Below are 41,946 nucleotides of genomic sequence, written 5' to 3'. Positions count from 1 at the left end.
CCGCGGTGAACATGCCGAACTGGACGAGAAGGGTAGCGATGCCATCCAGGCACCATCCTGGTATGCGCTGTTGCCGGTGATTCCGTTTGCGCTGATGATGGTCTTCTCCAAGCTGGTGATCGACGACATCAAGGTCAGCGTGGAAGTGAGCATGCTGCTGACGGTGTTTATCGGTATGGCGTGCGAACTGGTGCGTACCCGCTCCATCCGTACTTCGTTTGCCGGCCTGTCCAGCGTCCTTGACGGTATGGGCAAGGTGTTCGGCCCGGTGGTGGCGCTGATTGTCTGCGCCGAACTGTTTGCCGAATCGCTCAAGGCCATCGGCGCGATTTCCGCTTTGTTGCACTCGGCGGATGGTGCCGGTCTGGGTAGCGGCTTCATGACGCTGGTGCTGGTTGCGCTGATTATGGGTGCCGCCGTGGTGATGGGCTCGGGCAACGCCTCCTTCCTCAGCTTTGCCACGCTGGCGCCGGAAGTGGCGACCAAGTTTGGCGTGCCGGCGGTGACCATGTTGCTGCCTATGCAGCTGGCTTCCAGTATCGGCCGCTCGGTGTCGCCCATTGCGGCGGTGGTCATTGCCTGTGCCGGTATCGCCAAGATTTCACCATTTGAAATCATCAAGCGCAGCAGTGTGCCGATGGGGGGTGCCCTGCTGACTGCGCTGTCGTTGAACTACGCATTCTTTATGTAAGTGAACAAGCCGCATCATGTGCGGCAGCAGGCTCAAGCCGCCCACCCTGAAAGGTGGGCGGCTTTTTACTTATTGAATTGTGTGCGCGACCGGCAGAAGCACCACGTCAAGCGGACCTTGCTTGCCTTGGGCCACGGCAAACAGGCGGTCGATATTCGGGTGTTTGCCGGGGTTGGCTTCGGCATCGATGCTGTGTTCGGCATAGAGCGTAATGCCGGCTTGCGCGGCTTCGCTATTGAGCACACCAAAGCGCGCGGCCAGCGCGGCGTAGACCCGTACCGAACCGGCTGTGCCGGGCTGGTTGAGCAAGGTGGCGACGTTCTGGCCAGTGCTATCCAGCAAGTTCAGCCCGGCCAGATGGCTCACTTCGGGCAAGGAGGCAAGATTCTCGGTAAAGGTTGCGCTACTCATGGCAGTGTTGATCCGTGCTCTGTGGTAAAAAGAAGTCATTATTTTAAGCGCATATGGATCGCCATGTTGCCACGCTTCCGCTTTTTGTTTGTCATCGTACTGATCGCCCTTGGGGCTGCCTTGTGGTGGCTACCACGCCTGCTGTATGGCCCTGAAGTCGCCGTGCTCAAGCTGGCGCCGCATCCGCTAACCCAAACCATCGTCACCACCGGCCATGTCAGCAGTGCCGAAGAAAGCCGGCTGGGTGCCACGCTGACCGGGCGGGTGCTGGCGACGCCGGTAGCCGAGGGCGCTGTGGTTGCCGCCGGTGCGGTGCTATTGGTGCTGGAGTCGGATGAGGCGCAGGCCACGCTGGCGCAGGCCGAGGGCAATGCGCACGAGGCCGCTGCCACGCAGGCCGAGGCCGAACGCCAGTTTGCCCGCCAGAGCAGCCTGCTGGCGCAGGGCTTTATCAGCCGCGCGGCGCTGGATGCGGAAGACAAAAAGGTACGGCTGGCGCGCGCGCGTGTGGCGGTGACACAGGCGGCGGTGACGGCGGCGCGGGCGCGATTAGAGCAGACCCGCATCCTGGCACCGGCTGCCGGGCGGCTGATTGCGCGCGAGGTGGAAGCGGGCGACATCGTCAGTGCCGGCAAGCCGGTGCTGACCTTTGCCGCCGCCGGCAAGACCGAGATCCGCCTCGACGTGGACGAGCGCTACCTGGCGCAGCTAAAAGTCGGGCAGGTGGCCAAGGTGGCGGCCGATGCCTGGCCTGATGCACTGTTTTCCGCTCGCCTTGTCCGCATCGCACCGCAGGTGGACCTGGAGCGCGGCACGCTGGAAGCCATCCTGCTGCCGGACACGCTGCCTGCATTCCTGACCCACAATATGACCGTGTCGGCCGAGATCGTGGTCGCGCGCAAAGCTGCCGCGCTGACCGTGCCGGCTGCAGCCGTGTTTGAGCGCGGCGGCAAATCGTGGCTGTGGCGCGTGCGGGAGGGCAAGGCCGGGCAGGTTGCGGTGGTGACCGGCATGGTGGCCGATGGTATGGCCGAGATCAAGAGCGGCCTGGCCGCCGGGGATCTGGTGGTGCTGCCCGGTGCGCCGGCGCTCTCGTTAGGCGACAAGGTGCGCGTGAAGGAGCAGGGCTGATGGCCTTTATCTGGACGGTGGCGTGGCGGCTGATGCGCGAAGGGCGCTTCCAGACGGTGTTGATTTTGGCTGGCGTGACCATAGGCGTGGCGGTGGTGGTATATATCACCGCCATCGTCAACGGCCTGCAAAGCAATATCATCGACAAGACGCTGTCGACGCAGGCGCATATCGTGCTCAAGCCGCGCGAAGACGTGAACCGGCGCCTGATCGAGGCGCCGGCGGGCGAGCTGATGAGCGAGGTGGAAACGCGCACTCAGCGCGAAAACACCATCGAGAACTGGGCCAGCGCGCTCGCTGCGACCCGCGCCTTGCCCGGCGTGGAGGCCGCCGCGGTGATGGCCAGCGGGCCGGGCTTCGCGCTCAAGGGCGGAGTCAGAAAATCGGTGGTACTGATGGGGGTGGAGCTGGCCGACTACCTGAAGATTGTGCCGCTGCAGAGCAAGCTCAAGGCCGGCCAGCTGCGGCTGGATAGCGGTGCGGTGATGATAGGCTCGGAGCTTGCGCGCGAGCTGGGTCTGAAGCCGGGCGATCGCCTGCGTCTGGTATCGGCCACCGGCGTCGCCGACAGTTTTCTGGTGACGGCGGTGCTGGATTTCGGGCTGAAGGATCTGTCGCGGCGCTGGGTGCTGCTGCCGCTCAGAAGTGCGCAGTCCTTGCTCGGCTACCGCCGCGACGTCAGCGAAATCTATGTCAAGACTTTCGACCTGTTCCAGGCCGAGTCCATTGCCGCGGCCGCGTCGGCGCGCACTGCGCTGGAGGCCGACAGCTGGCAGGAAACCAATACCCAGCTGGTGACCGCGCTCAGAAGCCAGAGCGCGTCGAGCAATATGATCAAGGTGTTCGTCACGCTGGCGGTGGCGCTGGGCATTGCCAGCGTGCTGGTGGTGTCGGTGGTGCAAAAGCAGCGCGAGATCGGCATCCTGCGCGCCATGGGCACGCCGGCCAGCCGCATCCGCGCGGTGTTCCTGCTGCAAGGCGCGATCTACGGGCTGGTCGGCTCCCTGGGCGGCTCGGCGCTGGGGGCCTTGCTGGCCAAGGGCTTTACCCGGCTGGCGCTCAATAGCGACGGCACGCCTTTGTTCCCGGTGGTGGTGACGCCATCGCTGTTTATCATTACTGCCATCATCGCAACGCTGGCCGGTGTGCTGGCGGCGTGGGCGCCGGCGCGGCGCGCGGCGATGCTGGACCCGGTGGAGGCAATCCGTGGCTGAGGTCTTACAACTGAAAGACATCCGCCGCAGCTACGGCGGCGGCAAGGCGCCACTGGTCGAGGTGCTGCACGGCATCAACCTTAATCTTCTTGAGGGTGAATTCTCTGCCCTGATCGGCCCGTCCGGCTCGGGCAAGTCCACCCTGCTCAATATCATGGGCTTGCTTGAGCAGCCAAGCTCAGGCGAGCTGCTTATCGCCGGCGAAACTGCCGTGGGGCTGACTGACGCGGCGCGTACCCGGCTGCGCAACCTTTATCTGGGTTTTATCTTCCAGTTCCACCACCTGCTGCCGGCGTTTTCCGCGCTGGAAAACGTGATGATGCCGGTGTTCGCCGGCAAGGGGGTGGTGAGCGCCGAAGACAAGGCCAGGGCCGCCATGCTGCTGGAGCGGGTCGGGCTGGCTGAACACAGCTACAAGATGCCGGTGCAGTTGTCCGGTGGCCAGCAGCAGCGGGTCGCCATCGTGCGCGCGCTGATGGCGCGCCCGCGTCTGGTGCTGGCCGACGAGCCGACCGGCAACCTCGACACTCAGACCGCAGCGGATGCCTTCGCGCTGATGCGCGAAATCAACCGCGAAGACGGTGTCACCTTCCTTATCGTCACCCACGACGCGAGACTGGCGGAGACCTGCGACAGGCAGATCCGGCTGGTGGACGGGCGGCTGGTGGATTGATGCCGGCTTTGGATGTCGGGTAGGGTGGGTTAGGTGGCTGACCGAGCGCTGCAAGCGAAGCGGCGCAAGGGAATGGGCGGCGTCGCCCGCCAGAGACTTAGTGGTCTGCGGCCGGTGGTGGGTTACTGCCTGCGACCTAACCCACCCACACGCTACTCGCAGGATGATGGTAGATAAGGAGCAATATTCTTCATGGCACGGGAAACATACGCTTCTTTCTCGCCAACCGGCGCGACATAGTGAAGTGCGTTTCTTGCGGCTTCTTCGCCCTCGCTGCGTGCTATCACCCAGGCGGCAAGATAGGCTGATGCCAGGCAGCCACCTGCGCTTGCAATATTGCCTTGCGCGTAGAAGGGCTGGTCAATCACGGCAACGCCCGCTTCCTGTACCCAAGGTTTGGTAATCAGGTCGGTGCAGGCCGGGACGTTGCCGAGCAGCCCAAGCTTGGCCAGAACCAGCGTGCCGGAGCATTGGGCACCAATCAGCTGCCGTGCCGGATCTAGCTGGAGCTGCGCCATGAGCGCCGGGGTGTTGACGATGTCCCGAGTCTGCATGCCGCTGCCGATTATCACGGCATCGGCCGCGCAGGCTTCGGCTAATGTTGACTGGGCAAGTACGGTGACGCCGTTCATGGAGGTGACCGCCGGCGTTGGGCATGAGAGCGTGACTCGCCAGCCCGGTTTTTTGATGCGATTAAGTATCCCCAAGGCGATCAAGGAGTCGAGCTCATTGAATCCTTCGAAGGTAAGGATGGCTATGTGCATAAGGTGAGGTCCCGGTCTATCTGTTATTTGTTTTAACCGTCGAGCAGGTGGCGGCGTAAACCATCGTGAAGCGTGTGGCGGTGTGGTGGGTTACGGCCTGCGGCCTAACCCACCCTACCTCTCTGTCACGGCTGTTCGCCGACCAGATACTTCTTGCTCATCGCCTTGAACTGTTCGCTGCCGGATTTTTCCAGCATCTCGAACAGCACCATTTCGCGGCTGACCAGCACCGCGCCTGCGTCCCGCATTCTTTGCAGCCCCAACTCCTTGTCGCTGTCGGCACGGCTGCCGACCACATCGGCGACGACAAATACCTGTTTGCCCAGTTGCAGCAGCCCCAGCACCGTCTGCAGCACGCAGACATGGGTTTCCATGCCGCACACGATGACCTGTTCGCGTTCAAGCAGGCTGCGCGGCAGGCAGCCGGCGCTGACGCAGGAGAAGTGCAGTTTTTCGACATGTACAGCATCGGGAGCGGCGGCGCTGAGTTCGGCCAGGGTGTGGCCCAGCCCTTGCGGATACTGTTCGGAAAACACCACCGGCAGGGCGCAATCATGGGCGGCCGCGATGAGCCAGCGCGCGCGCGCGATCAGGTTTTGCGCGCCGGCAATGGCGGGGGTGAGCTTTTCCTGTATATCCACCACCAGCAAGGTGGCCTTGTCTTTGTGCATCAGCATGTTTGTATTCCCGCTTATGGTTTTCACATCAGGATAATCCATAGCCATGGATAGGGGCATCCCCGCATGGGGCAAGTGCGCTGACTGTGGCAAACTTTGTCCTATTGATGACCTGAGTCCTGGAGCAATTTGCATGTTGCCTGCCGCCTACCAAAGCTTTGTCCGGCGTATTAGTGGTCGTATCGACAGCCGGCGCATCTATACCGATCCGTTGTCCACGCTGACTTATGGCACCGATGCGTCCTGCTACCGGCTAACGCCCAAGGTGGTGGTGAAAACGCATAACGAGGATGAGGTCAGGCTGTTGCTGGCCGAAGCGGCGGCACTGGCTTTGCCGGTCACTTTCCGCGCTGCGGGGACTTCCTTGTCTGGGCAGGCGGTCAGCGATTCGATCTTGCTGGTGGCCGGCGAGGCGTGGAACCGGCTGGAGGTGCTGGATCATGGCGCGGCCATCCGTTTGCAGCCGGGCGTACTGGGGGCGGCGGCCAATGCCGCACTCTTGCCCTACGGGCGCAAGATAGGCCCGGACCCGGCCACGCTGAATGCGGCGATGATAGGCGGCATCGTCAACAACAATTCAAGCGGCATGTGCTGCGGCACGGCGCAGAACAGTTACCGCACTGTGCGCAGCCTGCGCCTGATCCTGGCGGACGGCACTTTGCTCGATACCTCGGACGAGGCCAGTGTGGCGGCGTTTCGCGAGAGCCATGCCGGCTTGCTGTCGGCCTTGTCGGGTTTGGCCCTGCGTGTGCAGGGGAACGAGACACTCGCGGCCAGAATACGGCGCAAGTACAAGATGAAGAACACCACCGGCTATAGCCTGAATGCGCTGGTGGATTACACCGACCCGCTGGCCATCTTGCTGCATCTGATGGTGGGCAGCGAAGGCACGCTGGCCTTCGTGTCCGAGGTGGTGTATCACACCGTGCCTGACTGGGCGCATAAGGCATCGGCCCTGGTGTTTTATCCCGACATCGGCACGGCCTGTCAGGCTATCTCGGTGCTGGCGCAGCATAAGGATCAGGTGGCTGCAGCCGAGCTGCTGGATAGGGCCAGCCTGCGCTCGGTAGAAAACAAGGCCGGCGTGCCGGCGCTGATACGCAGCCTGCCCGATACGGCGGCGGCCATTCTGATTGAAACCCGGGCCGAGTCCGCAGCGGATTTGCAGCGCCAGAGCGCAGCCATCAGCGCTTTGCTTGCGCCGTTCGCCGCATTGGCGCCGCTGGTGTTCAGTAGTGATGCCGCCGAAACGACCCGGCTATGGAATATCCGTAAGGGCATGTTCCCCAGTGTCGGAGCAATGCGCGCGACCGGGACGACGGTGATTATCGAGGATGTGGTGTTTCCGATCGAGCATCTGGCGGAGGGTACGCTCAAGCTGCAGGCCTTGTTTCAGCGCCACGGCTATCACGAGGCCATCATTTTCGGCCATGCGCTGGAAGGCAATCTGCACTTCGTGTTTACCCCCGACTTTTCCGGCGAGGCCGAAATCGGGCGCTATCAGGCTTTTCTGGAAGACGTGTGTCAACTGGTGGCGGTCGAGTATGAGGGCGCGGTCAAGGCCGAGCATGGCACCGGGCGCAATATGGCGCCTTTTGTCGAGCTGGAGTGGGGGGCGGATGCCTACCGCGTGATGCAGGAAATCAAGCTGCTGTTTGATCCTCAGGGCATGCTCAACCCCGATGTGATCTTGTCGCAGGACAAACTCTTGCATGTCAAACATCTCAAGCCCATGCCGGCGGCCAACCCCATTATCGACAAATGTATCGAGTGCGGTTTTTGCGAGGCGCAATGCCCTAGCCGTGCACTGACGCTGACGCCGCGCCAGCGTATTGTCGCGCGGCGCGAAATCGCGGCGCTGGCGGCAAGCGGCACCGAGCCTGCCGCCTTGCAGCAGATGGAAGCGTCTTATGTCTATGCCGGCGAGCAAACCTGTGTCGCCTGCGGCTTGTGCGAGACGGCGTGCCCGGTGGGGATCAATACCGGCCGGCTCACGCTGGGCCTGCGCGAAGCGGCACTGGGCGACAGCGACCGCAAGCGGGCCGCGACGCTGGCGCGGCATTATGGCCTGGCCAGCAGCGCGGCACGAACCGGTTTGCGTCTGCTTGCCGGCTTTGAGAAGGTGGCGGGCGAGGGCGGCACGGCGGCCCTGATGCAGGGCTTGCGCCGCGTACTGGGTACGCGCGTGCCGCACTGGTCGCGCCATTTCCCGCGTGGCGCAGGGCGCTTTAGCGCGTTGCCGGGCAAGGCGGACAGCGTGCGCAAGGTGGTGTATTTGCCGTCCTGTCTGACGCGAACCTTTGTACCCTCGGGCGCTGCACCGGATGCGCGTCCGGTGAATCAGGTGGTCGCTTCGGTGCTGGAAAAAGCCGGTTATGCGCTGCTATATCCATCGGACCTGGGCAATCTGTGCTGTGGCACGCCTTTTCACTCCAAAGGCGCGATGGATGCGGCTGAGGCCAAGCGTATGGAGGTGGAGGCGGCGCTATTGCTGGCCAGTGACAATGGCCGCTGGCCGGTCATTGTCGATAACGGGGTCTGCACGGTGGCACTGCTGGAGGGCTTGCAGGATACGCCGCTACAGATTTACGACGTGACGCGCTTTGTGCATGAAGTGGCTGCCGACTATCTGCAGTTCAGCCCGCTGGATGAGGATGTGGCGCTGCATGTGGTGTGTTCGATGCGTAAAAGCGGGCAGGCGGCGATGCTGGAAGCGCTGGCGCGGCGCTGCGCGACCAGGGTGACGGTGCCGGGCGGGGTGACCTGTTGCGGTTTTGCCGGCGACAAGGGCTTTACCTATCCCGAGCTGAATGCTTCGGCGCTGAAGGATTTGCGCCCTCAGGTCAGCCATTGCAGTGGCGGCTATTCCAATAGCGCGACTTGCGAGATCGGCCTGTCCGAACATTCCGGCCTCGATTACCAGCATCTGATGGTGCTGGTGGACAAGGTGACGCGCGCCCTCTAAAGCAGCACGCAAAAAGGGCAAGGCCTGCGCCTTGCCCTTGATCTCCATCCGGCTTTTCTCAGCCCAGATTGAATGGCGACTGCTGGTAAAACGGATTGAACGGCGAGTTGCGCTGTACTTCTTCCTGACCACGGCGAAAGCGCGGTTTGAGCATGCCGCTGGCTAAGGAAAAGGCACCACCGATGATCGGTAGTGCAAAGAAATAAATCAATACAGCGCTCAGTATGATTGTCATGTTTGTTCTCCAATGTTTGGAGACAATTATCCGTTTTAAAACAGTTGTTTGTCTTTCGTTTCCCGGACATCGATAGCCAGCGCCGCGACATGGCGTCATTTCTACGGGGCATTCTTCGCTGCGCCGCTATCGAAGTGCCGGCAATCAGGCGAGCGCCTGGGCCAGATCGGCCAGAATGTCGTCTATATCTTCTATCCCTATAGAGAGGCGCAAACCGCCTTCGCGCAGTCCCAGTGCGCGTTTCTGTTCGGGTGGCAGCGAGCCGTGCGACATGGTCCAGCTATGGTTGACCAGCGATTCGACACCGCCCAGCGATTCGGCCAGCGCGAACAATTGCAGACGGGTGGCGACGCGGTTGGCGGCTTCGCGCGTGTCTTCCTTTAAATAGATGGAAATGATGCCGCCGAAACGGCGCATCTGTGTTTTGGCCAGCGCGTGTTGCGGATGGTCGGTGAGGCCTGGGAAGAACACCTTTTCAATGGCAGGGTGGTCAACTAGAAAAGCGGCGACCTTTTCGGCATTGTCGCAATGGCGCTCCATTCTCAGTGCCAGCGTCTTGATGCCGCGCAGCACTAAAAAGCAGTCCTGCGGCCCCGGTACATTGCCGGCCGAGTTCTGGATAAAGCGGATCTTCTGCTGCAGCGCATTGTCGTTCAGCGCAACCAGACCCAGCAGCACATCGGAGTGGCCGCCCAGATACTTGGTGGCCGAGTGCACCACGATATCGGCGCCCAGATCGAGCGGGTTCTGCAAATAAGGCGTGGCAAAGGTATTGTCGATCGCGACATGTGCGCCATGGGCGTGGGCAATGGCCGACAGCGCGGCAATATCGACCAGATTCAATAGCGGGTTGGTGGGCGACTCCAGCCATACCAGCTTGACCGCAGGATTGATGGCGTCCTCCAGATTGGCCGGATCGGTCAGATCGACAAAGCTGACTTTGATCCCCAGGGGGGCCATCACCTTGGACAATAAACGCCAGGCCCCGCCATACAGGTCGGCCACAGCGATGACCTCGTCACCCGGCTGCAAAAAGGCACGCAATACGCCATCAATGGCAGCCATGCCGCTGGCAAAAGCCATGCCATGGCGGGCATTTTCCAGGCTGGCAAAGCAGTCTTCCAGTGCCGCCCGGGTCGGTGTGCCGGAGCGGGCATAGGAAAATTCCATGTCGGCGCCGATCTGCTCGAAGGCAAACACCGAGGTTTGGTAAATAGGCGGCATCACTGCGCCCTGATGTGCTTTTGCCTGATAGCCGGCATGGATGGCGCGGGTGGAAAACTTCATCTTAAGCCTCGGATTTATAAGTCAAACGTATGAATATGTTAAGAAACGCGGCCATGTGGCACGAGGCAATTTTGAGATCGGTTGCTATTGTTTTATTGTGCAATCTTTGCCAATTCCAGTTTGATATCGGACAAAGCCGTCTAAGTTCAATACTTTACACCTTCGCCGATTGGGGATAAGGTGCGCTCTTTCGATTTCGGTCCACATAAAGCGATGAAGCTTGAACGTGCATTTGACTTTCTGTATCACCAGCTAGAAACGCAACCACGCCATGACTGCCTGAGCACACGCAAAGGCAAGCAGTGGCATACCCTTTCGACGCCTGAAGTTGTAGAAACCGTCAACCGCGTCAGCCATGGCTTTATCAAACTGGGCATCAACCGTGGCGACCGCGTCGCCATCGTGGCCGACAACTCGACCGAATGGGTTCTGGTCGATCTGGCCTTGCAGCAGATCGGCGCCATCAGCGTGCCGCTGTACCCGACCATTACCGTCGAGGACGCGACCTATATTCTGATGCACGCCGGGGTCAAAATGGCCTTTGCCGGCACGGCAGCCATGCAGCGCAAAGTACATGATGCGCTGGGCAAACTGACCTGTCCTATCTATTCCTTTGCCGATATCGAAGGCGTGCCCTCGTGGCGCGAAGTCGAGGCACTGGGTGCCGATGGTGACGATATCATGCTCGCCGGCCTGCGTGACAGCATCCGCGCCGACGACGTGTTTACCATTATCTACACCTCGGGTACGACCGGTCGCTCCAAAGGCGTCATGCTGTCGCATCGCAATGTGGTCAGCACTGCGACGGCAACGGCCGAACATACCGGTCTGCCGGAAGGCAAGCTGCGCGCCCTGTCTTTCCTGCCGCTGTCGCACATCTTCGAGCGTACCGGGGTTTACTACTATATGTCTTCCAGTACCGGCATCTATTTTGCCGGTGTCGAGCAGCTATCCAATGCGCTGCAGGAAGTGCATCCGCATACCTTCAGCGCCGTGCCGCGCGTGCTGGAAAAACTGTACGAAAAGCTGGCGGGCAAGGCGTCCGAGCTCTCCGGCAGCAAGAAAAAGCTGTATCTGTGGGCGCTGGAGATGGCCGAGAATTTCGACCCCAACGTCAAGATGGGGCTGTGGCAAAAGGCGCAGTTCGCGCTGGCCGACAAGCTGATCTTCAGCAAATGGCGTACGGCGCTGGGTGGCGAACTCAAGTGGATCAACGTCGGCTCGGCCGCGTTGCAGCCGCGACTGGCGCGCCTGATGTGGGCCTGCGGCATTATGGTGGCCGAAGGCTATGGCATGACCGAATGCTCGCCGGTGATTTCGGCCAACCTGTTTGATGCCGACAAGGTTCGTATCGGCTCGGTTGGCGTGCCGCTGCCGCATGTCGAGGTGAAGATAGCCGACGATGGCGAGATTCTGGTGCGTGGCCCCAATGTGATGGTCGGCTACTACAAGGATGCCGAGCAGACCGCAGAAACCATTATCGACGGCTGGCTGCATACCGGCGACATCGGCAAGATGGCCGATGGTGTACTGACCATTACCGACCGCAAGAAGGAAATGTTCAAGACTTCCAACGGCAAATACATTGCGCCGCAGGTGATCGAGAACAAGCTCAAGGAATCGGCCTTTATCGACCAGGTCATGGTGGTGGGCGACGGGCAGAAGTTTGCCGGCGCACTGATCGTGCCGCTATTCGACAAGCTCAAGGAGTGGTGTGCCCAGCAGGGGATCGCCTATACCAGCGATGCCGAAATGACGCACAACCCCAAAGTGCAGGCGCTGATAGACCGCGAGGTTAAACGCTTCAACCGCTACTTCGGTAACTGGGAGCATGTGAAGAAATTCGCGCTGCTGGAAAAACCGTGGTGTGTGGACAAGGGTGAACTGGCACCGACGCTGAAGCTGCGCCGCAAGGTGATTACCCAGCATTGCCGTGACCTGATCGACAGCCTGTATCAGCACCATCCTGCCTGATACCGGTTTGCCGGATACAACAAAGCCCCGCGATACGTCGCGGGGCTTTGTTGCATATGGCGCGAGCCTGACGGGAGGGGAGCCTGTCACTCCCCGATTCCCTACTTCCTATTTCACACAATCCACGCAGTACACCCGCTTGCCGTCTTTTTCCACCGCAACCAGGCCGTGCACATCGGTTTCAAAGCCCGGAAGTTCAAGGTTGAAGTCCTGCACAAACTTCAGGTAGCCGACAATGGTACGGTTGAAGCGCTCACCCGGAATCAAGAGTGGAATACCTGGCGGATAGGGGGTGAGCAGGCCGGCGGTGATGCGGCCTTCCAGCTCGCCTACCGGCACGCGCTCGATTTCGCGGTGTGCGGTCTTGGCGAAGGCATCGGCCGGGCGCATGGCCGGCTCCATTTCCGACAGATAGATTTCGGTCGTCAGGCGCGCAATATTATGGCGCGCGTACAGTTCGTGAATCTTCTGGCACAAATCGCGCAGGCCGACGCGCTCGTATTGCGGATACTTGGCGACAAATTCCGGCATGATGCGCCACATCGGCTGGTTCTTGTCGTAGTCGTCCTTGAACTGCTGCAACAGTGAAATCAGCGTGTTCCAGCGCCCCTTGGTGATGCCGATGGTGAACATGATGAAGAAGCTGTACAGGCCGGTCTTTTCCACCACGACACCGTGTTCGGTCAGATACTTGGTGACGATGGCGGCCGGTATGCCCATTTCGTCCGGGTTGCCGTCTACATCCAGCCCCGGGGTGAGAATGGTGGCCTTGATCGGGTCGAGCAGGTTGAAGCCTTCTTCGATGCCGGCAAAGCCGTGCCAGCGGTCTTCCGGCTTGAGTTGCCATTCGGCCGGATCGCAGATGCCGTCGTCCGACAGCGCTTGCGGCCCCCACACCTTGAACCACCAGTCATTGCCGTACTCTTCATCCACCTTGCGCATGGCGCGACGGAAGTCCAGCGCTTCGACCAGGGATTCCTCCACCAGCGTCTTGCCGCCTGGCTGCTCCATCATTGCCGCCGCCACATCGCAGCTGGCGATAATCGCGTACTGCGGGCTGGTCGAGGTATGCATCAGATAGGCCTCGTTGAACAAGGACACATCCAGTTTGCGGTTGATCGGGTCCTGCACCAGGATCTGCGAGGCCTGCGAGATACCGGCCAGCAGCTTGTGGGTGGACTGGGTGGAGAAAATCATCGACTCCTTGCAGCGCGGCCTGTCGTCGCCAATGGCGTGGAAGTCGCCATAGAAGTCGTGGAAGCTGGCGTGCGGCAGCCAGGCTTCGTCAAAATGCAGGCTGTCGACCTCGCCATCGAGCAGACCCTTGATCTCCTCGACGTTGTACAGGATGCCGTCGTAGGTGGACTGGGTCAGCGTCAGGATGCGCGGCTTGGCGTCCGGGTTTTTTTCTAGTGCGGCGCGGGCAAACGGGTTGGCCAGAATTTTTTGACGGATGTTTTCCAGCGAGAACTCGGCCTTGGGGATCGGGCCGATAATGCCGTAGTGGTTGCGCGTCGGCATCAGGAACACCGGAATGGCGCCGGTCATAATGATCGCGTGCAGATTGGACTTATGGCAGTTGCGGTCAACCAGCACGATGTCGCCGGCGGCAACCGTGCTATGCCACACGATCTTGTTGCTGGTCGAGGTGCCGTTGGTGACAAAAAACAGGTGGTCGGCGCTGAAGATGCGCGCGGCGTTGCGCTCGGATGCAGCTACCGGGCCGGTATGGTCCAAGAGCTGGCCCAGTTCATCCACGGCATTGCACACGTCGGCGCGCAGCATATTCTCGCCGAAGAACTGGTGGAACATCTGGCCGACCGGGCTCTTCAAAAAGGCGACGCCGCCGGAGTGGCCCGGGCAGTGCCAGGAATAGGAGCCATCGTTGGCGTAGTCAACCAGCGCGCGGAAGAAGGGTGGCGCCAGGCTGTCGAGGTAGGACTTGGTTTCGCGGATGATATGGCGTGCCACAAAGTCCGGCGTGTCTTCGTGCATGTGGATAAAGCCATGCAGTTCGCGCAGGATATCGTTCGGGATGTGGCGTGCGGTACGCGTTTCGCCATAGAGGTAGACCGGGATATCGGGGTTGCGGCGACGCAGCTCGGCGATAAAGCCATACAGCTTGCCCAGCGCGGTATCCGTGCTGTCCTGGGTGTGGAATTCTTCGTCATCGATAGACAGGATAAAGCCGGCGGCACGGCTTTGCTGCTGCGCAAATGCAGTCAGGTCGCCATAGCTGGTGTAGCCCACCACTTCGATGCCCTGGCTTTCAATGGCGCTGGCCAGCTCGCGGATGCCGGAGCCGCTGGTATTTTCGGTGCGGAAGTCTTCGTCGATGATGACGATGGGAAAACGGAAACGCATGCCTGAGTCCTTGTTGAAACTCGGACATCAATGGCACCGTCAAAAAGGCGCAAGCGTGGGATAGGGTCGTGCCCTGTCATGACACAGGGTCGGGGCCGGGCACCTGTAACGCCTTGCGGCCTTTGGCGAGGCCAAAGATGTCACTCGGTGCGCGTTGGGGCGCAGTTGCTGTTCGTGCGGTACGCAGAAGTAGCGCACGCCGTGGCTGGCCTTGAGGCGCGATTCACATCAAATTCCGACGCCTGAGCGTCGGGTCATTTGGGTGCTTTGCACCGCGGTCCGCACTGGATGGTGTCCATCCTCACGTCTGCCGGCTTAGGGCAGGCTGCAAGCAACCCACCTTCGAATACCCTGTTCGGCGCGCATTATATCTATATTGGATGGTTTGTAAAGTGGCGGGGTGGTGTGGGGGTAGCGGCGTCGACTCCCCACTCTCCACGCTATCCCCCATTCTCCGTCTTACGCAGCTGCCACGCCTTCAGGATCAGTGCCGCGCTGCCCGTGCCCAGCAGCAGCACCAGAGGCGCGGCGATCAGCCATGGGAAGAAGGCGATGGCCAGAGCCAGCAGCAAGAGGGTGCAACCTATGCTTAACAGCGCGGAAGCTTCGCTGCGCTCGACTTCGCGCGTGCCGCGCACCACGGCTTCAATGGCGTCGCCGATGCGCGCCGCTTGTCTGGCGGCCGCGCGGGCGGTGGCTCGGGCGCGGGCGGCATTGGCTCCGGCGCTGAGCAGGGGCGAGTGATAGGGCAGGCGCGGGCGTGACAGGGCCGGACGGCGGCGCTGGCCCTGCAGAATGACTTCGGTGGCGTTATCCAGATCACGGTAAAAGCGCTCGGCCAGCTCGCCTGCCAGCGTTTCGTCTTCGATGGACACATCCAGTTCCCGGTTGGCCAGCCAGCTGGACACATTGAGATTGGACGAACCGATGCGCGCCCAGCGTCCGTCGGCTACGGCGGTCTTGGCATGGATCATCGAGCCGTTCCATTCGAACACGCGCACCCCTGCTTCCAGCAGGGGGCGATACTGGGTACGCGACACGGTCGCGATCCAGGCGATATCGCTGGCGCGTGGCACCAGCAAGCGCACATCGACCCCGTCGCGTGCCGCATTTTTCAAGGCGGTGAGATAGGTGCCGGTACCCATGAAATAAGCGTCGGTAATCCATAACGTTTCGCGGGCGAAGGCGGCAATCATCAGGTCCAGCCGCATCATGTTGGCGCTGCTGGGGGTGGTGGCAATCAGGCGTGCAGCCACATCGCCGGGCTCGGGTGCCGTCGCAGCATGTGCGGTCAGCGCCAGCGGGCTGCCGCAACTGGCCCAGCTATCGGCAAAGGCGGCAATGGCCGCCTGCAGCACCGGGCCTGTCAGGCGGATGCCGGTGTCGCGCCAGGGTGCGATGCCGGCTTGGCTATCACCTTCCCAGCGCGCGCTGACGCACAGGCCGGCGACAAAGACCTGCTCTTGGTCGACGATGATTTGCTTGCGGTGGTTGCGTCCCAAAAGCGCGAGCCCGGCGGACAGGCTGGGGGGGTTGTAGTAGCGGATTTCGGCGCCGGCCGCGAGCAGCGGTTTGAAAAAGCCGGACAAAATTTCCTGCCAGCAGCCGAACCAGTCCAGCAGCAGCAGCACGCGCACCTTGCTGCGCGCCCGCTCGGCGAGCAGGGCGCATAGATGGCGGCCGAAGTCATCGTTGCTGAACATATACATCTCGATCAGGATGCTTTCCTGCGCTGCGGCAATCGCTGCTTCCCAGGCTGGAAAATTTTCGGCGCTGTCGTACAGCAGGCGGGCGTGATTGCCGGCAATAAGCGGTGCGCCTGCCGCGCGGGCAAAGGCCTGGTCGGCGAAGCCGCGTACGGCCTCACGGGAGGCGGGAGATTTTTCCGGAGTATGAATCACGCTTTTTGTCCGACATTATGCAGTTGGTAGCTATTTTCAATATTGTTTATGCACTTATTTTGGTCGCTAAATTTAAATTTAACGTCACAAAACTGAAAATAAAGCTGGGGTTTTCCCGTATAAAAACCTATGTTTTTGCGGCTAAGTTATTGATAAAAATGGATTATCGCGTCGCACAAATTCGGGTTGCGATTCTGCCTCACTTGACCTTAGAATCGAATCATTCGTTTTACATTATCAGCAGGCAACAATATGGATAGACAGCGCTGGTTGGAAGGTACTTTGTACCGCCCGGATTTCGAGCAGGATAGCTGCGGCTTCGGCCTGATCGCCCAGATGGACGATAAACCCAGCCACTGGCTGGTGAAAACGGCTATTTCCTCGCTCGCCAAACTGACTCATCGCGGTGCCGTTGCCGCCGATGGTAAATCGGGCGACGGTTGCGGGCTGCTGTTCCGTAAGCCGGACGGTTTTTTACGTCAGGTCGCGCAAGCTGCCGGCATCAGCCTCAAGCCAGTGTACGCTGCCGGTCTGGTATTTCACCACCCGGATGCGACACTTGGCCAGAAAAGCCTGCGCCGGCTGAAGGAGCATCTGGAAGAGCAAGGTCTGGAAGCCGCCGGTTTTCGCGCGGTGCCGACCGATGACAGCGCTTGCGGCGAGGCAGCGCTCGCAAGCTTGCCGGCCATTGTGCAGGTATTTGTCAACTGCCCGTTCGGCATGGACGAGCCGACTTTCCAGCGTCGCCTGTATATGGCGCGCCGTCTGGCCGAGAAGGCCAACAAGGCCGACGATCCTTATTTCTATCTGCCTACCCTGTCGCCGCATACCTTGTCGTACAAGGGTCTGGTGACGCCGGACAATCTGTCCCGTTTCTTCCTCGATTTGCAGGATGAGCGTTTCGAGTCCAGCCTCGCGGTATTCCACCAGCGCTTCTCGACCAATACCTGGCCGCAGTGGAAGCTGGCCCAGCCTTTCCGTTTCCTTGCGCACAACGGCGAGATCAATACCGTGTCGGGCAACCGCCACTGGGCGCGTGCGCGCGAGCAGATCATGGCGTCCGAACATCTGGACATGGATGCGGTACGCCCCATCGTGCAGACTGACGGCTCCGACTCCATGAGTCTGGACAATATGCTCGAAGGCCTGCTGATGGGCGGCATTCCGCTGTTCCGCGCCTTGCGCCTGTTGGTGCCGCCGGCCTGGCAGAATGTGGATTCCACCGACAAGGATCTGCGCGCCTTCTACGAGTTCAACTCCATGCATATGGAGCCATGGGATGGCCCAGCCGGCATTGTGCTGACCGACGGCCGCTACGCGGCCTGTATGCTGGACCGCAATGGCCTGCGTCCGGCGCGCTGGGTGCTGACCAAGGATAATGTGCTGACCATCGCCTCGGAAGTCGGGGTGTGGGATTACCGCCCCGAGGACGTGGCGAAGAAGGGTCGCGTCAAACCGGGCCAGCTGTTTGCGGCCGATCTGTGCACCGGCGAGCTGTTGCTGCCGGAAGAGATCGACGCCCAGCTTAAGAGTGCCAAGCCTTACCGCCAGTGGATCAAGGATTCGGCGCAGTATCTGGAGCTGTCGATAGAAGACGACTCCAGCCTGGAGGCGATGAGTGCGGACCAGCTCCTGACCTATCAGAAGCAGTTCAATCTCAGCTTCGAAGAGCGTGACCAGATTCTGCGCGTACTGGCCGAAGACGGTCAGGAAGCCGTCGGCTCCATGGGCGACGACACGCCCATGGCGGTGCTGTCGCAAAAAGTGCGCTCGCCGTTCGATTATCTGCGCCAGCAGTTTGCCCAGGTCACCAACCCGCCTATCGACCCGATCCGCGAAGCGGTGGTGATGTCGCTGAACTCGGTGTTCGGCCCCGAGCGCAATATGTTCGAGGAAAGTGCCGAGCACGCCAAGCGTCTGGAAGTGCGCAGCCCGGTACTGAGCCACGAAAAATTCGTGCGCGTGACCACGCGCCCAGAGCCGCACCTGAAGTCGACCAGCTTCGACCTGTGCTATGACCCGGCCGACATCGGGCTGCAAGCTGCATTGCAAAAGCTGTGTGCCCATGTGGTGGAAGCTGTACGCGAAGGCACGGTCGTGGTGGTGCTGTCCGACCGCAACCTGAGCGCCAACCGCCTGCCTATCCACGCGCTGTTCGCCACCGGTGCCGTGCATCATGCGCTGATCGATAGCGGCTTGCGCTGCAAGACCAATATCGTGGTCGAGACCGGCACCGTGCGCGATGCGCACCAGATGGCCTGTCTGATCGGCTATGGCGCAACGGCGGTTTATCCTTACCTCGCCTATCAGAGCATTATCGGTCTGGTGAATGCCGGGGATGTGAAGTGCAAGATCAACGAAGCGTTGCAGCACTACCGTAAGGGCATCAACAAGGGCTTGCTCAAGGTGCTGTCCAAGATGGGGGTGTCCACCATCGCCAGCTATCGCGGCGGCCAGTTGTTCGAGGCCATCGGCATCCATGAGGAAGTGGTGGAACTGTGCCTTAAGGGCACGGTGTCGCGCCTGTCGGGTGCCGGCTTTGACGAGTTCGAAGACGACCAGAAAAAGCTGGCGCGTTTTGCCTTCAACCCGATGCGCACGATCAGCCATGGTGGCCTGCTCAAGTATGTGCATGGCGAGGAATACCACGCCTACAACCCGGACGTGGTGACGCAGCTGCAAAAAGCGGTGCAGAACGACGACTACGACGCCTACCAGACCTATGCCCATCTGGTGAACAGCCGTCCGGTCGCCATGTTCCGCGACCTGATGGAACTTAAACTTGCTGCCACGCCGATTCCGCTGGATGAGGTCGAGCCGATCGAGGCCATCCTCAAGCGCTTCGACTCGGCCGGTATGTCGCTGGGCGCGTTGAGCCCCGAGGCACACGAGGCGCTGGCCATCGCCATGAACCGTCTGGGCGGGCGTTCCAACTCGGGCGAGGGCGGCGAAGATGCGGCGCGCTACGGCACCGAGAAAATGTCCAAGATCAAGCAGGTTGCCTCCGGCCGTTTCGGCGTGACCCCGCATTATCTGGTCAATGCCGAAGTGCTGCAGATCAAGGTGGCGCAAGGCGCCAAGCCGGGCGAGGGCGGCCAGTTGCCGGGCGACAAGGTATCCGGCCTGATCGCACGCCTGCGCCACGCCAAGGAAGGCGTCAGCCTGATTTCGCCGCCGCCGCACCATGATATCTATTCGATCGAAGACCTGGCTCAGCTGATTTTCGACTTGAAGCAGGTTAATCCGACGGCGCTGGTGTCGGTCAAGCTGGTGGCCGAGCCAGGCGTGGGCACGATTGCCGCCGGCGTGGCCAAGGCCTATGCCGACCTGATCACCATCTCCGGTTACGACGGCGGTACCGGCGCCTCACCGCTGACCTCGGTGAAATATGCCGGCACCCCATGGGAGCTGGGCCTGACCGAGGCGCAGCAAGTGCTGCGCGCCAACGGCCTGCGCGGCCGGGTGCGGGTGCAGACCGATGGCGGTCTCAAGACCGGCCTGGATGTGGTCAAGGCCGCGATCATGGGCGCGGAAAGCTTCGGCTTCGGTACCGGCCCTATGGTGGCGCTGGGTTGCAAATACCTGCGCATCTGCCATCTGAACAACTGCGCGACCGGCGTGGCCACGCAGGAAATCAAGCTGCGTTCCAAGTACTTTATCGGCCTGCCGGAAATGGTGATGAACTACTTCCTGTTCATTGCGCGCGAAACCCGCGAGTGGATGGCCAAACTGGGCGTGCGCACGATGGAAGAGCTGATCGGCCGCATGGAGCTCTTGGAGCTGCAATCCGGCAGCGGTGACAAACAGCACAAGCTGGATCTGTCGCCTTTGCTGAGCCAAGGCACGGTGCCGGACAGCGAGCCGCGTTTCTGTCTGGAAGCCTCCAACCCTTCGTTTGACAAGGGCGAGCTGGCCGAGGCCATCCTGAACGATGCGCGCAATGCCATTCACAATACGCAGATGTTGCAGCTCGAATATCCGATCGAGAACATCCACCGCTCCATCGGTGCGCGCCTGTCGGGTGAAATCGCCCGCGTACACGGTGCAGCCGGCTTGCCGTTTGGCTGCCTCAAGGTCAAGTTCAACGGCTCGGCCGGGCAAAGCTTTGGCGTATGGAATGCGCCTGGCCTGCATCTGGAACTGGAAGGCGATGCCAACGATTATGTCGGCAAGGGCATGGCCGGTGGCCGCGTCACCATCTATCCGCCGAAGAACGCCAGCTACAAGGCGGGCGAGTCCATCATCGTCGGCAACACCTGCCTGTATGGCGCAACCGGTGGTCAGTTGTTCGCGGCCGGTATCGCCGGCGAGCGCTTTGGCGTGAGGAACTCGGGCGCACTGGCTGTGATCGAGGGCGCAGGCGACCACTGCTGCGAATACATGACCGGCGGCACGGTGATTGTATTGGGTGAAACCGGCTACAACTTCGGTGCCGGCATGACCGGCGGTTTCGCTTTCGTCTACGACAAGAACGAACGCTTCCCTTACCGCTACAACAACGAGCTGATCGACATCAACCTGATCAACGGTGAAGCGATGGGCATGTACCGCGCCTATCTGCTGGAAAAGATCGCCAAGCATGTCGAACTGACCGGCTCGGAAACCGGCCGTGCCATGCTGGAGAACTTCGACGACTACGTCGATTACTTCTGGCTGGTTAAGCCCAAGGCGGCGAAATTGGAATCGCTGTTGAAGGATTAACAGGGGATCCGGGATTCGGGAACCGGGACTCGGATCCCAGATCCCACCCCCACAGGTAACCACATGCCCTATCTGCATAAGCAACTGGATGTCTGGCAACAGTCCATGAACTTGTCGGTAGACATTTATCGGCTGACAGCTTCTTTCCCTGTCGAGGAAAGATATGGCTTGTCGCAGCAGATGAGGCGGGCTTCGGTTTCCATCCCTTCAAATATTGCAGAAGGTTGTGGGCGGGCCAGCCTGCGTGATTATCTGCACTTTGTTGCGATCGCAAGAGGTTCGCTAAACGAACTTGAAACACAGTTAGAGCTGGCGCTAAGGCTGGGATTTCGTCAGCCTGACCCGAATCTTGAACGGTCGGTGATTTCGGTCGGCCAGTTGGTCAATGGTTTGTATCGCAGCTTAAAGCGCAAGCTTGAGCCACCGGCAGGCTGACGCTTGGCAGCTTGCCCGAAACGATAAAGTTGAGCGGAGCGGTTCCCGGTTTCCGGTTCCCTGTTCCCGAGGAAAAAAAATGGCAAACGACGTATTCCAGTTTATGAAGCTCTCCCGCAACCCCGGCGACAAGGTCGAGGCGGCGGTGCGCAAGATCGAGTTCAAGGAAATTTATACCCCGCTGCATCCGGTGGATGCGGTGGATCAGGCCGGGCGCTGCCTGTCTTGCGGCAACCCGTACTGCGAGTGGGAGTGCCCGGTACACAACTACATTCCGAACTGGCTCAAGCTGGTGAAGGAAGGGCGTTTGTTCGAAGCGGCCGAAATGTCGCACCAGACCAACTCCCTGCCCGAGATCTGCGGCCGTGTCTGTCCGCAAGACCGATTGTGCGAAGGCGCGTGTACGCTGGAACAGGGCAATTTCGGTGCGGTCACTATCGGCAGTATCGAGAAATACATCACCGATGAAGCCTATAAGGCCGGCTGGCGTCCGGACATGTCCAAGGTAGTGTGGACCGACAAAAAAGTAGCGGTGATCGGTGCAGGGCCGGCCGGCCTTGCTTGTGCCGATGTGTTGGTACGCAACGGCGTACGGCCGGTGGTGTTCGATCGCTACGAAGAAATTGGCGGCCTGCTGACCTTCGGTATCCCCGAGTTCAAGCTGGAAAAGAGCGTGGTGGCGCGCCGGCGCGAGATCATGGAAGGCATGGGTGTCGAGTTCCGCCTCAATACCGAGATCGGCCGCGATATCGCTATCGACACGCTGCTGGCTGATTACGATGCGGTGTTTATGGGCATGGGCGCCTACAAGTATATGAAGGGCGGCTTCGAGGGTGAAAACCTCGACGGCGTACTCGAGGCACTGCCTTATCTGATCAATAATGTGCGCCAGAGTATGGACACTTTGCCGGCTGGCGATGCGGCTGTTTCCATGGCCGGCAAGCGCGTGGTGGTGCTGGGTGGCGGCGATACCGCGATGGACTGCAACCGTACTGCCATCCGTCAGGGAGCCAAGAGCGTGATCTGCGCCTACCGCCGCGACGAGGCCAATATGCCCGGCTCCAAGCGCGAAGTGGGGACTGCGCGCGAGGAAGGTGTCCAGTTCCTGTGGAACCGCCAGCCTATGGGGATTGCCAGCGCCGAAGACGGCAGCTTGCTGCTGACTCTGGCGGAAACGCGTTTGGGGGCTCCGGACGCCAAGGGCCGGCGCAATGCCGAAGTGGTGCCGGGCAGCGAAGAAACCATCGCTTGCGACCATGTCATCATCGCCTTCGGCTTTCAGGCCGAAGCCGCGGCCTGGTTTGATGGCGCGAACATCGTGAGCGACGAGCGTGGCCGCACCATCGCGCCTGAGCGCGCCGCCTTCAAACATCAGACCAGCAACCCCAAGGTATTTGCCGGCGGCGATATGGTACGCGGTGCCGATCTGGTGGTGCGCGCGGTATTCGAAGGCCGTCAGGCCGCCGAAGGCATGCTGGAGTACCTCAAAGTCTGGTAAGCCGCCATCGCGGCTGAAGCCGCTCCTACAGGGTAGATTGGTGTAGGAGCAGCTTCAGCCGCGAGCTTTTTGCCACCTGAAATTCTGTACGAATAATCCTATAGTGCTGAAGCAGCCATTCAGGTTGCTTCATCATTTAAGGAGTCGGTGCAATGAAGAAACTGTTAGCCGGTTTGCTCGGCGCCCTGTTGCTGTCCTCTGCCGCTATGGCTGCGGTCAATCTCAATAGCGCCAGCCAGGCCGAGCTGGAGGCGCTGAATGGCATCGGCCCGGCCAAGGCCAAGGCCATTATTGATTTTCGTACCAAGAATGGCCCGTTCAAGACGGTAGAAGAGCTGAATAATGTGCCGGGTATCGGCGACAAGACCATGGAAATGCTGAAAAAAGATGTCAGCGTAGGCCCGGGCAAGCCGGCTGCCGCGATGAGCAAGCCCGCCATGCCTGACAGCAAGCAGCCTATGGCCAAACCTGCGATGCCCGGCGCCAAACCGCCAGCCACCAAGCCGGCCACACCTTCATATTGATGGACAAAAACCCGACCTCAGGTCGGGATTTTTGATGGCAAGCTCGCGGCTGAAGCCGCTCCTACGAGTATTTACCCTGTAGGAGCGGCTTCAGCCGCGAGCCTTTGAGTTCATCACCCCTCCACATCCTCGCGGCTCGCCGCCACCAGCCAGTCCGCCGTCTGCGCGGCGGGCTTGAATTCCTGTACCACTTCCTGCATCAGCGTAAATGCCTGTTCGGCATCCAGCTCGTCACAGGCGAGCTTGAGCCGGCTCATATAAGCTTGCAGCGCGGCCAGCGGCAGGCTGTGTTCCTGCGCGCGCAAGATACGGGTGTGCGGGGTAGGGAGGGTGTTGTCGCCGATCAGTAGCTCTTCGTACAGCTTCTCGCCGGGGCGCAGGCCGGTGCAGCGGATTTCGATATCGCCATTGGGCTGCTGCGTGTCTTTTACTTCCAGCCCGGACAGATGCACCAGCCGTCGCGCCAGATCGATGATCTTCACCGGCTCGCCCATATCCAGCACAAACACGTCGCCGCCTTCGCCCATGGCACCGGCCTGTATCACCAGCTGCGCGGCCTCGGGGATGGTCATGAAATAGCGGGTGATGTCGGGGTGTGTAAGGGTGACAGGGCCGCCGGCGGCAATCTGCTGCTTGAATAGCGGCACTACCGAGCCCGAGCTGCCCAGCACATTGCCAAAGCGCACCATCACGAAGCGGGTGCGGCTGCCGGCATCGCTCAATGCCTGCAGGCACAGTTCGGCCAGGCGCTTGGTCGCGCCCATCACATTGGTGGGGCGCACCGCCTTGTCGGTGGAAATCAGCACAAAGGTAGCAAGACCGGCCGCCTGTGCGGCCTGGGCGCAGGTCTGGGTGCCGAAGGCATTGTTGAGAATGCCGGCCACCGGATTGTGCTCCACCATCGGCACGTGCTTGTAGGCGGCGGCGTGATACACCGTCTCCACCTTGAAGCCGGTCATCACCGCTAGCAGGCGGTCGTAATCTGTCACCGAACCCAGTAGCGGGGTGATGGCAAGCGTCGGTGCCAGCTGTCGCAGTTCCTGATGGATGCTGTACAGCGCAAACTCGGACAATTCGAACAGCAGCAGATGCTTAGGGGACAGCGCGGCAATCTGACGGCACAGCTCCGAGCCTATCGAGCCGCCGGCTCCGGTGACCAGTACCACCTTGCCGCCGATATTGGCCGACAAAAGATCAACGCGCGGCGGCACCGGATCGCGCCCCAGCAGGTCTTCGATATCGATCTCGCGCAGTTGGTCGTAGCGCGCCTTGCCGCTGACCAGATCGGCCATGCCGGGCAGGCTCTTGATCGGGATATGGTGTGCTTCCAGCGCCTGCAGGATGTTGCGCTGGCGCGAACGCCCGACCGAGGGCATGGCCAACAGAATCGCCTTGGGCGCGAATTCGTCTATCAGTAGCGGCAGTTCGGCCGGCGCATGCACCGCCACGCCGCGAAAGGTGCGGCGCCACAGTTGTGGGTTATCGTCGACAAAAGCCAGCGGCCGGTACTCGCGCCCGGCCTGCAAGGCCAGCATCAGCTGCACCCCGGCGTGGCCGGCACCATAAATCAGCACCGGCAGGCGTGGCGCATCGTGGGCGTCGATACGGCGGATCAGCCCGCGCAGCACAAAGCGGCTGGCGCCGATATAGGCCATGGCGAACACCCAGAAAATGATGATGGAGGTGCGCGGGAACGGCGTAATGCCGGCCATCATGATCACCGCCATCAATAGCAGTACCGCCAGGCTGACGCCGGAAAACACCGTCGTTACCAGCTTGTCGTCCACATACTTGAGCACCGCGCGATACAGGCCGAGCTTGATGAAGATGGGCATCACCCACAGTGGCAGTACCAGAAAAATCCACCAGAATGGATTGAGCTTGGGGTCCCACACCCCACCCAGACGTAGCAGTACCGCCGACCATAAGGCCAGCGGCAGCAGCAGGGTATCGAGCAGCATCAACAGCGCCATCTTGTGGTGGCGCGAGAAAGACAATAGGGCTTCGGTCAGGCGGGAGGTAAAAGGCATGCGGCATTTTACGGCCAAGGGAGGGGGAAGCAAAGCGCAACCCATGCCGGGCGCGAATCCATTACAATACCCGCCTGCCAAGTAATGATGGCTTTTGCTTAATTTTTAATAAAATATTGGATATTTTTGATGTTATTGGCCGTCGTTTTTACCGCGCTGCTGGTTTCTCTACTCACCGGCATGCTGCTGATCCGCACCCAGCATCTGCATGCCCACCTGTCTATGGACCATGACCTGAGCGGGGTACAGAAATTCCATGCCGCACCCACGCCGCGCATTGGTGGCGTACCGGTGCTGGCAGGCTTACTGGCAGGCGGTGCTTTATTGCTGTTTGCCGGGCTGGAGGCCGAGACCCGCCTGTATTGGGGCGTGTTGCTGTCGGCCGGCCCGGTGTTTCTTGCCGGCTTGGTCGAAGACCTGACCAAGAAAGTCAGCCCGCTGATCCGCCTGCTGGCGGCATTTGCCTCGGCGGCCATCGCCATCTGGAGTGTAGGCGGCATCCTGCCGGCGCTGGGCATTCCCGGTATCGACCTCTTGTTGGCCAGTTTTCCTGTCGCCGCCATGCTGCTGACCATCTTCGCCGCTGGTGGCGTGTGCCATTCGATCAATATCATCGATGGCTACAACGGCTTGATGGGCGGCGTGGCGCTGCTGGCCTTCTGTGCGCTGGCGTATGTGTCGCTGGCGGTGGGCGACATGCCCTTGCTGGCACTGTGTTTGGCTGCCGCTGCCGCCATGCTGGGCTTTCTGGTATGGAACTTTCCGCGCGGCATGATCTTCGCCGGCGACGCCGGAGCCTATCTGGTGGGTTTCCTGCTGGCCGAGCTGGCGGTGCTGCTGGTGGCGCGTCACCCCGGTGTGGTGTCGCCGTGGTTTCCGTTGCTGCTCTTGATCTATCCGGTATTCGAGACGCTGTTTTCCATCTGGCGGCGTAAAAAGCGTCAGGCTGCGGCCGGCTTGCCGGACAGCATGCATTTTCACCAGATGATCTACAAGCGGCTGGTGCGCTGGATGGTGGGCAGCAAGGAAGCCAAACACCTGACCCGCCGCAATAGCCTGACTGCGCCCTATCTGTGGGGTGTTGCGCTGTTTTCCATCATGCCTGCGCTGCTGTTCTGGCGCCATCAATGGGCGCTACAGTTATGCGCACTACTGTTTGTGTTTGCCTATGTCTGGGCCTACCGCCGCCTGGTCACCTTCCGCGCCCCGCGCCTCTTGGTGCTGCGAAAAGCCAACCCCAACCCGAAACGCCGGGTGATCAAACCGCGCAAAGCTACTTGAATCCTCTGCGGTGGGATAGCCGCAGCGAAGCGGCGTATCCCTCTAACGTGATTTGTAGGAGCGGCCTGTAGGGCCAGCCTGTAGGAGCGGCTTCAGCCGCGAGCCTTATCGGCCTAGATAACTGAATCACCCCGGGTTTCGCGGAGGCTCCCTCACTTGAGAGAATGGAGCCATGACAAAATCAACGAAGTTTTCCCCCGAAGTCCGCGAGCGCGCCGTGCGCATGGTATTTGATGCCAAGGAGCAGTACGAATCGCAATGGGCTGCAATCGTTTCCATTGCCGGCAAGATTGGCTGCACTCCCGAGTCGCTGCGCCGCTGGATTCGTCAGCAGGAGCGTGACACTGGCCAGCGCCCCGGAACCACCAGCGCGGAGGCAGCCCGGGTCAAGGAGTTGGAGCGCGAAGTCCGCGAGCTGAAAAAGGCCAACGAAATTCTGCGGCTAGCCAGTGCGTATTTCGCGCAGGCGGAGCTCGACCGCCGCATCAAGTCGTAAACGCTTTCATTGATGTCCATCGGGACCGATTGGGGATCGAGCCGATCTGCCGTGTGTTGCAGGTCGCCCCATCGGCCTACCGCAGGCAGGTGGCCCGGCAAAACAATCCGGCGTTACGCTGCAAGCGCGCAGTACGCGACGAGCAACTGGGCGGCGATATTGACCGTATCTGGCAGGCCAATCATCAGGTGTACGGTGCAGCCAAGGTCTGGCGTCAGCTCAAACGCGAGGGGCAGCGCGTAGCCCGCTGTACGGTCGAGCGATTGATGCGGCAATTGGGATTGCGCGGGGTGACGCGCGGCAAGGCAGTGCGGACCACCCGGCCCGATCCGGCAGCCGCTTGCCCGCAAGATCATGTTAACCGGCAGTTTGTGGCCGATCGGCCGAATCAGCTCTGGGTCTCCGACTTTACCTACGTCTCAACCTGGCAAGGCTTTGTCTATGTGGCCTTCGTAGTGGACGTGTTCGCGCGCTACATCGTGGGCTGGCGGGTCAGCCGCAGCATGCACACCGAGTTTGTTCTGGACGCCCTGGAGCAGGCGCTATGGGCGCGTCAGCCAACACGGGATGCGTTGATCCATCACAGTGACCACGGCTCGCAATATGTATCGATCCGCTATACCGAGCGACTGGCCGAAGCCGGCATCGAACCTTCAGTCGGCAGTACTGGAGACAGCTACGACAATGCGCTGGCAGAAACCATCAACGGTTTGTACAAGGCAGAGGTCATCCATCGCCGAGGACCATGGAAGAACATGGAGTCTGTAGAGTTGGCGACGCTGGAGTGGGTTTCGTGGTTCAATCATCACCGTTTGCTGGCGCCGCTCGGTTACATTCCGCCGGCAGAGGCTGAAGCAAACTACTATCGCAGTCTGAGCGAGCAGGCCGTGCCAGCCTGACTCACACAAAATGGCCTCCGCGAAACCCGGTACGATTCAGAACTGAGGGGCTGATAGTGTATGGACGATTTGCGAGGCCGCCGACTCAACCGAGAACTTCTCGTGAAGCAAACTGCAGGCGTGCTCGCCCTGCCGCTTGCGCAGCGCAGGTTCTGTCATCAAGCGCTCTGCCGCGGCCAGCAGCGCATCGTCCTCGCTGTTTTCCAATGCAGTACCGGCATCTGCGGTATTGATCACCGCCATCAGGTCGTTGCCCGGGTTGACGCTTCCCAAGATGGGCAACTCATTGACCATATACCCCAGCAGTTTGCCCGGAAAGTTGTGCGCCTTGTGCGAGCGGGCGAGGCTGAACAGGCCGACGTCCACTTCGCACAGCACTTTCTTGAACGCCTCCTGCGGGATGGAGGGTAATAGGGTGGTATTGCTTAGCCCATGCTCGCGGATATAGCGCTCAACCAGCTCGTATTCATCGCCCTGGCCGATAAACAGGAAGTGGGCATCCGGGTGGTGCTGCATGCCCTTGGCCAGCCGCATAAGGTTGGCCATGTCCTGCGCGTGGCCGATATTGCCGCCGTAGAAATAAATCACCTTGCCCTGCAAGCCCAGTTGTTTGCGAAGGCTTTCCTGCTCGGTGGGGGCGATTGCGGGGGCGGGGCTGGCCCAGTTGTAGAGAATCCCGGTATTGGACAGATGCGGGTTCATCTGCCGGAACACATCCAGGTTCTTTTGCGACATCAGGCCGATGTGGTCGGCCGCCCGATAGCTTTTCTGCTCGAAGTAGCGGAAATAGCGTGCTATGGGCGAACCCTCGCGGATCATCCCTTCGTCGATCACCCACTGCGGGAACAGGTCGCGCAGGATCAGGTAAGCCGGACAACCCCAGAGCTGCTTGATACGACGCACCAGGGGGCCGAAGAAGATGGAGGGAGAGTAATACACCACGCCATCTATCCGCTTGGCACGGATGGTGGGTGCCAACGCCCGCCACGCCCGAGCAGAAAGCAGCGATTCGTTGATGGCCCGCTTGGCCTTGGGGATGTCCTTCAGCGGGCCACTGCGAAAGCGCAGGATGGGGATAGTGTCCAGCCTGTCTTCAACCAGCATCTCTTGCTGGCCATCGACGCCGGGGGTCAGCACAAAAGGCTCGTGTCCCTGCCGTTTAAGCTCGATCGCCAGTTCGTGCATCATTTTCGGGCTGACGCGGGTGCTGTGCGGCAGGTAATCGTCGATGATCAGCGCCAGACGCATCAGTACTGCCTCCACACGACCCGATTAATGTAGTCGGTGTAGCTGTGGATGATGCGCACTACTTTGTCGCTGACGTTCGGCATGCTGTAGTCGGCAACCAAGCGCAAACCGCGCTGTTCTCCACGCGGCTGGGTCGCCAAGATGGCCAGCCCTTGGCGCACCCGGTCTGTTTCCAGTCCGACCATCATCACCGCCGCTTCTTCCATGCCTTCCGGCCGCTCATGTGCTTCGCGCAGGTTGAGCGCGGGGAAGTTCAGGATCGACGATTCTTCGTTGATGGTGCCGCTGTCGGAGAGGACGGCCTTGGCGTTCATCTGCAGGTTTACGTAGTCGTGAAAGCCCAGTGGCTTCATCAGGCGCACCAGAGGGTGGAAGCGGGCGCCGGTCATATCAACACGCTTCTGGGTGCGCGGATGGGTCGAGACCACTACCGGCAGCCCATGCTCCTCGGCCACCATGTTGAGGATGTTGACCAGCTTGCCAAAGCAGCGCTCGGATTCGATGTTTTCTTCGCGGTGCGTGCTGACCACGAAGTACTGCTGTGCTGAAAGGTCCAGGCGCGATAGGGCATCGGATGCCTGGATCTGCGGCAGGTAGTGGTGCAGTACCTCGAACATCGGACTGCCGGTCTTGATCACTTGGTCTGGCGGCAAGCCCTCGCGCAGCAGGTAGTCGCGCGCGATGGTGCTGTAGGTCAGGTTGATGTCGGCCGTGTGGTCAACGATGCGGCGGTTGGTTTCTTCCGGCACCCGCATATCGAAACACCTGTTGCCTGCTTCCATGTGGAAGATCGGGATCTTGCGACGCTTGGCCGGGATGACCGACAGGCAGCTATTGGTATCGCCCAGTACTAGCATCGCCTCCGGCTGTACCTGCGCCAATACACCATCTACCGCCGTGATCAGGTTACCGATAGTATGGGCTGCGCTGCTGCTGCCTTCGGCGCTGTTGAGGAAAAAGTCGGGCTTGCGTACGCCCAGATCATCGAAAAAGACCTGGTTGAGTTCGTAATCGTAGTTCTGGCCGGTATGCACCAGCACGTGCTCGCAGTGCTGATCCAGCGTGGCCAGCACGCGCGACAGGCGGATGATTTCAGGCCGTGTCCCGACCACCGATAAAACTTTGAGTTTCTTCATTTTCAAACCTTGCTGCTGATCGTATCCGGGCGTTCCCGGTCGAAATTTTCGTTGGCCCACAGCATGACCACCATTTCATCATCGCCGACATTGGTGATGTCGTGCGACCAACCGGGGATGGTGTCGATCACCTGCGGTAGCTCGCCGCTGGTGTGCAACTCGAACAACTCGTCGGTCAATAAATGGCGGAAGCGGAACAGGGCCTGCCCCTTGATCACCAGGAATTTTTCGGTCTTGGTGTGGTGGTAATGGCCGCCACGGGTGATGCCGGGGTGGGCGGTAAAGTAGCTGAACTGCCCGCAGTCCGGCGTTTTCAGCATCTCGACAAATACGCCGCGCGGGTCTTCATGCTTGATGAGCGTGTAGGCAAACCGCTCGTTGGGCAGGTAGCTGACGTAGGTGGCGTAGAGTGCCCTAGTCAGACCGGTGCCGACCCGCTCGCTCAATAAGCTGCTACGGCACGCGGAAAACGCTTCAATTTGCGCGGCCAGCTCGCCCAGCGTCGTGCTGTACTCGGGTTGCACCACGCCTTGAGCAACGCCGGGCAGCGGCTTGTCCAGAGCCGTGATCAGCGCGGACACCACGTCGTCGACATAGACCAGTTGCAGAGGGGTAGCCGGGTTGTTTATCTGGATAGCCAAGCCGCGGCCCAGGTTATGGCAGAAGGTGGCCACCACCGAGTTGTAGTTGGGCCTGCACCACTTGCCGAACACACCGGGCAGACGGAACACCACCACCGGGTTGCCGGTCTCTTCGGCTAGCAGGCAAACCGCCTGTTCGGCCGCCAGCTTGCTGTGGCCGTAGGGGTTGTCCTGCGCGGCCTGGGTGGAAGACGCCAGCAGCAGCGGGATCAAGCGGCCAGTGGCGCGGATCGCGTTACACAGGGCGACGGTCAGCCCAGTGTTGACTTCGGCAAATGCCGAGACATCCTGCGGGCGGTTTTCACCGGCCAGATGCACCACCGCATCAACGCCTGCCAATCTGTCGGGTAGGGTGGTGGGGTCATCGTCGCGCCCGAAGGTATCAATGGCAAATCCAGGCAATTCATTCAGTCGGACGACCAGATTCTTCCCAATAAACCCTTGGGCGCCGGTGACCAATACTCGGCAGTGCTTTTGCGCCATCGGCTGTTACTCCTCTGCCTCTGCATGTTCGCCACGTACAATGGCCTGCATGAAGCGCAGTTTCATCAACAGGGCCTGCATGCCGGCCTGGTCTAGTCGCTCGGTATTGTGCGAGTTGTAGTCGACCGCCTCGGAGATGCTGACCTCACCCTGTTCGACGTACTTGCCGTAGTTCAGGTCGCGCAGGTCGGGGGGGACCCGGTAGTAGCCGCCCAGATCCTGTGCGGCCACCATTTCTTCGCGGCTCAACAGCGCCTCGTACAGTTTTTCGCCGTGGCGGGTGCCGATGATGTTGATCGGGTGATCCGGGACGCCCAGCAGTTCCGTCAGCGCGCGGGCCAACGTTTCGATGGTGGCGGCCGGTGCCTTCTGCACGAAAATATCGCCCGGGTTGCCGTGCTCGAACGCGTACAGCACCAGGTCGACAGCATCGTCCAGCGTCATCATGAAACGGGTCATGGCGGGGTCGGTGATCGACAGCGGCTGCCCGGCACTGATCTGTTGGGTGAACAGCGGAATCACCGAGCCGCGTGAAGCCATCACATTGCCGTAGCGGGTCGCACAGATCACCGTGCTGCTACTGGAGCGGGATTTGGCGACCACCACTTTTTCCATCATCGCCTTGGAAATGCCCATCGCGTTGATCGGATACACCGCCTTGTCCGTGCTCAGGCAGACCACGCGTGACACGCCGCAGTTGATCGCCGCTTCCAGTACATTTTCGGTGCCCAACACATTGGTCTTGACCGCTTCCATTGGGTGGAATTCACAGGAGGGTACCTGCTTGAGTGCGGCTGCGTGGTAGATAAAGTCTACGCCACGCACGGCATTCAAAACGGACTGGTAATCGCGTACATCCCCGATGTAGAACTTGAGCTTGGGCGAGTTGTACTTCTTGCGCATATCGTCCTGTTTCTTTTCGTCCCGGCTGAGAATGCGGATTTCGGCCAGATCAGAATCCAGGAAGCGGCGCAGGACAGCGTTGCCAAAAGAACCGGTGCCACCGGTGATCAAGAGGGTTTTGTTTTCAAACATTTCAACTCCGGTTGGATTTTATTTGGTTTTTATCTGCGGCTGTAATCAGCAAGTCAAGATATTGGCGCGCACGGTCTGAAGCGCTTGAAAAAGACAGTGCATGGTCGCGGGCGGCTTTTAGTTTAATACCTTCGTTGTTTCTATCCTGCAGATAGGCCGCAATTTTTGCGGCTGCATCTGCCGGATCAAGCGGATCAAAGTAGTGGGCATGCTCAGCACACACATCACGGTTAAACGGCCGGTCAGAGGCAAACAGCGGCCGCTCCATGGCCATCGCCTCCAGCGGTGTGGCCGAGAAACACTCCAGCAGACTCGGAAAAATCACCGCATCCATGCTGCGGTAAAACGACGGGCACTGCGCCACCGACAATGCGCCCGCATTCGATACGGTTGAACGGAAAGTTTCGTCGCAGGTCGCCCATTCTTCATCCGTGAACGTCACATGAATACTGGCCCGGATGCCGTGCTCTCGATACAGCGTTTCGATCAAGGCTGGGAAAATACGGGTGTTCTTGTGCGGATAGTTGCGTCCCACAAAGCCCAGCCGGATATCGGCGCTGTTATCCTCTATTGCCACCGATTGCCAACTCTGTGGCGATAGATACAGCGACGACAGGCAATTGCGCACCACATGTACGGATGACGGCGATGCCAGACCGTGGCGCAGCAACCCTTCACGCACATGTTCAAGCTCGACTAGCAACATGTCGGCACGCCGGAAAAAAGTGGCCTGCATCGCAAATTTCAGACGGGCCTGCAAGCGCTGGCGCCAGCCCAGCGCACGATAGGCATCGTTGTCCGGATAGATAATCCATGCCTGGGCAAAGCCGGTAACATTGGCTCCAGTCAGCTTCCAGACATACAGCGGGCCAAACACTGTCAGCACTGCATCAAATGCCTGCATGCGGCGCACCAGTGGAGAGCGCAGCATCTGCAGGCCGAAACTGTTGACTACCTCATAGGCCGGCAATGCAGAAAGGTCGCAACCCAATTGACGCAGATTTGCGTCTACCTCATCGGATGCCCAGACTACCAGACCGGCAGGCAAGGCCGGTATGAGGGTTAGTTCAGCGATTACCGAGGTCGCTACCTGGATACCGCCGCCGACGTGTAGATTGCTGGCGTTGATTAATAAACTCTTATTGCACATATATTGTGTAGCCATTAAGGTAATCAATAACTCGATAGAAATTGATGGCGGAGAATCCAATTAATATGAAAATTGCGATGTGATATTTTGTGTCTTTATGCTTAGCTGGCGTTATAGTTGGAATAAGCGTTGTGCATAAAAGTAATGAAAGCTGAAGCCGATACATAATTGGAATAGACCAAGTTAATGCGGATAATAGTAGCATCGATCGCATCATGACATCAACGGCCATTGTTTTGTTGGTTTTTTCCTTTTCAATTGAGGTGTACGCGATATATATTATTATTTTCGTGATGAAAGAGAAGGCGTTCAGTGAAGCTTCATTTGTATAATAATCGTATCGGTCATTTATCGATGTCAGTACCCACCCAATTGGGAGCTGAGTTCCAATGAGAAACGCTACCGATGTTAATGTGATGAAAATTATGTTGCTGTTTATTGCACTTCTAATGCGAGATGATTTAATTAATATAATTGGGATTATAAATACGACTGCTGAGTAATGGATCGCTATGGCTAGAGCTTGGTAGAACGCATATTTTTTTTTGTTGTTTGAAGCTAAAGTTACTGCGTAAAAACCTAGTGCCATGCCAAGCCCGAATCGAATTTGAACAAAATAGGCTGAGGCAAAGAGTAGTATATAAATTAATGTTCCAGAAAGTGTGATGTGCCCGAAGTTTTTGATTGATTTGTATATTATAAAAAAAGTAGCTATTGAATAAAATGCGAATACTAACTGGTGATGTGGGTATAATTTTTTTAAAATTGAAGAAATGAAGTAGAAGCTAAGTTCGCTGCCTTGTGTAAGAGCGTAATATGATGCGATGTCGCTCCATGAAAATAAATCACCAACTAGACTGTAAAAATAAACATAGTTCCCATAGTCGCCTTCAACTTCTCCTCTAATGGCTGTGATTGTTGCAATAGTGGTTAATAATACTGTGGGAAGTATTTGTTTTGATATTTTGACGGAATTGTGTTCATTATTAGATTGATTCATATGGTTAAAGTTAATTTGTGTTGCCGTGCTTGTTATTGCCGAGGCTTTCTGCTTTTTCTATAAAGTCTTTAAGCTTGTTATAAGTTGATTTAATGGAAAATGTTCTTTCTGCAAAATCTCTGGAGTTTGTCTTGAATTCATTAGTTAATTCGATTTGATAAAAATTTTCATATATGGTTTCTAGCTGAGAGCAAACCTCTTCGGCAGTAGATGCATGGAATATTGGGCTTCTATCAAACTGCGATGCATTTGCAATGAGAGGCAAACCTGCATAAAGTGCATAGGCGCCTACTGCACCTATCCAATGTGTGCCGACTTGGTCGAAACATACGTCAGATTCAAAATAAATTTCTAATAGTTCGGGTAATGTGACTGGGTCCTTCCAGGTTATGTATTGGTCTATTCCTAAGTTCTTGGAAATAATTTTTGCCAATTCAAGGTCCTGCCCTTTGTTGAAGAAGACGATTTCGATGTCGGCATTTGTATTTTTTAAAAAAATAGAAATCCCATTTATAATGTTGTCGTTGCCTTTGTTGTATATGCCAAGGGCAGTGTTTTTGTTTGAAAAATCAAATCTGACAGGGCTTATTATTTTAAATGGCCTTGAATGATTTTTTTTGGGGGTAGTAGGGGTGTCGTTGAATATATCGAAGCTGACATCGTACCTCCGAATTGAGGTTTCAATGTTGAATTCATTTGACAGTATTTCCAGTTGCTTGTCTGCTTCATTGTTAAACCCTTGCGGGTAGTATACGATGCAGTTCGAGTATCTTACCCCTCGTTGCATGTTGCATTTTATTGCATCTGCTAGTGTTTTTTTTAATAAAGAGAATTTTTTAAATCGTCCGGTCGTGGCTATTTTGTCTGGGCCGCTATCTAGGCTCCATAAATCAAAGTCTGTTCCGTGTGGTAGTAGTATCTTGATAGAATTATTAGGCAGATACGGAGCGAGAGATATGCTAAAGTCTGTCAGAAAATATACGTCGTGATCTTTGGCGGCATCTATGATTTTTGAAAAAAATAATCGCGGAGATAAAGCTCTTACTGCATGATTCCCTGTCCGAAGGTCGATAATCCACTCGGGGTAAGGAAAATTTATTTCTTTGAACTGATGCTCAGGTCTTGAAAGCTTGTTCTCGGGAGGGACATCGACAATGTAAGTTACACTATAACCATCGGCCTTGAATCTTTTCGCGTAATGCATGGGCATTGCGTTGGTTGTGCCGATAAAGCATATTTTCATTTAATAACCCGTTTTGTTTTTATGGAAGTGGAGTGGTTTTTAATTGTGGTGGATCTGTTTTTTGCTTTTTAAAAATAAGTAAAAAGATGGTAGCGTAGTGAAAATGTAGACTAAAAATAGTTCTAAGGCTAAGGTTGTTCTGTTGCTGCTCAATTCTATGAAAAATTTTAATGCAATAAAAGGCAAGGCGATAGCTAATGCAGGCTTTGAAATGTCATGAATTAGCCATTGCAAGTGTAGATTGTTCGAGAAGCGTCTGTGTATGAGTGGAGTCCAGATTATTAAATATAGCGCATTTGTTATGAACCAAGCCCAGCCAGCTCCCGTCATGCCGTAGAGGCCGGCGCTCCAGATAATTGACGGGATGAGTAATAGCAAAAACAAGAAATTTCCAACTAGATGTAAGCGCAGGTCGCCTTTGGCATATTGTAGATAATAGGGGAAGGCGCCCACTGCCAAAAAACCATAGCCTGCAGCGTACAAGCTGAGAACAGTTGCCGTCTTGTCCACCAAATGGACATCTCCAGTCCAAGCCCAAAGTACTTGCCGTGAAAAAAATACTAATATCAAGGTGGCCGGTATTGTTAAAATGGCCACTAGTTGAGTGGACTGGCGATATAGCTTAATAATTTGATCATGCTGACTTTCGGCGTGTAGACGAGTCAAACGTGGCATCAATGCGTTGGCGACTGGACTACTGATGATTATGATTCCACTGGCGGCTAAAACCGCTACCGTAAAATAGCCGTAATCTGCCAAAGGCAAAATTTTTGATAATACTAACTTATCACTCTGGGTTACCATTACCCAAACAGATGAGGTGAAAGCTATGGACAGCGAGAATTTGAGAACAGGTTTGAGCGGAGTCCATTGCCAGCGGATACGCTCGCCCACTGGGGTTGATGGAAGGAGACGATAAGCCATCCAGGCCAACCCCGCCAATTCCAGTACCGCGAGGCCGAGTTGGAATCCAAAAAAAGCTTGAGGAGTAGCACTGAAAAAAATCAGCAATGGAAGAACAAGGACAAAGCGTCCGGTGGCCACTGCACTGCTGAATCCGCTAAGCCACACCAGTCTCTCGGCACCAGAAATAATACCTTTGTAAAGTCCGCACATCCAGCGCAGTGCGACGATCAACGCGATGAGGCGCAAAGCTGTCACAATTTCAGAGTGTGGCAGTACGCTGCTCTTGAGCCAATTTCTGGTAATGGTGTCCGCGAATAAAAATAAGAGAGTTCCTCCCAGCAACGCGATGATGAAGAATATCCCCTCCAGAGCGCGGCTCAAGCGCCGATAGTCTAGTACCGTGCATGCCCCTCCATGAAAGCGCGCACTTTCGCGTGCCATAGTGGGTGTTAGCCCCATGTCCAGCAGGTTAAACCAAGCCTGTAGCATGGCGAAAAATCCGACAAGTCCGTACGCTTCGGCACCCATGTACTTGATGTACATAGGGACCATTAAAATACCTATCGCTGTGACGTAAATTTGGCTAACATAGCTGGCGAGAATATTACTTCTTAAATTCATTGATGTTCTCGATGATTATTTTTTAATCGTCCTTCAATTTCCAGTAGGTCACGCTTGCGTTCATTGATTCGTCGTGCGGGATTTCCAGCATAGATTCCGAATGCTTCACAGTCTTTGGTTATAAGACTTAAGGCGCCAATCGCAACGCCATCTTGAAGAGTGATGCCGGGTAATATGACTGAACCACTTCCAACTATGACATGTCGGCCAATAAAAACAGATGCGTGCTTCACGTTTTTATATTCGTCCGGGACTGTTGGGTTGGTCAGAGAGTTGCCACTATAATCATCGCTGCTGGAATAAATAGAAACTCTAGATGACAGGCCTGCGAAATCGCAAAGTGTAATCTTTCCTGCTCCGATCAGTGATGAGCCAACTGCAATGTGCACATAATCGCCGATATCAATGCCCCCATGTCCTGCAGCGAGGACACTGAAGTCATCAATTCTAACATTGTGTCCTAGCGATATTCGTTCAATTCCGTAGATTGAAGCTTTGTCTGATATTTGAACATTTTCACCTACTGATGAAAATCCCATTGTGGAGAGAATTTCGGGAGGGATCATGGCCATTTTTAATTCTCTTTAATTAATGAAGCTATCTTTTTAAGATCGGTATACGAGATGGTAGGATATATTGGAAGGCAAAGAACCCTTGTTGCAGCCTTCGTTGCAACGGGTAGATTAACGTGCTGGGCGGATTGCATGCCGCGATACATCGGAAAATCTGATATCAGCGGATAGAAGTAACGGCGTGCGTAGATGTTATTGACCTTCAGTTTCTCATACAGTTCATCGCGGCTCAGAGGGTAGTCGCGCTGTACCAGAATGGGGAAATATGAATGGTTGGTTGAGTTTTCAGTGCCGCCATTCAGGGGGGTAATTCCCTTGACGTCACTCAATAACTCCCGGTATGTGAGGTCAATCTCTTTACGGCGGGCCAGTGCCGCGTCGATGTGCTTGAGTTGTAGCAAGCCGAAAGCGGCGTTCAATTCGCTCATCTTTCCGTTGATGCCGGGCGCTACAACGGTGACTTCATCGACGAAGCCGAAATTTTTCAGATGGTCGATGCGTTGCTTGGTTTTGGCATCTTGGCAAACAATGGCGCCGCCCTCGAAGGTGTTGAAGACCTTGGTGGCATGGAAGCTCAAGACCGATAAATCTCCGAAGTTAAGAATGCTTTCCTCTCCATTTTTTACGCCAAATGCGTGGGCGGCATCGTAAATCACCTTAAGATTGTAGTGGTCGGCAATTTTCTGGATGGCATCTACGTCACAAGGGCGACCATAACAGTGCACCGGCATGATGGCAGTAGTGTGTGGCGTGATGGCGGCCTCGATTTTGGCGGGATCGATGTTCAGGGTTATGGGGTCGATATCGACAAATACGGGCTTGATGCCATTCCACAACAGGGAGTGGGCTGTGGCAACGAACGAGTACGGCGTGGTAATGACTTCACCTGTGATGCGCAGGGCTTGTAGGGCGGTGACGAGCGCCAGTGTGCCGTTGGTAAACAGGCTGATGTATGGGACACCGAGGTAATCACATAACGCTTTTTCAAGTTGCTGGTGGAATGGGCCACCATTGGTCAGTATCTTGTTTTCCCAGATTTGTTCCAGATACGGCAGAAACTCTTCGAGGGGAGGCAGGCTTGGTTGGGTGACGTAGATGGGCTTTGGATTTGGCATGTTTAATGTGCTACGTGAATATTGCTGTATTTTACGAGTATGGCTAGGGGCTGTTGACGTTTCGAGGTAGGGGGAGAAAAAAGAGGAGCAAACCCGCAGAATTAAGGCTCCTACACCGATCACCCCGCAGGTTTGCAATGCCACGATTGATGCTCAGTGACGAGCTCTGGTCGAAGCTGGAGAAAATTCTGCTTCAACACGCCATTTACCACAAGCCCGATTTGCGGATGACCGTCGAGGGAATGCTCTACCGCATGCGCGTCGGTTGCCCATGGCGGGACTTGCCTAGCGCTTTTGGTGGCTGGAATTCGATCTACAAGCGCTTCAATGCTTGGTCTGCTGCCGGTAAATGGCTCAGAATTTTCAAGGCCTTATTGATTGATCCAGATTTCGAGTGGGTGTTCATCGATGGCACCTATGCGAAAGCTCACCAGCACAGCACCGGCGCAGCCGGTAAGAAGCCTGAGGCCATCGGAAAAAGTCGTGCAGGCAACACGAGTAAAATCCACTTGGCGGTGGATGCATATGGTTTGCCTGTGGCATTTGAAGTTACCGGGGGGGAGGTCAACGACTGTACCGCTGCCCCCGAACTGATTGCTCAACTGCCATCGACCGAGGTGATCGTGGCAGACAAAGGCTATGACAGTGAGCGTATTCGTTGCCAAATTGAGGCGCAAGGAGCGCGCCCTGTCATTCCAAGAAAACGGAATTCGGTCAAGGGAAATGCGGATCTGGATCGGGGGCTGTATTGTTACCGACACCTGGTGGAGAACGCCTTTGCGCGGCTGAAGCATTACCGAGCCGTGGCGTTCCGATACGATAAGTTGAAGCGTAATTACGAAAGCGTGGTTGCTATGGCGTGTGCGTTTTTATGGCTGCCAATGTGAAACGTCAACAGCCCCTAGGCTTTTTAGTGTTTTTGTAACTGGATCAGTTTGATTTGCATGTGAGCTTGCCCTGTTTATTCAAAATTTGTCTGCGGTCTTGAAAGGCATGCCTTGCATGTCCTTGGCTGCCATAATCGGCGGCATGGTCAACGGCCATTGGATGCCGATATCGGCATCATTCCATAACACGGTGCGTTCGCCTGCCGGATACCAGTAATCGGTCGCCTTGTAGCTGAGGTCTGCTGTTGGCGACAGGGTATAAAAGCCATGGGCGAAACCTTCGGGTATCCATAACTGGCGGTGGTTTTCTGCCGACAGGATGCCGCCGGTCCACTGGCCAAAGGTAGGTGAATTGACCCGCAGGTCAACGGCTACATCAAACACTTCGCCATCGGTCACGCGGATCAGTTTGCCTTGAGGTTGGCCGACTTGGTAATGCAGGCCGCGCAGGACACGGTGTACCGAGTGCGAGTGATTGTCCTGTACGAAATGCACCTCGCGTCCCAGATGCTGTTCGAACTTGCGCTGGTTGAAGCTTTCGAGGAAATAGCCGCGGTTGTCGTGGAATACTTGCGGCTCGATCATCAGCACATCGGGAATCGACATGGGGGTGATTTTCATGGGGACTCCGGTATTTATGGTGGGCTTGATGGTGAGTTATCGCGGCTGAAGCAGCTCCTACGGGAAAACGGGGTTTATTCCCCATTTTCCACTGCGGATTTCCGGCTTTTAGTACGTGATGGGTTCCGCTGCGCTGCACCCATCCTGCGTTTGTTGGAATGTCAAGCCAGCAGTCGTAGCAGATATTGGCCGTAGGCGTTTTTCTTTAGCGGGGCGGCCAGTTTTTCTACTTGTGCTGCATCGATCCAGCCGGCGTTGTAGGCGATTTCTTCCGGGCAGGCGACTTTCAGGCCTTGGCGGGTTTCGACGGTGGCGATGAACTGGCTGGCTTCGAGCATGGATTCGTGGGTGCCGGTGTCCAGCCAGGCATAGCCGCGGCCCATGGTTTGCACATCGAGCTGGCCTTGTTGCAGGTAGACATTGTTGACGTCGGTGATTTCCAGTTCGCCACGGTGCGAGGGCTTGATGGCCTTGGCGATATCGACCACTTGTGCATCGTAGAAATACAGGCCGGTGACGGCGTAGTTGCTTTTGGGCTGTTGCGGCTTTTCTTCGATGGAGAGTGCCTTGCCGCTGGCGTCGAATTCCACCACGCCGTAGCGTTCCGGGTCGTGCACATGGTAGGCAAACACGCTGGCGCCGCTGGTTTTGCTTGAGGCATCGCGCAGCAGGCTGGCAAAGCTGTGACCGTAGTAGATGTTGTCGCCCAATACCAGGGCAGACGGTGCGCCGGCGAGGAAATCTTCACCGATGATAAAGGCCTGTGCCAGCCCGTCCGGGCTGGGCTGTACCGCGTATTGCAGCTTGATGCCCCACTGGCTGCCGTCACCCAGCAACTGTTCGAAGCGCGGGGTGTCTTGCGGGGTGGAGATGATCAGGATCTCGCGGATGCCGGCCAGCAGCAGGGTGCTGAGCGGGTAGTAGATCATCGGCTTGTCGTAGATCGGCAGCAGCTGTTTGCTGACTGCTAGTGTAGCGGGGTAGAGGCGGGTGCCGGAGCCGCCCGCGAGGATGATGCCTTTTCTGGCTTGGGTCATGTTTTGCATTCCAATATTGGGTGTTGCTTGCGGTGTTTGTGGTGTGCTTGCCGAGCTGTATGTGCGGCCCCTCATCCGGCGCTGCGCGCCACCTTCTCCC

33 protein-coding genes and 1 other annotated feature are annotated in these 41,946 nt (G+C 57.8%); of the genes, 13 read left to right on the top strand and 20 right to left on the bottom strand.

What is annotated here, in order from left to right; all coding sequences use genetic code 11:
- Nucleotides 1-691: C4-dicarboxylate transporter DcuC (gene dcuC / locus EGI20_RS04045; protein ID WP_498629841.1), on the top strand; the 691-nt coding region annotated here is incomplete at its 5' end.
- 69 nt (nucleotides 692-760) lie between these two features.
- On the opposite strand, the gene EGI20_RS04040 is transcribed toward dcuC, so the two are convergent.
- Nucleotides 761-1,102, bottom strand: coding sequence for a DUF2322 family protein (locus EGI20_RS04040; RefSeq protein ID WP_498629839.1), 342 nt, complete (start codon nucleotides 1,100-1,102; stop codon nucleotides 761-763).
- Nucleotides 1,103-1,165: 63 nt separating this feature from the next.
- Here EGI20_RS04040 and EGI20_RS04035 point away from each other — a divergent pair, with 63 nt between their 5' ends.
- The 3 genes from EGI20_RS04035 to EGI20_RS04025 are packed head-to-tail and all read left to right on the top strand — an operon-like array spanning nucleotide 1,166 to nucleotide 4,120.
- The gene (locus tag EGI20_RS04035) at nucleotides 1,166-2,233 is read left to right on the top strand and encodes an efflux RND transporter periplasmic adaptor subunit (protein ID WP_498629837.1); all 1,068 of its coding nucleotides are present in this window, start codon (nucleotides 1,166-1,168) and stop codon (nucleotides 2,231-2,233) included.
- Entirely contained in the window at nucleotides 2,233-3,447 is a 1,215-nt protein-coding gene (locus tag EGI20_RS04030; RefSeq protein WP_498629835.1) for an ABC transporter permease, read from the top strand. The genes EGI20_RS04035 and EGI20_RS04030 overlap by 1 nt, the downstream gene beginning before the upstream one ends.
- Nucleotides 3,440-4,120, top strand: coding sequence for an ABC transporter ATP-binding protein (locus EGI20_RS04025; RefSeq protein ID WP_498629833.1), 681 nt, complete (start codon nucleotides 3,440-3,442; stop codon nucleotides 4,118-4,120). Before EGI20_RS04030 ends, EGI20_RS04025 begins: the two co-directional genes overlap by 8 nt.
- A gap of 152 nt (nucleotides 4,121-4,272) precedes the next feature.
- On the opposite strand, the gene EGI20_RS04020 is transcribed toward EGI20_RS04025, so the two are convergent.
- On the bottom strand, nucleotides 4,273-4,884 hold the full coding sequence (locus EGI20_RS04020; protein WP_498629831.1) for a DJ-1/PfpI family protein: 612 nt from the start codon (nucleotides 4,882-4,884) through the stop codon (nucleotides 4,273-4,275).
- Between the two features lie 125 nt (nucleotides 4,885-5,009).
- Nucleotides 5,010-5,561 carry a hydrolase gene (locus EGI20_RS04015; RefSeq protein WP_498629829.1) on the bottom strand — a complete coding sequence of 184 codons (552 nt, stop codon included), beginning with the start codon at nucleotides 5,559-5,561 and terminating at the stop codon, nucleotides 5,010-5,012.
- Nucleotides 5,562-5,694: 133 nt separating this feature from the next.
- Between EGI20_RS04015 and EGI20_RS04010 the strand changes: the two genes are divergently transcribed.
- Complete coding sequence (locus EGI20_RS04010; protein WP_498629827.1) at nucleotides 5,695-8,526, top strand: FAD-binding and (Fe-S)-binding domain-containing protein; 2,832 nt, start codon at nucleotides 5,695-5,697, stop codon at nucleotides 8,524-8,526.
- Between the two features lie 58 nt (nucleotides 8,527-8,584).
- Here the strand turns inward: EGI20_RS04010 and EGI20_RS04005 are convergent, their stop codons facing one another.
- Together EGI20_RS04005 and EGI20_RS04000 are read right to left on the bottom strand one after the other, a co-directional pair.
- Nucleotides 8,585-8,761 carry a hypothetical protein gene (locus tag EGI20_RS04005; protein ID WP_498629825.1) on the bottom strand — a complete coding sequence of 59 codons (177 nt, stop codon included), beginning with the start codon at nucleotides 8,759-8,761 and terminating at the stop codon, nucleotides 8,585-8,587.
- A 144-nt stretch (nucleotides 8,762-8,905) separates the two neighbouring features.
- Nucleotides 8,906-10,048, bottom strand: coding sequence for a trans-sulfuration enzyme family protein (locus tag EGI20_RS04000; protein ID WP_498629823.1), 1,143 nt, complete (start codon nucleotides 10,046-10,048; stop codon nucleotides 8,906-8,908).
- A gap of 213 nt (nucleotides 10,049-10,261) precedes the next feature.
- Here EGI20_RS04000 and EGI20_RS03995 point away from each other — a divergent pair, with 213 nt between their 5' ends.
- Nucleotides 10,262-12,022 (top strand): AMP-dependent synthetase/ligase, encoded by a 1,761-nt coding sequence (locus EGI20_RS03995; protein ID WP_498629821.1) that lies wholly within the window; start codon nucleotides 10,262-10,264, stop codon nucleotides 12,020-12,022.
- Nucleotides 12,023-12,130: 108 nt separating this feature from the next.
- On the opposite strand, the gene EGI20_RS03990 is transcribed toward EGI20_RS03995, so the two are convergent.
- Both EGI20_RS03990 and EGI20_RS03985 read right to left on the bottom strand, forming a co-directional pair.
- Entirely contained in the window at nucleotides 12,131-14,386 is a 2,256-nt protein-coding gene (locus EGI20_RS03990; protein ID WP_498629819.1) for an Orn/Lys/Arg family decarboxylase, read from the bottom strand.
- Nucleotides 14,387-14,826: 440 nt separating this feature from the next.
- Nucleotides 14,827-16,287, bottom strand: coding sequence for a phospholipase D-like domain-containing protein (locus tag EGI20_RS03985; RefSeq protein ID WP_498629817.1), 1,461 nt, complete (start codon nucleotides 16,285-16,287; stop codon nucleotides 14,827-14,829).
- A gap of 252 nt (nucleotides 16,288-16,539) precedes the next feature.
- Here EGI20_RS03985 and gltB point away from each other — a divergent pair, with 252 nt between their 5' ends.
- The 4 genes from gltB to EGI20_RS03965 all read left to right on the top strand — a co-directional run bounded on the left by gltB (nucleotide 16,540) and on the right by EGI20_RS03965 (nucleotide 23,445).
- The gene (gltB, locus tag EGI20_RS03980; protein WP_498629815.1) at nucleotides 16,540-20,988 is read left to right on the top strand and encodes a glutamate synthase large subunit; all 4,449 of its coding nucleotides are present in this window, start codon (nucleotides 16,540-16,542) and stop codon (nucleotides 20,986-20,988) included.
- Nucleotides 20,989-21,051: 63 nt separating this feature from the next.
- On the top strand, nucleotides 21,052-21,423 hold the full coding sequence (locus tag EGI20_RS03975) for a four helix bundle protein (protein ID WP_498629813.1): 372 nt from the start codon (nucleotides 21,052-21,054) through the stop codon (nucleotides 21,421-21,423).
- Nucleotides 21,424-21,502: 79 nt separating this feature from the next.
- The gene (locus EGI20_RS03970; RefSeq protein WP_498629812.1) at nucleotides 21,503-22,921 is read left to right on the top strand and encodes an FAD-dependent oxidoreductase; all 1,419 of its coding nucleotides are present in this window, start codon (nucleotides 21,503-21,505) and stop codon (nucleotides 22,919-22,921) included.
- 152 nt (nucleotides 22,922-23,073) lie between these two features.
- Entirely contained in the window at nucleotides 23,074-23,445 is a 372-nt protein-coding gene (locus EGI20_RS03965) for a ComEA family DNA-binding protein (protein WP_498629810.1), read from the top strand.
- Between the two features lie 113 nt (nucleotides 23,446-23,558).
- On the opposite strand, the gene EGI20_RS03960 is transcribed toward EGI20_RS03965, so the two are convergent.
- Entirely contained in the window at nucleotides 23,559-25,475 is a 1,917-nt protein-coding gene (locus tag EGI20_RS03960) for a polysaccharide biosynthesis protein (RefSeq protein WP_498629808.1), read from the bottom strand.
- Between the two features lie 129 nt (nucleotides 25,476-25,604).
- Between EGI20_RS03960 and EGI20_RS03955 the strand changes: the two genes are divergently transcribed.
- Nucleotides 25,605-26,756 (top strand): MraY family glycosyltransferase, encoded by a 1,152-nt coding sequence (locus tag EGI20_RS03955; RefSeq protein ID WP_498629806.1) that lies wholly within the window; start codon nucleotides 25,605-25,607, stop codon nucleotides 26,754-26,756.
- Between the two features lie 172 nt (nucleotides 26,757-26,928).
- Nucleotides 26,929-28,151, top strand: a protein-coding gene (locus EGI20_RS03950) for an IS3 family transposase (RefSeq protein ID WP_498629804.1) whose coding sequence is annotated in 2 segments (ribosomal slippage) — nucleotides 26,929-27,211 and nucleotides 27,211-28,151 — 1,224 coding nt in all. Because the reading frame shifts where the segments join, the coding sequence is not laid out codon by codon here.
- Nucleotides 27,207-27,323 (top strand) — a sequence feature (AL1L pseudoknot). Its footprint overlaps the gene before it by 117 nt.
- Nucleotides 28,152-28,187: 36 nt before the next feature.
- Here EGI20_RS03950 and EGI20_RS03945 read toward each other — a convergent pair.
- Genes EGI20_RS03945 through EGI20_RS03900 form a run of 10 tightly spaced genes read right to left on the bottom strand, consistent with a single transcriptional unit; the run spans nucleotide 28,188 to nucleotide 39,445 of the window.
- A complete protein-coding gene (locus EGI20_RS03945) occupies nucleotides 28,188-29,399 on the bottom strand; it encodes a glycosyltransferase family 4 protein (RefSeq protein ID WP_498629802.1) in 1,212 nt (403 codons plus the stop codon).
- A complete protein-coding gene (wecB, locus tag EGI20_RS03940; RefSeq protein ID WP_498629800.1) occupies nucleotides 29,399-30,535 on the bottom strand; it encodes a non-hydrolyzing UDP-N-acetylglucosamine 2-epimerase in 1,137 nt (378 codons plus the stop codon). Before wecB ends, EGI20_RS03945 begins: the two co-directional genes overlap by 1 nt.
- Before the next feature lie 2 nt (nucleotides 30,536-30,537).
- Nucleotides 30,538-31,659 carry a UDP-2-acetamido-2,6-beta-L-arabino-hexul-4-ose reductase gene (gene wbjC / locus EGI20_RS03935; protein ID WP_498629798.1) on the bottom strand — a complete coding sequence of 374 codons (1,122 nt, stop codon included), beginning with the start codon at nucleotides 31,657-31,659 and terminating at the stop codon, nucleotides 30,538-30,540.
- 6 nt (nucleotides 31,660-31,665) lie between these two features.
- A complete protein-coding gene (locus tag EGI20_RS03930) occupies nucleotides 31,666-32,694 on the bottom strand; it encodes a polysaccharide biosynthesis protein (protein ID WP_498629796.1) in 1,029 nt (342 codons plus the stop codon).
- Nucleotide 32,695: 1 nt separating this feature from the next.
- A complete protein-coding gene (locus EGI20_RS03925) occupies nucleotides 32,696-33,871 on the bottom strand; it encodes a glycosyltransferase (RefSeq protein WP_498629794.1) in 1,176 nt (391 codons plus the stop codon).
- On the bottom strand, nucleotides 33,834-34,844 hold the full coding sequence (locus tag EGI20_RS03920; RefSeq protein WP_498629792.1) for an EpsG family protein: 1,011 nt from the start codon (nucleotides 34,842-34,844) through the stop codon (nucleotides 33,834-33,836). Before EGI20_RS03920 ends, EGI20_RS03925 begins: the two co-directional genes overlap by 38 nt.
- 10 nt (nucleotides 34,845-34,854) lie before the next feature.
- Nucleotides 34,855-36,087: a glycosyltransferase family protein gene (locus EGI20_RS03915; RefSeq protein WP_498629790.1), complete on the bottom strand. Its 1,233-nt coding sequence runs from the start codon at nucleotides 36,085-36,087 to the stop codon at nucleotides 34,855-34,857.
- A 39-nt stretch (nucleotides 36,088-36,126) separates the two neighbouring features.
- Nucleotides 36,127-37,614 (bottom strand): oligosaccharide flippase family protein, encoded by a 1,488-nt coding sequence (locus EGI20_RS03910; RefSeq protein WP_498629788.1) that lies wholly within the window; start codon nucleotides 37,612-37,614, stop codon nucleotides 36,127-36,129.
- Entirely contained in the window at nucleotides 37,611-38,186 is a 576-nt protein-coding gene (locus EGI20_RS03905) for an acyltransferase (protein ID WP_498629786.1), read from the bottom strand. Before EGI20_RS03905 ends, EGI20_RS03910 begins: the two co-directional genes overlap by 4 nt.
- 2 nt (nucleotides 38,187-38,188) lie before the next feature.
- Complete coding sequence (locus tag EGI20_RS03900) at nucleotides 38,189-39,445, bottom strand: DegT/DnrJ/EryC1/StrS family aminotransferase (protein ID WP_498629784.1); 1,257 nt, start codon at nucleotides 39,443-39,445, stop codon at nucleotides 38,189-38,191.
- Here EGI20_RS03900 and EGI20_RS03895 point away from each other — a divergent pair.
- A complete protein-coding gene (locus EGI20_RS03895) occupies nucleotides 39,439-40,188 on the top strand; it encodes an IS5 family transposase (protein WP_498629782.1) in 750 nt (249 codons plus the stop codon). The two genes, EGI20_RS03900 and EGI20_RS03895, sit on opposite strands and share 7 nt — an antisense overlap.
- Nucleotides 40,189-40,266: 78 nt before the next feature.
- On the opposite strand, the gene rfbC is transcribed toward EGI20_RS03895, so the two are convergent.
- Together rfbC and rfbA are read right to left on the bottom strand one after the other, a co-directional pair.
- On the bottom strand, nucleotides 40,267-40,809 hold the full coding sequence (rfbC, locus tag EGI20_RS03890) for a dTDP-4-dehydrorhamnose 3,5-epimerase (protein ID WP_498629780.1): 543 nt from the start codon (nucleotides 40,807-40,809) through the stop codon (nucleotides 40,267-40,269).
- A gap of 161 nt (nucleotides 40,810-40,970) precedes the next feature.
- Nucleotides 40,971-41,846: a glucose-1-phosphate thymidylyltransferase RfbA gene (rfbA, locus tag EGI20_RS03885; protein ID WP_498629778.1), complete on the bottom strand. Its 876-nt coding sequence runs from the start codon at nucleotides 41,844-41,846 to the stop codon at nucleotides 40,971-40,973.
- Nucleotides 41,847-41,946 lie beyond the last annotated feature (100 nt).

It is taken from the genome of Aquitalea sp. S1-19, assembly GCF_024343515.1.
The sequence above is the reverse complement of the archived record's forward strand: the minus strand, read 5'-3'. Positions and strand labels throughout refer to the sequence as shown.

Excerpts from the sequence above, each read along its gene's own strand:
- EGI20_RS04040 (WP_498629839.1), bottom strand. The coding sequence starts at position 1,102 with ATGAGTAGCGCAACCTTTACCGAGAATCTTGCCTCCTTGCCCGAAGTG.
- EGI20_RS04035 (WP_498629837.1), top strand. The coding sequence starts at position 1,166 with ATGTTGCCACGCTTCCGCTTTTTGTTTGTCATCGTACTGATCGCCCTT.
- EGI20_RS04030 (WP_498629835.1), top strand. The coding sequence starts at position 2,233 with ATGGCCTTTATCTGGACGGTGGCGTGGCGGCTGATGCGCGAAGGGCGC.
- EGI20_RS04020 (WP_498629831.1), bottom strand. The coding sequence starts at position 4,884 with ATGCACATAGCCATCCTTACCTTCGAAGGATTCAATGAGCTCGACTCC.
- EGI20_RS04015 (WP_498629829.1), bottom strand. The coding sequence starts at position 5,561 with ATGCTGATGCACAAAGACAAGGCCACCTTGCTGGTGGTGGATATACAG.
- EGI20_RS04010 (WP_498629827.1), top strand. The coding sequence starts at position 5,695 with ATGTTGCCTGCCGCCTACCAAAGCTTTGTCCGGCGTATTAGTGGTCGT.
- EGI20_RS04005 (WP_498629825.1), bottom strand. The coding sequence starts at position 8,761 with ATGACAATCATACTGAGCGCTGTATTGATTTATTTCTTTGCACTACCG.
- EGI20_RS04000 (WP_498629823.1), bottom strand. The coding sequence starts at position 10,048 with ATGAAGTTTTCCACCCGCGCCATCCATGCCGGCTATCAGGCAAAAGCA.
- EGI20_RS03995 (WP_498629821.1), top strand. The coding sequence starts at position 10,262 with ATGAAGCTTGAACGTGCATTTGACTTTCTGTATCACCAGCTAGAAACG.
- EGI20_RS03990 (WP_498629819.1), bottom strand. The coding sequence starts at position 14,386 with ATGCGTTTCCGTTTTCCCATCGTCATCATCGACGAAGACTTCCGCACC.
- gltB (WP_498629815.1), top strand. The coding sequence starts at position 16,540 with ATGGATAGACAGCGCTGGTTGGAAGGTACTTTGTACCGCCCGGATTTC.
- EGI20_RS03975 (WP_498629813.1), top strand. The coding sequence starts at position 21,052 with ATGCCCTATCTGCATAAGCAACTGGATGTCTGGCAACAGTCCATGAAC.
- EGI20_RS03970 (WP_498629812.1), top strand. The coding sequence starts at position 21,503 with ATGGCAAACGACGTATTCCAGTTTATGAAGCTCTCCCGCAACCCCGGC.
- EGI20_RS03965 (WP_498629810.1), top strand. The coding sequence starts at position 23,074 with ATGAAGAAACTGTTAGCCGGTTTGCTCGGCGCCCTGTTGCTGTCCTCT.
- EGI20_RS03960 (WP_498629808.1), bottom strand. The coding sequence starts at position 25,475 with ATGCCTTTTACCTCCCGCCTGACCGAAGCCCTATTGTCTTTCTCGCGC.
- EGI20_RS03955 (WP_498629806.1), top strand. The coding sequence starts at position 25,605 with ATGTTATTGGCCGTCGTTTTTACCGCGCTGCTGGTTTCTCTACTCACC.
- EGI20_RS03945 (WP_498629802.1), bottom strand. The coding sequence starts at position 29,399 with ATGCGTCTGGCGCTGATCATCGACGATTACCTGCCGCACAGCACCCGC.
- wecB (WP_498629800.1), bottom strand. The coding sequence starts at position 30,535 with ATGAAGAAACTCAAAGTTTTATCGGTGGTCGGGACACGGCCTGAAATC.
- wbjC (WP_498629798.1), bottom strand. The coding sequence starts at position 31,659 with ATGGCGCAAAAGCACTGCCGAGTATTGGTCACCGGCGCCCAAGGGTTT.
- EGI20_RS03930 (WP_498629796.1), bottom strand. The coding sequence starts at position 32,694 with ATGTTTGAAAACAAAACCCTCTTGATCACCGGTGGCACCGGTTCTTTT.
- EGI20_RS03920 (WP_498629792.1), bottom strand. The coding sequence starts at position 34,844 with ATGAATCAATCTAATAATGAACACAATTCCGTCAAAATATCAAAACAA.
- EGI20_RS03915 (WP_498629790.1), bottom strand. The coding sequence starts at position 36,087 with ATGAAAATATGCTTTATCGGCACAACCAACGCAATGCCCATGCATTAC.
- EGI20_RS03910 (WP_498629788.1), bottom strand. The coding sequence starts at position 37,614 with ATGAATTTAAGAAGTAATATTCTCGCCAGCTATGTTAGCCAAATTTAC.
- EGI20_RS03905 (WP_498629786.1), bottom strand. The coding sequence starts at position 38,186 with ATGGCCATGATCCCTCCCGAAATTCTCTCCACAATGGGATTTTCATCA.
- EGI20_RS03895 (WP_498629782.1), top strand. The coding sequence starts at position 39,439 with ATGCCACGATTGATGCTCAGTGACGAGCTCTGGTCGAAGCTGGAGAAA.
- rfbC (WP_498629780.1), bottom strand. The coding sequence starts at position 40,809 with ATGAAAATCACCCCCATGTCGATTCCCGATGTGCTGATGATCGAGCCG.
- rfbA (WP_498629778.1), bottom strand. The coding sequence starts at position 41,846 with ATGACCCAAGCCAGAAAAGGCATCATCCTCGCGGGCGGCTCCGGCACC.